The organism is Nitrospiria bacterium (assembly GCA_036397255.1).
Taxonomy (GTDB): Bacteria; Nitrospirota; Nitrospiria; order DASWJH01; family DASWJH01; genus DASWJH01.
The window spans coordinates 1-51,322 of the sequence record DASWJH010000011.1; the positions used below are offsets into that span (position 1 = coordinate 1).

The window sequence follows — 51,322 nt, forward strand, 5'->3', positions numbered from 1 at the left end:
TAGCGGGAAAAGCTAAAAACGTGGCCCTTACCGCTTGTATGAGAAAATTGTTGGTCATTCTGAATGCTATGTTGAAACATGGAACCCCGTGGAAAACTAATTTTATAATCTCCCCTTGACTTTTAAGACAGTTGCTTACAAAGGGAGGGAATTTGGGGGCTTACAAATGAGGGAAGCAAAAAACGTTGGAGGGAATAGGTTGGAGGCAGAAAAAATATCCTAAAAAAACAGAACAGACTAGACAAACCAAAAAAACAAGATGAGCCAGAAAAACTAAATCTGGAATTTATTGTAGGCATCTAACGCGGCGACTTTATAGCATTCGGCTAAGGTGGGGTAATTAAAAACGGTTTCCATGAAATAATCCAGGCCTGCCCCGAGGCCCAAAACCGCTTGCCCAATATGAACCAGTTCGGTTGCACCGGTTCCGATGATATGAACCCCTAACAGTTTTTTGTTTTCCCGGTGAAACAATAATTTAAATAGACCGGTATCATCTCCTAAAATCTGTCCGCGAGCAATCTCCCGGTACCGGGCAATTCCCGTTTCATAGGGAATCTTTTTCTCGGTGAGTTCCCCTTCCGTTTGGCCTGCCATGGAAATTTCCGGTATTGCATAAATTCCGATAGGAAAATGATCGGCCATGGGCCGGGTTTTGATGTTGAAAGCGTAGCAGGCCGCCAACCTTCCCTGCTCCATGGACGTGGCGGCAAGGCTAGGGTAGCCGATAATATCCCCCGCGGCAAAAATATGAGGTGTATCCGTACGAAATTCTGAATCCACTTTCAAACGCCCGCGATGATCGGCGGACAACCCGGCGGCTTTTAGTTCTAACTTTTCGGTGGCTCCCATTCGGCCAACGGAGAATAAAAGCATGTCGGTCACAATCCGCTTCCCCGATTCCAGTTCAATCACCGCACAACGGGAGGGTTGATCGGAGACTAATACTTTAGCAACCGATTCATTAAAACGGAAAATCACGTTCCGATTTCTCATTTGATGAATCAATTCGTCCACGATCTCGGCGTCTAAAAATTCCATGGGACGGTTTCTCTTATCCACCAGAGTTACCTCAATTCCCAAAGCCGCAAACATGGAGGCATATTCAATTCCGATGACCCCTCCTCCGACCACGGCAAGTGTCCGAGGTAATTTTTCCATGCAGGCGATGTCATCACTGGTTAAAATATTTTTTTCAGCGATGTCGACCCCGGGAACGGGAACAGGGGTGGTTCCCACCGCAATGAGAATGTTTTCCGCCGACACCTCGCGTGCGGACCGTTCATCGGCAACGATCAGGGTATGAGGGTCTTTAAAAGACGCCTCTCCTTTGATGACCGAAATACCATTCCGGTGCAGTTGATTCTCCACAACTGAAGTTTCCCGTTTGACGACTTCATCTACACGCTCCAAAAGTTCGCGAGCGGTAATTCCTCTTGGCTGGAGATCCAGCTTCCCTTTTTCAAAAACCGATCCCGGTCCGGTTAATGAAAGAACCGCTTCCCTGAACATTTTGCTGGGTATGGTTCCCACATCCAGGCAGACTCCTCCCACCGCACGGCGCTTTTCAATAATCGCAACGCGTTTTCCCAGTTTGGAGGCTTGGACCGCCGCCCGTTGTCCTGCGGGGCCGCTCCCGATGATTAAGAAATCAAAATTGTATTTTTCACTCATGGGTGGGCTCTCAGAGTTGGTTTATGGAACTATTATACCGAAAAAACGAAAAAAAGGGATGGGAGAACAAGAAAAAGATTTTCTACCCTCCCTATCCCTTGCTTACAAAGGGAGGGAATAAAGGGGCCTTCCAAAAGGAGGGGATTTGGGGGTTCTATTAAAAAAAAAATCCTGGATTCCCGCTTACGCGGGAATGACGGGCTGGATTATTTCATTGTCATTCTGAGACACAACAAGGACTGTCCCTTTAAAAATGCGTTAGGCGGGAGGGGTAAGACGGGAGGTTGGAGGATTGAGGAATTCCATTAAAGGAAAAAAATCCTGGATTCCCGCTTGCGCGGGAATGACGGCTTCTAAATAATTTTTAAAAAAAACTCTGCCCCACCTCACCTCCCTTTACAAAGGGGAGGAATTTAATAAAAAAAAGAGTTCTGGAATCCCGCTTTAAGCATACGGGGACAGGTTTCACGGGAATGACGGGAAAAGGATTGTATTGGAGGAAGAACCAGACCTAAAATTTACTTATTCAATGCGATGGTTTGAGATTCTTTTATTTTGAAATAGGCGTCAAATGCTTCTTTGGCGAGGTGAGAGGCTTTGATATGCCAGATAGGTTTATTGACGATCAGGGCGGCAAGGGCAATCTCCGGATCATCCAAAGGAGCCATTCCAACGAACCAACTATATTTACCTTTGGGGTCATTCCCTCGAAGGGAACCGGTTTTTCCACCAATGGATACGCCTTTAATATAGGGCGTTCCCCTCCGGGTGTGAAACGCCTTCCGGGAAGTTCCTTTGGTCACCGTATAAGCCATCATTTCTTTCAACTGATCGGCGGTCTGTGGAGAAACGATTTGGGTCATGGGTTCCTCTTTAAAACGATAGATTTCAGAACCATTGTCCCAGCTGACTTTCTCCACCAATTTCGGAACCATCATTACCCCATTGTTGGCAATGGCAGAGGCGATCATCGCACCGTGTAATGGACTGAGGCCCACCTTACCCATTCCCGCAGCGGTAAGCGCAATACTCTGCTCACTGGGTCCAAACTGGGCCTTACTGGTCTCTACGGGGAATTCAAACGGAATGGGTTTATTAAACCAAAAAGATTCTGCAAAACATTGAAGCCCTTCCTCCCCCAGCCAGCGAAGCGCCACTTTGGCGAAGGCCACATTGCAGGATTTAGCCAAGGCGTATTTTAAGGAAATGTGATCCCGGTCCCGCTTGGGATTATCTTTCCAATTCCTTGGACCCAATTTCCAAAGTCCCCCATGAAAGGCAATCTGTGTTTCGGGGGTCACCTTTTTTTTCTCAATCCCAGCAGCGGCGGTGACCAATTTAAAAACAGAGGCGGCGGGATAGGATGACCGCAGATTCAGGTTCTCATGATCGGGTTCCACACGGGAATAATCCACCATGGCCAAAATCCGACCGGTCTTCGGGTCCATGGCGATCAGCATTCCATAAGGAAGACGGTATTTTTTCATCACCTTCTCGATTTTCCTTTGCAAGGGAACATTCAAGGAATAGGTGATGTCCACTCCCTCGGGAAGCTGCGTGACGAACTGATCATTTTGAACATCCTGAAAAGTGGGTTTGTAATTATTTTTAAAACGGACCCAGGAATCACTGATAAATAAGGGACCAACCTCTATCCCTTTCCACTGGGCATCATTGATACCTTTCACGGGAACCGGGTGTCCCGGCCCGAGGGAAGGGTCCCGGAAAAGGTCATTGGAGGAGAACCACCCCAGTAAGGCTATCCCGCTGGTGATCAGAATTAAAAAACCCATTGGCCGATTTAACTTGTTCAACACCGGAACCCAGTTCAATTTTCTGATCCTATTCCATTCTCTTTTTAATCTGGCCCACCACCCGGAAGGGTATCGCCGCTTTCTTTTTAAAAATTCTTCTTGGTAAGCCTTCCACCCGCGGTCTCTTAAAATCAAACCACCCCCTCATTAGGCTGGGATCGCCTATCTATCATAATAGACGAGATAAAAAAACGCTTTATCTCTTATTTAACTATAGCCTAACTTCTGTTTCCGTTCAAATGAAGGCTGGAAACGGTCTTTTTAGAACCCTCTTCCGGTAATTCAACCTCCATCACAAGTGGCAGAGGTTGTCTGGTCCGCTGTAGCCTCACCCGATGTTCTTGAATAATAAAGCGAATATTTTTGATGGCTTCATGCTCGGACCGTCCCACCGCACCACACCCAGGCAGTGCAGGAACTTCAGCGCTATAAAGACTTCCTTTTTGGGTAATATAAACGTGATAACGCACGTCTTCCTCCTTTTTTCTATCCATTTGTATTTTTAAATAACGTTTAAGAGCTTTCTCTTTCCAAACTGGTTTCTTGGGTTTCCAGCTCAACCACCTTTTGAAAGGATTCGATGGTGGAGCGGCACCGCTCGATAAAAAAGGATTTTTGTTTATGTAAATCCAAAATCTCACTGCGCATTTTTGCCGATTCCCCCCGCACTTCCTTCATAAATTCTTCGGCCTGCAGCTCCGCCTGCTTGATGATCAGGGAGGCCTCTTTTTGAGCTCCTTCTTTCATCTCTTCTACCAGCTGTTGCGCTTTGGTGAGTGTCTGAGTTAAAATCCCTTCTTTCTTCTTTAAATCCAATAGTTGAATTTCCAGTGTGGCCAACCGCTCACGAAGGTTGGTATTGTCCTTGAGGACCCCTTCATACTCCATCGTCAGGGAGTCCAAAAACTCATCGACTTCTCTCCGGTCATACCCTCTCATACGCACCTTAAATTTCATTTGCTCAATGTCTAAGGGTGTAATTTTCATAACCCCTCCTTTTACATTACCTTGAAAGGACCTTATCTAAAATAATTAGCCGTGTTCGTTAAAACTTGCACTAAGAAAAAACGTGCTCCATAAATGACAATAATGGCTAATATCGGTGATAAATCCACACCGATACTATGCATCGGGACCAGTCGTCGAAAAGGTTCCAAGATGGGCTCGGTAATGCGATAAAGGGTTTGAACGATCGGATTGTACGGATCCGGGCTGACCCAGGAAATGATGGCTCTGGCAATAATAACCCACACCATTATCTCAAGGGCCATATTCACCATTAATGCGAGCGCACCAAATAAAGCTGACATCCTGTTTTTATTTCCTCCCCGTTTGCCCCAACTCTTCGGAGCGTTCCGTTGCCGCTTTGACCGCTGAAATAAAAGCGCCCCGGATTCCTCCCATCTCTAGCTCGTGAAGCCCTGCCATGGTGGTTCCTCCGGGAGAGCTCACCTTATCCTTTAAAAGGGCGGGATGGCCTCCGGTTTCTAAAACCATCCGTGCCGCACCCAGCGTGGTCTGTGCCGCCAGAAACATGGCCACCTCCCGGGACAAACCCATCCTCACCCCCCCGTCGGCCAGTGACTCCATGACCATAAAAAGATAGGCAGGCCCGCTTCCGCTCAACCCCGTGATGGCATCCATATCCCGTTCATCCACGATGACCACCCGTCCGATGGCCTCAAAAAGGCGTTGGACCTTTTTTAATTCTTTATCATCCACACCCTTACCTGGGGCCATGGCAGTTGCCCCCTCTCGGATCAGCGCCGGGGCATTGGACATGACCCGGATCACTTTGACTTGGGTCCCCAAACCCGCCACCATCCGCGAAATAGGAAGCCCCGCCACCACCGATACGAATAATTTGGTTTGCGTCATGGCTGGGCGGACCTCGGTGAGAACCGATGAGGCCACCTGCGGTTTGACAGCCAGTAAAATCAACGGAGCGGATTTAACCACCTCCCGGTTGGATACTGTGGTGGTCACCTTGAATTCCCGGTGAACGATATTCAACCTCTCTTTCGAAGTATCGGAAACTATGATTTCACCGGGGCCGGTCAATTTCGTTTGAAGAATGCCTCTGAGAAGGGCTTCTCCCATGCTGCCTAAACCGATGATGCCGATCTGTTTTCCTTTTGTTTTTTTCATTTTGTTTGTTCTCTACTTCAATGAAGCCCCCTCCCCTAAGCCCCTCACTTAAAAACGTGTTAGGCGTATGGGGTAAGGCGGGAGGGGAAAGGCCTCTCTACCCTCCCAATCCCTCCCTTACAAAGGGAGGGGAAAAACTTTAGTGAACCGGGGGACGTTCACCGAATAATGCCGTTCCAATCCGGACGATGGTTGCACCTTCCTCAATGGCCACTTCAAAATCGTTGGACATTCCCATGGAAAGCTCAGGAAAAGGTCTTCCGGACAACTGCTCCAACTTATTCCGCAAACCGTTCAGCAATCGGAAATAGGGCCTGGAGAATTCAGGATCGGAAGCATGAGGGGGAACGGTCATCAACCCTCTCACCTCAACCCGGGGGAAATCGTTTAACGCTTTCACTGCCTTTTCAACCTCCTGGAAGTTAAACCCCTCTTTGCTGGATTCCCCCGAAACATTCACCTCCAACAAAACCGGTTGTCCTTTCCCTATTTTTTCGCAATATTGGTTAATCGCTTTAGCCAACCCTAAACTGTCCAATGAATGAATGATTTCAAAATGGCCAACAACCGATTTGACCTTATTTTTCTGAAGGTGGCCGATAAAATGCCATTCCACTCCGGAACCCAAAGCCTCTACCTTGGGGAGGGCTTCCTGGACACGGTTCTCTCCAAACCGATGGAGGCCCAAAGACCGGAATTCACGGAGAACTTCCACGGAAACCGTTTTACTGGCACCCAACAACCGGACATCCGCTGGGGGGCGACCCGCCCTTTCAGCGGCATGCCCGATCCGTTCCCGAATGGCCTGGAGTCTTATTGAAAAATCAATGGGACTGCCCCTCACTCACCTGAACCTTTGTGTATCATCACACCGCTGACCATCTTTCCCATCCCGGGTCCGTCTCTGCGGTAAGAAAAGAAAAGCTCAGGCCGGCAATAGGTGCAAAGACCCGTGGTAAAGATATGATCCTCTCGTAGGCCCCCCTTCACCAATTGCCGCCGGTTCATCTCCCATAAATTCAGAAAACTTTTTTGAGGGTCCTTTTTGAAGACCCAGGATTCCCAATCGGTAAATGCTGAGGCCAGCTTATCCAGCACCTCCCCTCCTACTTCATAACAACAGGGGCCGATGGACGGGCCGATGCCCACCAGAAGATCCTCCGGATGACATCCGAACTCTTTTTGTAATGTGCCGATGGTTTTTTCCGAAATTTTTGCAACCGAACCTCTCCATCCCGCATGGACGGCTCCCCCCACCTCCCGGTGGGGATCATAAAATAATAAAGGAACACAATCCGCAGTAAACACATGAAGCCAAAGTCCTTTTTCATCGGATACGACTCCATCATGACCCTCAGTATCCTCGAAAGGGACCTCTTCCCCCTTCCGGTGAATTCGGATCCGATCGCTGTGAACCTGCCGGAGCTTTAACACCCGGTCTCCCTCCATATCCAGCGAACCGGTTTTTGTGGATCCCCTCAGTGGATCGGAGGGTTTGCTCCCGTTCCCTTTTAAGCCGAAGAAATGCTGAAGCCCGTTTCTATTTTGAAGAGGAAGAAGCGATAAAACGGGCCCCTGGTTGGATGCTTGAATGACATAATCCTGTTTCACCATCCTACTTTAACATCTTTTTGTCTTCTTTCAAAACCAAAACCCCATTTAATCAGCCTGTTTCCGGAGGAACGCGGGCACATCCCATTCCTCGTCTCCGATTCCCAGGGTCTCCCGGTCAAAGTCGCTATTGACCACCCGTTTCATATACTGGGGCCGCTCCCGCTCCATGGGTTTGGAATAGGCGGGTTTTTGCGTCTCCGTTTTTTTAAAGGTCTCTTCTTCTATGGCGGCCCGCTCAAAACCGGTGGCAATCACAGTGACAATCACCTCCTCTACCATGGATTCATCGATGACCGAACCAAAAATAATATTGGCCTCCGGATCGGCCGCTTCCTGAATAATGGAAGACGCAGCGGTAACCTCATGAAGGGCAAGGGTCCGTCCCCCGGTAATGTTGAGAAGAACACCCCGAGCCCCCTCGATGGAACCATCCTCAAGCAACGGACTGGAGATAGCTTTTTGAGCCGCTTCCACCGCACGATCGTTTCCACGGGATGCCCCCATCCCCATCACCGCCCGGCCCATGTGAGACATGACGGTTCGCACGTCGGCGAAATCCACGTTGACCAGTCCCGGAATGGTAATCAAATCGGAAATCCCTTGAACTGCTTGCCTGAGAACATCATCCACCACCTTAAAGGCATCCACCAACGGGGTTTCCTCGTCCACCACACTCAACAGACGTTGGTTGGGGATCACAATCAATGTGTCCACATATTTTCGCAGCTCCCGAAGTCCTTCCTCCGCGCGGTGGCCTCTTTTGGCACCCTCAAAAGAAAAGGGCTTGGTGGTGACCGCAACGGTGAGGGCCCCCAATTCCCTGGCAATGTTGGATATGACCGGAGCGGCACCGGTTCCGGTTCCTCCACCCATTCCAGCCGTCACAAACACCATGTCCGCCCCCGTAAGAGACTCACGGATTTTCTCCTCTTCCTCCAGAGCGGCTTCTCTTCCGACTTGCGGATCGGCCCCGGCTCCTAAACCCTGGGTCAACCGGGAACCCAATTGAATCTTCACCTCCGCATAGGAAGTCCCCAAAGCCTGAAGATCCGTATTGGCGGAAATGAACTCAACCCCTTCTAAACGGGAAAGAATCATTGAATTGATGGCGTTGCAGCCGCTCCCGCCAACACCAATCACCTTGATTTTGGCCCCTTTCTCTTTTGCCTCATCAAAGAGAAACATGACATCCTTTTTTTCACCTTGGTTTGCCATCTTTTTTTTCTCCTCCTTTTCGTTTAGGGTCATCATCTTTCAACGATGCCATAAATTTTAAATCCAAATTGTTTTTGGGACCGTTTGGAAACGGCCTCGTTTTTTTTGGAAAAGGCATCTGGCCCGCAACGGTTTAGAAAAACATTCGAAACCACCCTTGCATCCGTCCCACCATTTTCTGAACCATCCGATGACCATTGGCCCCCCGATGAACCAGATACCCTTGCTGTGTTTTAAGGGCATAGAGCACCAATCCAACACCGGTGGAATACAATGGGCTATTGACCACATCCAACAGACCCCCCACTCGACTCGGAACCCCTTTACGAACCGGAAGGTCCAAAACCCGCTCAGCAATCTCCACCATCCCGTCCATAATGGCACTTCCCCCGGTAATCACCACACCGGAAGCCACCATTTCGCCATGGCCGGTTTTTTTAATCTCACGGCCCACCAGACTGAAGATCTCCTCCGCACGGGGCTCGATGATTTCGGAGAGTAATTGCCTGGAGAGAACCCGAGGCGGTCTTCCTCCAACGGATGGAACCTCGATGGTCTCTTCATCCTGAACCAATGCGGTCATCGCGCAACCAAAACGGCGTTTAATTTTCTCCGCCTCCGCTGCAGGGGTTCTTAAACCCACCGCAATATCGTTGGTTAAATGGTGTCCGCCAATACCGATCACCGCCGTGTGCCAGACACTGCCCTGCATGAAGGTTGCGATATCCGTCGTCCCCCCTCCGATATCCACCATCGCCACACCCAACTCCCGCTCATCCGGAGTTAAAACCGCCTCGCTGGAGGCCAGGGGCTGGATGATGATCTCTTCCACTTCCAAACCCGCACGGTTCACGCACTTCACAATGTTCTGGGCCGAGGTCACCGCACCGGTAATAATATGCACCTCCGCTTCAAGCCTTACACCAGACATTCCCAGTGGCTCGATGATCCCATCTTGATCATCCACGATAAACTCTTGAGGAAGGACGTGGAGCACTTCCCGGTCCAAGGGAATCACCACGGCCTTGGCCGCATCCAATACCCGATCAATATCCGCTTGGGTGACTTCATGATCCTTGACCGCAATTACTCCCCGGCTGTTGAATCCTTTGATATGGCTTCCGGCAATTCCTGCATACACGGAATTAATTTGAACCCCGGCCATTAACTCGGCCTCTTCGATGGCCCTTTTAATAGATTCCACCGTACTTTCGATATTGACCACCACCCCTTTCCGGAGACCCCGTGAAGGACTGGTGCCAATTCCGATGATATCCACCCGCGTCTCATCGACAACTTCACCCACCACCGCACATATTTTGGTGGTCCCAATATCCAGACCCACGATTATGTTCTCTTGTTTGCCCAATCCCTTTTACACCTCCTCTCCATTACATTCCTCTTTTGGAATGCTTCACGACCACTTTATCCGAAAACCTCAAGTCAATCTCCCCTTTTTTGATTTTCCGATGACCCAGATCTTCCCGGATATCCAAAAACTTTTTTAACTTTTTTTGAAAAGGGTCCTCACCAAAATGAACCCGGTACCCCTCCACCTGAAGCACCATATTTTGGGCCTCACCGATTTCGATTTTAATCTCATCCCCATACCCATAGTTCACCTTCAATTCACGGGCCAGCCGGAGCCCCGGGGCAAAACCCGGGTCCTGAATTTGCTCTCCCACAGCCCAATTCTGAGAAGTTCGGGGTAAAAATCTGGGAAGAAGAGAAACCGGAGAAACGGTTTTCTCCAATATAATCCCTTCGGCATCCACCAAAAACCATTGATTCCCCCATCCTTTTAATGCAATCGTCGGACGCCGTTCCACCACTTCTACCCGAAGCTGATCGGGGTATCCCTTATGCAACGAAACATCTTGCACCCAAGGGTGGGTCAGCACCCTTTCTTTCATTTCATCCAGATTGAGCTCACCCAGCGTTACATCCCTTGGAATCTGCAAAAGCCCCAACAGGTCCTTTTCCGGAACCACCTGTTGTCCCATTACCTTCACCTGTTGGAGGCCAAACCAAGGAGACGCTTCAAGTTCATTGATCCCCTTTTTCAACAACAGACTGATCAGGGGAAGTCCGATTAAAAAGAAAAAAACAATCCAAAAATAAGATGCACCCCATTTTCTTTTTTTCCAACTTTTCCTCCGTCGTTTTTTATTCCCCGAGCGTTTTTTCCGCCTTTTTTTTTTAAACGGGTCAAAAAAGGATTCTATTCCCACGTTTTCTCCCGTTCTAACGCACTCTCCAAAATCTGCTCCACCAAGGTTTCATACCCAATGCCGGCGTGAGCCGCCGCTTTGGGTAATAAACTGGTTTCCGTCATTCCGGGAATGGTATTGATTTCCAACACAAAGGGGACCCCCTTCCCGTCAATTCGAAAATCCACACGGGAAACCCCCTCACACCCCACCGCCCGGTGTACCGCCAATGCAATTTTTTGAACCTCCCGATACTCGGACTCTTCAAGAGGCGCCGGTAATATATATTCTGTTTTCCCAGATTGGTATTTCGCCTCATAATGATACAGTGCTTCTTTTGTTCGCATTTCGATCACCGGAAGAGGCGTCTCACCCAAAATGCCGACGGTAACCTCCTTGCCTTCGATAAAGTGCTCCACAAGAACCTGAGAACCGAAACGAAAAGCAGAGGCCAGTGCCGCCTCCATATCGCTTGGACCCTTTACGATGCTGACCCCGATGGTGGAACCCTGACCTAATGGCTTCACCACCACTGGATAATGAAAACCGGGGGGAAGGCTCCCGAAGGTGGTTTGCTCCCCTTGGGGGACATAAAACCCCTGGGGAGTTCGGATGTGGCAGGACATTAAAACCATTTTGGTGGTTCCTTTATTCATTCCCACCGCTGAGGGCAACACCCCTGAACCCGTATAGGGAATTCTCATGGTTTCCAAAAGCCCTTGAATCGACCCATCCTCCCCGCCGGAGCCGTGAAGCGCTAAAAAAGCGATTTGGATCTCCTCATTGCGAAGGGTTCGGTCCACTTGGGAATCCACATCAATGGAAACGGCCTGATACCCTCTTTGCTTGAGCGCCCTTTCAATGGCCCCACCGCTCTTTAGGGAAATCTCCCGTTCACTGGAGGCCCCCCCCATGAGGACCCCGATCCGTTTATTCGTTAAAGGGGTCATGGCCCATCCCGGCCCACCAGTCGGACCTCCAACTCCAAAACAATTCCTCTTTCCTGCTGGATTTTTCTCCCCGCGAATTTAATCAGACCGATGACATCCCGGGCAGTGGCACCTCCCCGATTCACAAAAAAGTTTCCATGTTTTTCAGAAATCTGTGCCCCTCCGATCCGGTACCCTTTTAAACCGAGATCTTCAATCAACCGACCGGCAAAATTCCCCGGAGGGTTTTTAAAGATTGAACCCACATTAGGAAGGTTCAGAGGCTGTGTGGCATTGCGCCGTTCACGGTAGGTCTGCAGCCTCTGTTGTATCTTATTTTTATCACCCCGTTGAAAACGGAAAAGCGTACTCAATATGATTCCCGACGGGAGCCGGCAGGACCGGTAATCGAATTCCAATTCCTCTCCTGTGAACTCCAAAATTTCTCCCCTAAACGTCAGAAGGCGGACCCTTCGAACCAGCGGCCCGGTTTCCCCTTCCCGAGTTCCCGCATTCATGGTCACCGCACCCCCCACCGTTCCGGGAATCCCATAAAGAAATTCAAAACCCTCGGCACCCTCATTCACCCCCTGCTTGAGGAGGGTTGGCAGGGGAACCCCTGCCTCAGCCCAAACGCCACCCGGATACACTTTCAGTTTCCTAAACCGGGACAATTTAATGACCACCCCGCGGATTCCTCCGTCTTTTACCAGAAGATTACTCCCGGCCCCCAACACCATCACGGGGACCCCTTCCTCCTGAATCCGGGGACCCAGCAGTTGAAGGTCTTCTTCATCATGGGGGATCACCATTACATCCGCCGGACCCCCAATACCCAGGGATGTATGCCGGCTCAATGGTTCCTGGAACCGGATCTCTCCCTTCATTCCATGAGTCAATAATTCCAAATCGTTTTTCTTTTGCATTTTGGTTATCATAATCTCCTCAAAGGATGTCGTATACCTCTCTCCCCACCCGGCCTATATCGCCGGCCCCTAAGGTCAAAAGAATGTCACCCGGCTTTAAAAGCGCGCCGATCTTTTCGGCCAAGGTTTCGGTTTTGGGTTGATAGGTTACATTGGGGTGTCCCTCTGCTTGGATCTGCTTCACCAAGCCTTCTCCATGGATTCCCTCAATCCTTTCCTCCCCCGCCGGATAAATATCCGTCACGATCAAGGAGTCGGCTTGATGGAACGCAACCGAAAATTCTTTCATCAAATCTCGGGTCCGTGTGTAACGGTGGGGCTGAAAAAGAACCACCACCCTTCTGCTCCATCCGGCGCGAACCGCATCCAAAGTCGCTTTTACCTCTGTCGGATGGTGGCCATAATCATCAATGATCAGGATTCCCCTCTTCTCGCCCAAACACTGAAACCGTCGCTCCACACCGCTGAACTCGGACAGGGCTTTTTGTATGAACGATACGTCCAGCTCCAACTCCAAGCCTACCCCGATGGCCGCCAGTGCATTGTAGACATTGTGAATCCCGGGGAGGGTCAATTGAAACCGACCTAAATTCCGATTCTGATAGGTAACCGAAAAAGTGGATTTCCATCCTTCCAATTCAATCTCTTTTGCAACCAGATCCGCCGAGGAGGTAATCCCAAAGGTCAGAATTCTTTTCTCAACCTTTGGAATCAGTTCCTGAACATGAACCTGATCCTGGCATAGAACCGCTAAACCATAAAAAGGGACCTTATTGACAAATTGAAGAAACGCATGGCGGATGGCGTCAATCCCTTTAAAAAAATCCAGATGCTCCCGGTCAATGTTGGTCACCACAGCAATGGTGGGGGTTAACTTTAAAAAGGATCCATCGCTTTCATCGGCTTCCGCCACCAAAAACTCTCCCTGACCCAATTTGGCGTGGCCACCAAAACTGTTGAGTTTCCCACCAATTACGGCCGTGGGGTCCAATCCCCCCTGAGCCAGCACCGTGGCCACCATGGAGGTGGTGGTGGTTTTTCCATGGGCCCCGGCAATGGCTATTCCATATTTCAGGCGCATCAACTCCGCCAGCATCTCCGCTCTTGGAATCACCGGAATGGACCGCTCCCGTGCGGTGATGACCTCCACATTTTTGGGAGAGACGGCAGAAGAAATAACCACCACCTGTGCCCCTTCCAAATGATGGGGGTGGTGCCCCAGAAAAACCTTCCCGCCTCGTTCCTCAATCCGCCGTGTATTCTCAGAAGCATGAAGGTCGGATCCCGTCACCTGGTAACCCAAATTCAGCAAAACTTCTGCAATACCGCTCATTCCGGAACCGCCGACGCCGACAAAATGGATGTGCTGAACCTTTCGAAACATTCTCACTTTCCTATTGCATCATGGAAAAACAAAGGTCCGCGATTTCGGTAAGAGCCTGGGGATGCCCCAGGGACCGGCTCATGGATCCCATCTGCTTTAACCGTGGATGATCTCCCATGAGCCGGATGATTTCCCGGCCTAAACCCGTTCCGCTGAGTTGCTGATCCGCCATCACCACTGCGGCACCGGCCTGCTCTAAAACCATTGCGTTTTTCCGTTGGTGATCATGGGTGGCATAAGGAAAGGGAACCAGTATCGCGGGCAACCCGCAGGCGGTGATTTCCGCAATGGTAGTGGCCCCTGCCCGACTGACAACCAGGTCCGCCTGTCCGTAGGCCGCCCCCATATCAAAAAGAAACGGCTCCACCTGTGCCCGGATTCCTTTCTCCTCATATTTCTGTTTCACCCATAAAAAATCCGCTTCACCGGTTTGATGAATGATCCCCCAATCCTTCCCTTCTTTTTTGAAGAGATCCAAAGCCTCCACCATGCCCCGATTAAGGGTTCGGGCCCCCCGGCTTCCCCCAAATATTAAAAGGGTCTTTTTCCCTTTTTCCCCTGCATTCCCTTCTGCTCCCTGTAACAGTTCCCGTCGAACAGGATTTCCTAAAACGGCCACTTTCCCTTTTGGAAAATACATGCGGCTCTCCTTAAACGAAACCACCACCCGGTGCATCCAGGGAGCTAAAAGTCGGTTCGTCATTCCCGGAATAACGTTTTGCTCCAAAATCAATCGGCGTTTCCCTAAAATCGTGGCCGCCAGCATTAGCGGACCGGAAGCATATCCACCCACCCCGATGACCAATGCGGGCTGGTGTTTTTTGAGAATCCGAAATGAATCCCATAGGGACAATGGAAGATGGGTAATGACGCCCAGGCCCTTGATGATTCCCCGGCCCATTAGCCCCTCCACCCGGATCAACGCCAAAGGAAATCCTTCCCGGGGAAGGACCCGGGCTTCCATTCCCCGGGCGGTTCCCACAAAAGTAATTTGCAAATCCTCTTTTCGGTGTACCAGTTCTTTTGCCAAAGCAAGGCCGGGATACAAATGCCCTCCTGTTCCCCCACCCGCAATTAACACTTCCATCGAAGAGGATCTCACCTATTAAAAATTCCCTTTTCAAAACCTAAACCCCAAATCACTGCTATTGGATAAAACCGTTTCATTCCGATCTTACGCCCGGCGGCCCCGTGCCACCTTTCTTCCCACGTCATAAGGACGGACCCTGGAAAACATACCCCCTTGTTTGGAAAGCCCTAACAAAATCCCGATCCCGGTGAGTGTCACTAAAAGAGAAGATCCCCCATAACTGATCAAAGGAAGGGGAAGGCCCTTGGTGGGAAGAAGGCCGGTCACCACACCCATATTCATCAAAGCCTGTACGGCAATCATCAATGTAATTCCAAACCCCAGGTAGGTTCCGAAGGGATCCCCCACTTTGAGGGAAATCCGCAAACCGCGCCAGACTAAAAAAAGAAAACACCCAATTAAAATCAATCCGCCCAGGAATCCAAGTTCCTCCCCGATGACGGCAAAGATAAAATCGGTATGGGGTTCGGGCAGATAAAACAGTTTCTGCTTTCCGGCGCCTAATCCCAACCCGAAGGGACCCCCGCTTCCCAAGGATAAAAACGACTGAACCATTTGAAAACCGGAATTGCTGGGATCTTTCCATGGATCTAAATAGACGGACAATCTCTCCATCCGATAAGGGCTGGTCAAAATGGCTGTGTACAATAAAGGGATTAATCCAATGGCAAGGACCAACAAATGGTGGACCCGTGCTCCGCCTACAAATAATAGAGAAACGGCCACCACTCCCATCACCACCGCTCCCCCCAAATCAGGTTCCGACAAAACCAAGAAAATAAAAAGCCCCACCAAAAAAATCGGAAAAAGCAACCCCTCCCGCCAACTCATTATTTTCTCTTTGTGTTTGACTAGGTAATGGGCCAAATAAAGGATTAGAACCAGCTTTGCCAATTCAGACGGCTGAAAAGTCAGTGGCCCAAGGGGAAGCCAACGCCTGGCCCCATTGGCTGAAAGGCCGATGCTGGGAAGAATCACCAAAACCAAAAGAGCCAGGGAAATCCCCGTGAGAGGAACCACCATTTTCCTCCACCACCGATAGGGAATGGATGACGCCATCACCAAGGCCATCATTCCCAGAATGGCCCAAAGGAGCTGCTGTTTGAGGAAAAAAAAGGAGTCCCCATACTTTTTGGCCGCCATCACGGTACTGGCGCTGTAAATCATGACGAGACCCCCCACCACCAAAACAAAGGTTATTCCGAACAACCCCTTATCCCAACTTCTCTCTTTCCCGTCCACCCCTACCCTCATTTTTTCCCGTTTTCTCCCCTCACAACTTCCAGACCCATTCTTTAAAAACCTGACCTCTTTCCTCAAAATCCCGGAACATATCAAAACTGGAACACCCTGGAGAAAAAAGGATGACATCACCGGGCCGGGCCGTTTTCCAAGCCCTCTTCACCGCATCCCCCAAATCCGAAACGCGCTGACATTCGGTCTGCTTCCCCCAGGCTTTCTCCATCCGGGGGGCGGCTTCCCCAATCAGGAAACAGACCCGAACTTTCTCCCCTACCAACGGATTCACAGAGTCGAATTCTCCCCCTTTATCCTTTCCTCCGGCAATTAATATCACTGGAGAGGAAAAACTCTCGAGGGATATCTTCAATGCCCCCATATTGGTCCCTTTTGAATCATTGATAAAACAGATCCCATTGATTTCACGGACCCGTTCCATCCGGTGGGGAAGACCCCGAAACTGTATCATCGCCTGACGGATCTCTTCTTCGGGACAATTTAAAATTTCCCCCACTGCGATGGAGGCCATCACGTTTTGAAAATTATGTTTTCCCAGCAATTGAAGATCTTTGGTATTGAGAATTTTCCGGGATTCCCCATGGAGGGTAGAGAATATTTCTCCTCCCTGACAGTAAACCCCTCGGGAGGGAATCTGATCGAAATGAAAATAGGCCACGGAACAGGGGGTCCGTCCCGCCAGGTCCGCCACCACGGGATCGTCTCCATTGGCCACCACCCAATCACCGGAATTCATATTTTTAAAAAGACGCCCTTTTGCCGAAAAATAATCTTTAAAATGGGAGTACCGGTCCATATGATCAGGCGTCACATTCAATAAAACACCGATGAACGGATGGAATTGCTGGATGGTTTCCAGCTGAAAGCTACTGAGCTCCACCACCAACGCATCCCACATTCTTTTTTCTAAAACAGCCTCCGACAGCGGTTTTCCGAGATTCCCTCCCACGAACACCGACCCCCACCGACGTTTTAAAAGCTCCCCAATCAGAGAGGTGGTGGTACTTTTTCCGTTGGTTCCCGTCACTGCCACCCATTGACCGTTCAAAAAAGAGGAGGCAAACTCCACTTCTCCGCAAACGGGAATCCCTTTTTCCTTTGCCCTCAATAAAGGAGAAAGTGTAGGGGGAACTCCCGGGCTCAGAATGATCCGCTTTGCCTGAAGAAAAGTATCCATTGAATGGCCACCCAATTCCAATCGCACACCTTTTTGAGATAATTCCTCAAAAATGAACGGGTCCACAGGATGGGGTTGATGATCCGTCAGGGTTACCTTGGCCCCCATTCGGGTCAATACCCGGCAAATCGAAACCCCGCTTCTCCCCGCACCCACCACCAAAATCGGTTGCTCTTTCACAGATGGTTCATCCCAAATCATATTTTTAAAAAAAACCGTTACCGAAGTTTCAATGTACTAAGGCTCAACAAAGCCAGAATAATGGCAATAATCCAAAATCGAACGATGACCTTGGGTTCTTCCCACCCTTTTAATTCAAAATGATGGTGGATGGGAGCCATTAAAAAAACCCGTTTCCCCCTCGATTTATAGGAGGTCACCTGAAAGATGACCGACAAGGCTTCAATGACAAAAATACCCCCCACGAGGACCAGCAACAGTTCATGTTTGGTCATCACCGCCACCGTTCCCAAGGCGGCCCCCAAGGGTAATGAACCCACGTCTCCCATAAAGATGGAGGCGGGATAGGTATTGAACCACAAAAAACCAAGGCTGGCCCCCACCATGGCCCCGCAAAAGATGGCCAATTCACCAGCCCCCTCAATATGATTAATCAAAAGGTAACCCGCAAACTTTGCATGGCCCGTGACATAGGCCACGATGGTATACGCCACCGCCGCCACCGTCACCGGGCCGATGGCCAAACCGTCTAAACCATCGGTCAGGTTCACCGCATTGGATGCGCCCACAAGGACCAAAACAATAAAAGGAATATACAGCCATCCCAAATCGGGATTAAAGTCTTTGAAAAAAGGAACACTCAGCTGTGTCGAATATGCGGGCAGGTTATAAAGGCTCAAACCCACCACCACCGAAATCAGAACTTGAAGGGAAAACTTGGGCCAAGGGGTCAAGCCCTCTGACTGTTTCTTGATCACTTTTCGGTAATCATCCCAAAACCCCACCAAACCGAATCCCAATGTGGCAAAGACAGTGAGCCAAATATATGGGTTGGTGAGGTCCGCCCAAAGGAGTGTGGGAATAATCACGGCAAACAGGATCATCAGGCCCCCCATGGTCGGGGTACCGGATTTCACGTGATGAGACTTCGGCCCCTCTTGCCGAATGTTTTGACCCACGTTATATTTCTGAAGCATCCGGATGATCCACGGACCCAACACGAAACAAATAACCAATGCGGTCAGGACCGCATAGATGGTCCGAAAGGTGATATACCGGAAAACATTGAAAATGCCATAATCGATATGAAGGGGATATAATAAATGATAAAGCATAGATGATTTTTTCCTATGGATGGATATTAAAAAAAACCCAATAGCCCGTTATTTTTTCAACAGCTCCTCGACAATCTCCTCCAATCGCATTTTTCGAGAGCCTTTTACCAAAACCCAATCCCCCGCCCTTAATAATCCGCTCAAATGGGTTGTCACCTCCACCCCATGGTCCAGGGCCCACACCTTGTCAGAATCCATTCCTCCCTCAACCGCTCCCTTGGCCAATAAACGGCCCTGCTCTCCAACGGTGAAAAGAAAATCTAAACCCTGACGCCCGGTCGCACGCCCCAATTGCAGGTGAAGATCTTCTGATTCTGCTCCCAACTCCAACATATCCCCCAAAACCGCAATCCCACGGCCGGGCCCTTTTAAACGTACCAATGTCTCAAGGGCGTATTTCATCGAATCCGGATTGGCATTGTAGGCATCATTGATCACCCAAATTCCCGCGGGGGTGGGGTGCACTTCCATCCGCATCTTCATTCCCGAAAATCCTTCCAAACCCCTTTTGATTTCATCAAGGGAAAAACCAAGGCCAATGGCAACGGCAGAAGCAGCCAAGGCATTGAGGATATGATGGTGGCCAAAAAGCGGAAGGGAAACGGAAACCTCCCCCTCCCTGGTTTTCAACCGGAATATTTCTCCCCGCTGAGGATCAAACCCCATCGCCTGCCCTGAAACATCGGCCACCCTGTCTAACCCGAACGAAATTATTTTGATTCCCCGGGTTTTCATCACCAACCCGGTGATATAGGGATCATTCAGATTATGGGCAAATAGGGAACCGGATTTTAAAGCCTCTAATAGTTCTCCTTTGGCTTGGGCCACCCCCTCTAAGGATCCCAAAGCTTGCAGGTGGGCTGGGCCGATATTGGTAATCACCCCCAATTCGGGTTGAGCCATTTCACACAGGCGGGTGAGCTCCCCCCGACCACTGATTCCCATCTCGGAAACCGCCGCTTGATGGGAGGGGTCTAATTTTAAAAGGGTCAACGGAACGCCGATATGGTTATTCAGATTTCCAACGTTTTTTAATACATGCCAACGCCCTTGGAGAATGGAAGCGATCAACTCTTTGGTTGTACTTTTCCCGTTGCTTCCCGTCACGGCGACCAGGGGAAGGTCAAATTGCCTCCGGTGAGCTGAGGCCAAATCTTGAAGGCCCCGCAGTGTATCGTTCACACCGATGACAAAACCCCTGATTTGTGAAAGCCATTCCCCCATCGAATAAAAACGGTCGGTTTGTATGACTACGCCATGGGCCCCCTTATCCACGGCCTCTTTCACAAAAGAATGCCCATCAAAGCGTTCACCCTGAAGGGCAAAATATAAGGCCCCGGGTTCCAAGGTTCTCGTATCGATAGAAACACCCAAACAGGTCTGCCCTCCATCCTTCAGGAGAATTCCCCCGGTTGCGGAAACCATTTGATGTGTATTGAGAGAAATTCCTTTTTTCACCAATCCTTCCATTTATAATCCGGCCACTCTGGTTTTGACTAACCGTTTTCGAATCATTTCCCGACAGACTTCCCGGTCATCAAAATGTCTCCGCTCATTTCCAATAATCTGGTAATCCTCATGGCCCTTTCCGGCCACCACCACCAAATCCCCGGGACCGGCCATGGCAATGGCCCTCTCAATCGCTTCGCGGCGATCCGGAAGAGTCCAAAATGCCTGCATCCGCAATTGTTTTCCCTGAACTTGAAGCAACCCTTTTTCGATATCCGATAAGATGGTCAAAGGGTCCTCGGTTCTGGGATTATCCGACGTCAAAAATACCACATCGCTCCATTCTGCGGCCACCCTCCCCATGGAGGGTCGTTTGGAGCGGTCCCGATCTCCACCGCAACCGAACACGGTAATCAAACGCCTTTTTTTCAAAGTCGCCGCAGTACTGAGGAGACGAAATAGGGCATCTTCGGTATGGGCATAGTCCACAATAACCCCAAACCCCTGTCCCTCATCCACTTTTTCAAATCTCCCTGGAACATGGGTCACCTTCTCAATCCCTTTTTGGATAGATGAAATGGAACAGCCCATGAGGAGACCCGTCCCTACCGCAGCCAGAATATTATAAATATTGTGTCGGCCCACCAACTGGGACGTGACGGGAAAATCCCCCTCGGGGGTCCGGGTGGTAAAAGAAACCCCCTTCCAATCCATCTGAACCTGGTCGCTTTTAATATCAGCGGGAAGGTCAATGGCGTAGGTCAACACACTGCGGGAGGTTTCCCCATGAATCCGCTCAAAACAAGGATCGTCCACGTTTAACAGCGCTCTTCCTTCCCGTTGGGCTGATCCAGTGGATTCTAACCGGTCTTTAAAAAGCCGCATCTTGGACTGAAAATATTCTTCAAGGGTTCCATGAAAATCCAGGTGATCTTGAGTGAAATTGGTAAAAATGGCCACTTCAAATTCGCAGCCCCATACACGATCCAATGCCAAGGCATGAGAGGATACCTCCATCACCACTGCCTTCATCTTTTTTTGAACCATTTTTGAAAGAAGGCGATGCAGTTCAACAGGCTCCGGTGTGGTATGGGACATCGGAAGAGTCGCCTCTCCGATTCGACAATGGATCGATCCGATTAAACCCGTAGGTATTCCCTCGGCTTCGGTGATTGAATGAATCAAAAAAGAGGTGGTGGTTTTTCCGTTGGTCCCCGTAATGCCGATGAGGCGCAATCGTTTGGAGGGTTCGGAGAAAAAACGGCTGGCAAGAAGGGCCAGGGATTTTCGGGTGCTGGAAACCACGATCTGATTTCGATTGGGTGAGGCGGCCAAAGGAGGATTAGCTCCACCCTTCCCTTTTTCCATTACCGCCCCAATAGCACCTTTCTTATAAGCCTCGTTGACATACCGGTGCCCATCGTTTTGTAATCCCTGGACAGCCACGAAAAGAAAACCAGGACCCACTTCCCGGGAATCGAAGGTCACCCCTTTGACCTCCACATCCTCAAAGGCTTTCCAATCCAAAAACTCAATCCCATGGAATAACTGTTTGAGCGTCATTTTTGAGATACCAAAAGAAAGTTTTCTTTTCCCTCGGGCATAACCCCCATGTAAGAGAGAGTTTGTTCGGCGATACGTTTAAAAACTGGGGCGGCAACGGTCCCTCCCCAGTGAACCCCTTTGGGCTCATCCAATACAACATAAATGATGACTCTGGGATGATCCGCGGGAACAAACCCGATAAACGAACTGATGACCTTCCCTCGCGAATACCGACCGGTGGAAGGGTCCACCTTTTGGGCCGTTCCCGTTTTTCCCGCAACTTCATAACCTCCGAAAGCGGCCAGTTCCCCGGTTCCATCCCCCTGAACCACCCCTTTCAGAATACGGGTCATGCTACGGGCTGTTTTTTCCGAAATCACCCGGCGGGACAAAGGATAAGAAAAATTTAAAAGGGAATTTCCCTCCTCGTCTCTAATTTCTGAAACCAAATGAGGTTGAGGCAGCCAACCCCCGTTGGCAATGACTGAGGCCGATCCAATGACCTGAAGTGCGGTCACCCCCACTTCCTGGCCCATGGCCATGGAGGCCAATGAGCGGCCGGACCACTGGGAAGGCGGATGAACAACACCCGCCACTTCCCCATTCAAATCGATATCGGTTTTTTTTCCAAAACCAAATGCTTTCACATATTGATACAGTTTTTGGTTTCCCAACCGGTTAGCCACCTTGAATATTCCGATATTGCTTGATTTTTGAAGAACCTCTTCAAAGGTTAAAATACCGTGGGGCTCGTGGTCATGCAAAAAACCACTCCCCACACGAAGGGCTCCATTTTCACAATCAATGGGCTCCCCCAGAGAAACCAAACCCTCTTCGAGGGCGGCGGCCGCGGCAACAATTTTAAAGGTGGAACCGGGTTCATAGAGGTCAGTGATGGCCCGGTTCCTCCAATCGGACGGTTCATGTCTCCCAACATGGTTGGGGTTGAATTGGGGCCGGACCGATAAGGAAAGGATCCCTCCGGTATAAGGGTCCATGGCGATCACCACCCCCCCCTTCGCTGAGGTTTCCTCGATGGCCCGATCCAACTCCCGATCACTGATGAATTGGATCACCTCGTCCAGTGTCAGAACGATATCTTTCCCTCTGGAAGGTTGTGCGTAAACCAGATCCTTTGGAAAAACGAAACCTCCCAGCGCATCCCGTTCCAAAACCACCCACCCCTTTTCCCCCTTTAAGAATTCATCATATCGAAGTTCAAGGCCTTCCAACCCGTTATTATCGACCCCGGCGAACCCTAAAACATGGGACATCAAAGTCCGTTTGGGATAAAACCGCCGACTCTCCATCAAAAAACCGATTCCATTTAAATCAAGCTTTTGAACTTTCTCGGCCAAGGAAGGATCCATTTTCCGTTCAATCCAAACAAAACTTTTCTCACCTTTTATACGTTTCTTCAATTGAGATGGGTCCTTGCCCAAAAGACGGCCAAGTTTTTTTGCTGTTTGAGAGGGGTTATGCACATGTCCTGGGGTACTGAAAACGGAGGGAAGCTCAAGATTGACGGCCAGAACGCGGCCTTTTCGATCAAAGATCGTTCCCCGCTCGCCTTCAATCATGATGGTTTTTTGCCGCTGTTTCTCTGCCCGATCGGCCAAGGATGATGCATGAACCACTTGGAGAAAAAACAGCCGGATACCAATGATCAAAAATCCCGCAATCAAAACCAATGAAAGGATTAAAATGCGAGTTTTTGGCCCACCGGATTTACGAGTCATGTTCAACGTCCTCTTTTATACAAATATACAAAGGAGGATGGAGTCAATTTACCAAAACATCCCTGCCCGATTAGGCGTTTTTCCTTCTGCCACCCATATTTTGGGAATAACTTCCGGATCTCGGGGTTCTTTCGAGTCGGAGTGGGGAACCCGTTTGACCAAGATAACGTCCTTATCAGACGGGTAACCCATTCCAAGGGTTGAAATCGCAATCCGTTCGATCCGATCAAGGGAACTCAAGTGCTCGGTTTCAATCAATAAAGCTTGATGAATTTTTCGAACTTTTTTATATTCTTTTTGAAGGTGCTGGATTTGGTAACCCAAATCAATGACTTGGGCTTGGTACCACACATAAAGGATGAGCGACATGACCATCAAAACACCCACCACAAAAAATTTTCCTAAAGAAGACTTTTTCAACAGGATCCTACTTTTTTTCAGCCACACGAAGTTTCGCACTCCGGGACCGAGGGTTCTGATGAATTTCACTGGATCCGGGCCTTACGGGTTTTCGGGTGATCACCCTTAAGCGGCTGACCTGACCACAGACACATTCCGGAAAATCAGGCGGACATTGGCACACTTGCTCATTCCGACGGAAAATCTCCTTTACCGTGCGGTCTTCCAATGAGTGGTAAGAGATCACACAAAAGCGCGCCCCGACTCTCAGCCGGTTTATTCCCTCTTGAAGGACCTGGTTTAATTGCTCTAGTTCACCATTAACCATAATCCTAAGGGCTTGAAAGGTTTGGGTTGCCGGATGAATTCGCTTGCGGCGGGCCCGTGGGGGGATGGCACTACGGACAATTTCGGCCAATTGAAGGGTTCGATCCAGTCTTCCCTTTTGTCGTGTTTTCACAATGGCCCGGGCAATGGATCTGGCCCACCGCTCCTCCCCGTACCGCCAAAACAGTCGGGAAAGATCTCTTTCAGACAGGTCATTAACCAAATCAGAGGCAGACACGGAGGTATTGGGATCCATGCGCATGTCCAAGGGCCCATCCCATTTAAAACTGAATCCCCGGGCGGGGTCATCCAGTTGGTTGGAAGATACCCCTAAATCCAAGAGAATTCCATCGACCTGATCCCACCCTTCGGCCTGAAGAAACTCTTTCATTTGGATAAAATTTCCCTGTCTCAGCAACAGTCTTTCTCCAAAACCCTCTAACCGTTGCCCAACCCTTGCAATGGCCTCCGGGTCCTGATCAATTCCCAGGACCCTTCCCCCCGGTCCGGTGGCTTCAAGAATGGCTTCTGTATGGCCCCCCTCCCCCAGGGTGCCGTCCACATAAAGTCCACCGGAGAGACAAACCAAGCCGTCTATCACTTCCCTTTTCAAAACAGGAATATGGCCCATTTTTTCCAGTAATAACGCAGAGGACATCGTGCCCACAAAAAAGTTGAAAACTCAAATTCACATCAGGGTATTCATTAAAGAATTGAAATAAACTATTACAAACCCAACCCGGCCAGGGTTGTTCCGATCTTCTCAAAATTCTGAGAAATCGCCGCTTCCTTTTGTTCCCAGCGTTCAGGGTTCCACAACTCAAACTTACTATCCACACCGATAACCACAACCTGTTTCCGGAGTGAAGCATGCTCGCGCAGTCCGGGGGAAATTAGAATACGTCCTTGTCGATCAAGGGGACATTCATCTGCTCGGGAATAAGAAAAACGCATAAATTCCTTAACTTCTTTTTGCATATTAGGGGCTTGTTTCGTCCGGTCAACAAACAAACGCCACTCTTCGGTGGGAAAGGCCACCAGGCAATGGTCGATATCTGCCGTAACCACCAGGCCCTCTTCATACTTTTCCTTCAGAATTTCCCGAAACCGAACCGGAACACTCAGCCGACCCTTGGAATCAATCGTGTGTTGAAACCGCCCGAGAAACATTAATCCACTCCATGAAAATATTTACCATTTCATCCCACTTCATCCCACTTCAAGGGGGGATTATACTCCCCGTTCAAAACAAGTCAAGAAAAAAAGGAACCAGGTCATTGAAAATATTTCATTTTTCAAGTGGGATGAAATTAAATATGCCAACCCCCCATCCATGGGGGTTCCTCCCTTGAAAGCCACAACCTGATGGAATACCCTATTTCTTGACACCTTTTAAAAAATTTTAGTATCATTACAAACAAAGGGAAGATCTTCGAAAAATACCCCAAAATAATCTGCTAAAATCTTGCCACCCCTACCATCATCGGAGCCATCATGAAAATTGGGGTTCTTCTTTTGACCAGTCCGGAGCATGAAAATACAATTACCGTCCAACGACTCTGCAAAGGATTTTTAACCCAGGGCCATTCGGTGGAAATTTTCTTCATGGAAGACGGCGTTTTTAACTGCATCCAAACCCGATCTCAACTTCGGTTAACCCCTCCTTGGGAGGTTCTAACGCAACATGGGGTTAAAATTTCCTTATGCACTCAGACTTTTGAACAACGGGGACTAAAAGAGGAAAACCTTTTACAGGGGGCCCAGCTGACCAATCAACATCAATTGGCCCGGATGGTGGCATCATCGGATCGGTTTCTTGTTTTTGGATAAAAATATGAAAAAAGTGGTTGTTCTAATACGAAAGGGACCTTTTGAAAGGGTCCGGGCAAGTGAAACATGTCGAATGGCCTTAGGGCTTACCTTGGCCCACAATGAAGTCACACTTCTTTATTTGGAAAAGGGCGTTAAAAATCTCTTTCCGATAAAACCAAAGATCCTCCACCGCCCCTCCGCAGATGAATCCATGGCTTTATTTGAAGCATGCGGTATTAAACAGGTGGCGGATCAACCCTCCCTCGTGGAATGGGGACTGAATGAAAAAATCCAGGGAGTGGAAACAGTAGACCGGGAGACCACTTTGGCATTAATTGCATCCGCCGATGTTGTAATGCCTATGTAAAGCTGAATGAAAACTCTTCACGTCGTCAGAACCTTAAAGGAAAGGATACCCTTTGATCTGGCCATCCAGTTCAAAGAATACCATCGCAACGCCATATTACTGATTCAGGAGGGGGTTTACTACAAGGGTCCCTTTCCCCAAGACTGCTTTATTTCCGCCACGGATTTAACCGCCCGGGGAATCGCTTCCTCTCTTCCAACCCTCACCGATGACGAAATCTGCAAAATGATAGTGGAATACGATCGAACGATCATTTGGTAAAAAGGATTTTAAGGGAAACGATTTGTAACAGAGGAAGGAACCTCCTAACCGCTGGGGCAGGAGGATGGAAATTAACAAACGTTAAGGCTTAAAGACTTTTCTCTGCGGCATCAATGTACGCGAAAAGGTGGGATGCTTCTTTTTCATTCGCGATTTCAAATTGAATTCCAACAGAAAAAACATTGGCCAAGGGAGCCACTCGTTTTACCCTACCCCTTACATTCTCCACCTCATTAACACCGTTCATTCCAAAAAAGTTTAGCTTAACAATGACCTCATCGCCTTCATCCAACTTTTTTCGGGTCATCATACCAAGGCCAATCCTACTGATATTGGTTACATAACCCTCCAGATCGACATTTTTAGAAAGTGAGGTCACCTCCGCAACACAGGTAATAACAACCCGCTTTCCTTTTCTTCTTTCTTTCATGGCCTTGTCATCCTCACACGCGTTTTTTTTTGGAAAAGCCAGCGGGGTGAAGGGCTTGATGATGGGTTATTGATATGGGATGAAACGAACCCTTTACATCACGCCTTCAATGGCAAATAGATTCTCTTTCAAAATATCGATGCAAATTCGAATTTGTTCGTCCTTATCGGAGGTTTTTAGAATATCACTGGGCTTTTCCCGCCAAAGCCATTCTCCCCCTCCCTCCGGCCAAGAAAATTCCTGAAACCCCTGCTCCTTTAAAGCTGAAAAGACGGATTCTTTCCCCTGCTCCACTTTCACATGAAACCGAAGTGAAAGAAAGGACTGGCTGGAAAGTGAAATCCCGTACCAGCAATTGAAATCCTTAAATTTAAACACCCATCCCCTGTAAGGGGGCCAGTCCTGCCCCCGCTGAAGGACAAACTTTACCTCCGTAATGGTTAGGGTAAAAATTTTACTAAGAATTCGCCCTGCGTTATTAAAAATCGATTCGTACTTTTTGACTGTCTCTGCGTCTCGGGCCGTAAATTCCACAAATTTTTCAATCATTGCTTCCCTTTCCAACCCATGCGGTTAGGTAAAAACCAGAAAATCCTAAGGCAAAGTATACTAAAAACCTATGGTAAGTCAAGCACTTCGTAGGATCTTAAACGAAAATCAGGCATTGGAAAAAGTATACAGGACATCAAAACAAGAGACCATCTTCCCTACCCGAGCAACCCTTTTTTTAAATTTGTCCCCCGGAAAATAAAAGGAAAGGTTTTTTAATCAGGGTTGGCGACCTGTTCAGATGAAAAATCAAATAGTTAAACGCATTAAGAAGAGTCTTTCCCGTTGCTTTTTTGGGCGGTTTATGTTATAAATTGCCCCCTTATTTCTTAAAACAGTCTAAACCACATCAGGAGCTTTCTTTGCCAACGGAAGATATCATTGATGATTCAAACCGCTATATTATGAATACCTACCGGCGGTTTCCCATTGTTTTGGTCAAGGGCCGTGGCACACGCCTTTTTGACACCACGGGAAAAGAATATTTGGATTTTGTAAGTGGTGTGGCCGTCACCAATTTAGGGCACTGTTATCCCCAGGTCACCGTGGCTTTTCAAAAGCAAGCACAACGTTTGGGACATGTTTCAAACCTTTATTACAGCAAACCCCAAACCCACCTGGCTAAAAAACTGGTCCAACATTCTTGCTTAGATAAAGTCTTTTTCTGCAACAGCGGGGCGGAGGCAAACGAAGCCGCACTGAAACTTGCCCGTCGATACGCTCAGCTCCGGAATGAAACCGAAAAAAATGAAATTATTACTTTTGAGCACTCTTTTCATGGGAGGACCTTCGCAACCTTATCCGCAACCGGACAGGAAAAAGTCAAAAAAGGGTTTTACCCCATTTTTCCAGGATTTGTCCATGTACCCCTTAATGATATCGATGCCCTTGCCAAAGCCGTTCATTCAAAAACCCTTGCGGTGATGTTGGAGCCAATCCAAGGTGAGGGGGGAATCAATATCCCCAATGAGGGTTATCTTCAAAAGGTAAAACAGCTTTGTGAGGAAAACGGACTCCTTTTGATCTTTGATGAAATTCAAACGGGGATCGGGCGAACGGGAACCCTGTTTGCCTACGAACATTTCAATATTTTCCCCGATATTCTAACCTTGGCAAAGGGATTAGGGGGTGGCCTTCCCATCGGAGCAATGCTCGCCCGTGAAGAAGTGGCCTCTGCCTTTGAGCCCGGCCAGCATGCCTCCACCTTTGGCGGAAATCCGGTGGTCTGCTCTTCTGCTTTGGCCACTCTGGATTCGATTTTGGAGGAGAGTTTTCTTTTGGAAAACTGCCGACGGATGGGAGAATACTTTATCAAAGGCTTAATGGAACTTCAGCGCCGATGTCCGGGAATTAAAGAAATTCGGGGAAAAGGTCTGCTGATTGGGATGGAATTAACCTTTGATGGGCAGGAGGTGGTACAGGATTGTTTGGAAGAGGGTTTTCTTATTAATTGTACCATGGAAAAAGTGCTTCGGTTTATGCCCCCCCTTATCATTACCATGGAAGAGATCGATCTTCTTCTGAACACCCTGGAGAAAATTTTAAAAAGGCGGGGTACGGTTTGAACACAAGACACCTACTAACAGTACATGACCTTTCCACGGAAGAGATACAAGACATTTTAAACCGGTCACAACAAATCAAGGAAAAGGCAGATCGGAAAAAACCTTATTTACCTCTGGCCGGCAAAACCATTGGGCTTTATTTTGAAAAATGGTCCACTCGGACACGAATCTCCTTCGAGGTTGGTGCATTTCAACTCGGGGGCCACTCCCTCTTTATTTCGACGGAGGAAATTCAGCTGAACCGGGGAGAAACCGTTGCCGACACAGCCAAAGTACTCTCCCGTTACTTGGACGGCATTGTGATACGAACTTACCATCAACGCCATTTGGAAGAATGGGCCCGGGCGGCATCCATCCCGGTCATTAACGGTTTAACGGACCTACATCACCCCTGCCAAGCCATTTCGGATCTTTTTACGATTTTGGAAAAAAGGGGACGGCTTCAACAGTTAAAACTGGCCTATATCGGTGACGGCAATAATGTAGCCCATTCCCTGGTGGAGGGCGCCGTATTGGTGGGTATGAACATCAACCTGGCCTGCCCCAAAGGATATGAACCCAATGAAGGCATTTTGGAACGGGCTCAACAGGAAGCCAAACGAAAAAATGTCCGCATCGAACTATTCAAAAACCCCAAAGAGGCGGTCCGAGAGGCGGACATTCTCTACACGGATGTTTGGACCAGTATGGGCCAGGAATCCGAACAGGACGAGCGCAAAAAAGTGTTCCAGGACTATTGCATTAACCGTGACCTCCTTGAAGCAACACAAAATAAAGAGGTCCTGGTGATGCACTGTCTTCCCGCACACCGCGGGGAGGAAATTACGAATGAAGTCATGGAAGGTCCTTTCTCAATTATCTTGGACCAGGCGGAAAACCGCCTTCATGCTCAAAAAGCCATTCTCGATTTTTTTCTAGGAGGTCCCCACTAATTTAGATGGAAAGGAAAACGTCCTTATTTCAAAAAGTGATTCTCGCTTATTCGGGTGGGCTGGATACCTCTGTCATCATCCCTTGGTTGAAGGAAAAATATCAATGCGAGGTCATCGCCTACTGTGCGGATATCGGCCAAGCCGAGGAGCTTTCCTCTTTGGAGGAACGGGCCTTAAAGACAGGGGCCAGTCAGTTCCGATTGGAGGATTTAAAAAAAGAATTTGTGGTGGATTATATTTTTCCCATGCTCCGTGCCGCTGCCATTTACGAGGGGGGATACTTGTTGGGGACATCCATTGCCCGGCCCCTTATTGCGAAGAAGCAGATGGAACTGGCCCAACAAGAAGGGGCTGATGCCGTCGCCCATGGGGCCACCGGAAAAGGAAACGATCAGATCCGCTTTGAGTTAACCTATTTATCGATGAACCCCCATATACAGATCATCGCCCCTTGGCGAGAATGGTCCTTTCAATCCCGTCAGGAATTGATCCAATATGCGAAGGACAAGCAGATTCCCATAACGGTAACACCGGAAAAACCCTATAGCATCGACCGCAACCTTTTCCACATCAGCTTTGAGGGAGGCGTTCTTGAGGATCCCTGGAATGAACCTCCCCGGGAAATGTTTCGTCTGACCACCGATCCCGAAGAAGCCAAAGATACTCCCGAAACGCTGGAGTTGGCCTTTGAAGGGGGAAACCCTAAAACCCTGAACGGAAAAGCCTTCCCCCCCGTGGCCTTACTGGAAACACTGAATCAATTGGCGGGAGAACATGGCATCGGTCGTGTAGATCTGGTAGAAAATCGATATATAGGAATGAAATCCCGGGGTGTGTATGAAACACCGGGAGGGACCCTCCTTCACGAAGCCCGAAAGGCCTTGGAATCCATTACCCTGGATCGGGAGGTGCTTCACCTCAGGGATTCTCTGGTCCCCCGTTATTCAGAACTGGTTTATTACGGATATTGGTTTTCACCGGAACGGGAACTGCTGCAAAAAACCATGGATGATATTCAAAAACAGGTCACCGGAACAGTACGAATGAAACTTTACAAGGGAAACTGTACGGTTTTGGGGCGAAAATCTCCGCGGTCTTTGTACCGTCAACAATTGGCCTCTTTTGATCAAGGACTCGGTTTTAATCCCCGGGATGCGGAGGGATTTATTCGGCTCAACGCCCTCCGGCTGATCACCCAATGGGAAGAGAAAAAAGGGCGGAAGGATTGATTGGGAGTATGACGGGTTGAAAAAGAAAGCGAAAGGGAAGCTCTGGGGAGGACGTTTCCAGGGCAACCTGCATCCCGATGTGGAATCCTTTACGGCTTCTCTCTCCTTTGATATTCGGCTCTTTTCATACGACATACAAGGAAGTATCGCACACTGCAAAATGTTAGAACGGGTGGGAATTCTCACGGCAACTGAAACAAGGAAAATGGTCACCGGTCTCCTTCAAATCCAGGCAAAAATAGAAAAAGGAAAACAGCGTTTCCGAAAGGAAGATGAAGATATTCACATGGCCATCGAGCGTCTTCTCACCGAAAAAGTGGGAGCCATAGGTAAAAAACTTCACACGGGACGAAGCCGAAACGACCAGGTGGTCTTGGACCTTCGGCTCTTTCTTCGATCCGAAATTAAAACCCTCTTGGAAGAAATCGGGAAACTTCAAAAAATTCTGGTCCGTCGTGCTGAGAAAGAAATCGATGCCCTTATGCCGGGATACACCCACCTCCAACGGGCCCAACCGGTGCGTTTTTCCCATCATCTGTTGGCCTATTTCGAAATGTTTGACCGGGATCGCCAACGGCTGGAGGATAGTTTGGAACGGGTGAATGTGATGCCCTTAGGCTCGGGGGCTTTGGCGGGAACCACTCTTCCCATTCGCCGGGAGGTGGTGGCGGAGCTTCTTCACTTTCCAAAAGTCACCGCCAATAGTCTGGACAGTGTGAGTGATCGGGATTTTTCACTGGAATTTTTAAGTGCCATGGCTATTTTAATGATGCACCTCTCGAGATTTAGTGAAGAACTGATTCTTTGGTCCAGTCAAGAATTTGGTTTTATAGAACTGCCGGATGCCTTTTGCACCGGAAGCAGCATGATGCCTCAAAAGAAAAACCCCGACGTCCCCGAGTTGATTCGGGGAAAAACGGGAAGAGTCTATGGACATTTGGTGACTTCCCTCACCTTCATGAAGGGTCTTCCCCTTTCTTATAACCGGGACCTTCAGGAAGACAAGGAACCCATTTTTGATACGGTGGACACCGTCAAAGCAGCCTTACGGCTCTACCAGCAGATGATTGAGAAACTTAAAATCAACCGGGATCGCCTCGCCCAAGCCGCCGGAGACGAATTCCTATTGGCCACGGATCTGGCGGAATATTTGGTTTTGAAAGGGGTTCCTTTCCGGGACTCTCACGAGGTGATCGGAAAACTGGTTGGGTTCTGCCTAAAGTTTAATCGGACATTTTCTTCTCTGACGCTGAAAGAGTTTCAGGGTTTTTCAAAGGAATTTAAAATTGATGTATTTGATCGGTTGAATCCAACGCGTTCTGTGGAGACAAAGGAGGGAATAGGCCACCCTTCCCGGAAACGGGTTTTGCAACGGATCCGGGCCATTCAAAAACAGGCCTCGGATCTGCCCCCCCCAACTCCAAGAAAAAAAAAGACTGGAAGAGGGAAAAGGTGAATTTGCGCGTGTCGAAATGAAAGGTTTTCTATGCCTCAAAAAAACCGGTGTTCTGTTTTGTTCGGTTTCCTTTTGCCTAACACTGTTATTGGAAGGGTGTGGCCGCAAAGGGGATCCCGTGGCACCAGATGAACCATTGCCCCAAAATCAGGCCAAAAGCTTTTTGGGATGATACATCGATAAACCGGTTTCATGGTTTTTAATTAAAATATTTTTTTCTGAAATCAAGACTTATTTGTTTGAAACCCCAAGAACGGGGACCCAAAAAAAATTTCTTTCGAAGTGTGATGATGAAAAGGAGATAAAAATGTCTACCGTACAACTTCAATCGACCCCTAGACGGAAACTCCTGTTATTGATTGATCCATACCCGGAGGAAAATCCCTACCGCATGGTGGATAAGGAACAAAGGGCCATCTGGTTTCCGAAACTTTCCCTTCCCGTAATCGCTGGAAGAACACCCAAAACATGGGATATCCGGATTATGGATGAAAGCCGTACCCTGGTCAGGAAATCCTTTGTGGACACCATTATTCAGGAATGGGGACCGGAAAATATCCTGGTGGGAATTTCCACCCAAATGACCTGCTACACACCTCGTGCTTATGAAATCTCCAGTTGGTTTCGCACCCGGGGGGTGAAGGTTTGTTTGGGAGGCACCCATGCAACCTATTGCACCGATGAAGCCCGCCAAAACGCTGATGTGGTGGTGCGCTTTGAGGCCGATGAAATTTGGCCTCTGGTCCTCCAGGATTTTGAAAACGGCACCCTTCAACCCGTTTATGAAATGACCTCCTATCCCACATTTGAAAAAGATTATCCTCATCCCCGAATTGATCTGCTTCCCCAGGGATGCTATATGACCAACCAATGTATTCAAACCACCCGGGGATGCCATTTTGAATGTGAGTTTTGCAGCGTTTCTCCTTTTAATGGAAAAAGCTCAAGGCGGCGTTCTGTCGATGATGTCATTGCTGAAATTCAACGGATCAAAGAATGGCGGAGGAACGAGCTGGTGGAAAAAATGGTCCACGGCCCCATTTGGCACCGGATCGGGACCACCCTCAGGATTTTAACGGGTATTGAAGATGGGACCATTTTTGCTTTCGTGGATGACCTTCACAACTCCAACCGGGACTACTGTAAAAAACTTTGGACCGCATTAAAGGAACTCAATATTAAATGGGGTGCTCAATGCACCCTCTTTTTGGGCAACGAACCCGACATGGTCAAATTGGCCGCTGAAAGCGGATGCGTGGCCATGTTCGTGGGGATGGAATCGGTCAATACGGATGTCTTGTCTGAAATGAACAAACCGTTCAACCAAGAAGGCCGGTATGAAGACCAGATTAAATGTTTCCATGATCACGGCATTATGGTTAACCCAGGAATTATTTTTGGTTCCGATGCAGATGATGAGTCCGTGTTTGAAAACACGGTAGAATTTCTCATTAAATGCCGGGTGGAGCTAGCGTATATCAATGTTGCCACCCCCCTGCCCGGCACCGTTCTCTTCGATCGATTGAAAGCGGAAGGGAGGATCTTTGACTGGGACTGGTCCCATTACGATGGGAAACATGTGGTGTTTCATCCAAAGAGGATGACACCCGAGGTGCTTCAAGAGGGATTTTTCTGGGCCAACCGACAATTTTTCTCACTACCCTCCATCGCAAAGCGGATTTCATCCACCAGTCAGCGGATTATTCCCCGGTGGGTTATGAATTGGAGGTTTAGGAACTTGGTCCGTCGAACCACCCCTGCGGCAAACCTTTCCCCTTTGAGTCAAACCATCCGGAAGCTCCGTGTCCAACTTCCTTCAGTGGATACTGGAAATTTTATCCCCAATGCTTTGGGGGCGGTGAAAAATTCCGTTCAGGAAACCTCAAATCAAATCGACCGTTTTTTGAATATTAAAGTCAAAAAGGATGAGGGTTTAACCACATTAATGGTAGAGCTGGAAGGCACACTGGACCGCTTTAACGTCAAGGAAGTCAGAAATCGAGTCGTGGAAGCGGCAAAAAAAGCACATATGGATATTGTTATTAACTTTGAGCACTTAAAATATGCAACCCCTGAAGCACTCCAGAGCCTCCTGGATTGGACCCATATACAGCGTCTGGCACCCGCTGTTCGAATTAAATTTTTAAATCTCAAAGCGTCCTTTCAACAGGCGTTGACACAACCCCTGCCTATTGGAATTGAGATTGCCAAGAAAGAGCTAGGATAATGCATACATTTCATTACAAAGGAAAAGAACTCTATTGTGAGGCTCTCCCCATCCGGTCCATTGCTGAAAAGGTCGGAACACCCTTTTACCTCTACAGTACAGAAACACTTCAGAAACATTTCCAGGTGTTAGACAGTGCCTTTCAGGGAGTTTCTCATCTAATTGCCTTCGCGGTAAAGGCCAATTCCAATTTGGCTGTCCTACGACTTTTCGGGCGGCAAGGGGGAGGGGCTGATATCGTTTCCTCAGGGGAACTGTTCAGGGCCAGGAAAGCAGGAATCCCCTCTTCTCGGATCGTCTTTGCGGGGGTCGGCAAAACACGTCAGGAAATCGAGGATGCGATAAAAGCGGGAGTTCTTATGTTCAATGTGGAATCCCCTCAGGAATTGGTTCAGATCCATGAGGTGGCAAAGGCAGAAGGCAAAAAGGCCCCGGTGGCCCTCCGGGTCAATCCCAACATTAATCCCAAAACCCACCCTTATATCTCCACAGGGTTAAAGAAAAACAAATTTGGTATTGCCATTGATCAGGCTGTGGAAGAGTATCGGTTGGCAAAGCGCCTGGACCATTTGGACATCGTGGGGGTGCATTGTCATATCGGGTCCCAATTGACCGAAGTTCAACCCTTTGTCGACGCCCTTAAAAAAGTTCTTAAACTGGTTACCCAACTTAAAAAAGAAGGAATTCCTATACAGTATTTGGATATGGGTGGGGGTTTAGGCATTACCTACCAAGGGGAAACCCCGCCTAAACCCAAGGAGTTGGCCAAGGCGATTCTTCCCTTGTTGAAAGGGGAACCCTACACCCTGATTCTTGAACCAGGAAGGGTTCTAGTCGGAAACGCCGGCATACTGGTTACCAAAGTCCTTTACTTAAAAGAAAGTCCAAACAAGCGATTCGCAATAGTGGATGCCGCCATGAACGACCTGCTCCGTCCGACCCTGTATGAGGCCTACCATGAAATTCTTCCGGTGGTCAAAACCCGAATGAAACCCATAACCGTTGATGTGGTCGGTCCCATCTGTGAAACTGGGGATTTCCTGGCAAAAAACCGGAAAATCAATGCTTACCGGCCAGGAGATTTACTGGCGGTCATGTCTGCCGGGGCCTATGGGTTTACGATGTCTTCCAACTACAATGCCAGACCCCGGGTGGCCGAGGTCCTGGTCAATGGGGAACAGTTTCATGTCATTCGGCAACGGGAAACCGTTGAGGATCTAATCAGGGGAGAGGTCATTCCCGACTTCTTAAAATAACCATTTTTTCTTTTGGAAAAAGTGCATCAGTATGACGCCAACGGAACAAAAGATTCCTTTCACTAAAATGAGTGGGAGCGGGAACGATTTTATCATCATCGATAACCGCAAAAAAATCGCCCCGGAAAAAAACATCCAAGAATTTGTCACAAAAATTTGCCAGCGTCGGGTTTCAGTAGGAGCAGACGGGGTCATTTTCATTGAGCCTTCCGAACAGGCACACTTTCGATGGCGGTATTACAATTCTGATGGAGGAGAGGTGGAAATGTGCGGTAACGGAAGCCGGTGTATTGCCCGATTTGCCCACCTGCATGGAATTGCCCCTGCGAAGATGTCCTTTGAAACATTGGCGGGAATCATTCAGGCAGAAGTCAAAGGTCGTGAGGTAAAGGTCCAACTCACGGAACCCAAAGATCTCTCTCTTCACCTCATGATTCCCCTTCAATCTGGGGAAAGGGAGGCCTATTTTTTAAACACGGGAGTCCCCCACGCGGTTTATTTTGTGAAGGATCCCAATACGGTGGATGTGGAGGGACTAGGTCGGGAAACACGCTTTCATCCGCTGTTTCAACCCTCGGGAACCAACGCCAATTTTGTGAGCCTGGAAGACCCTCACCATATGGTAATTCGAACCTATGAACGGGGGGTGGAGGGAGAAACCCTGGCCTGCGGAACCGGGGCGGTAGCCTCCGCCTTGATCTCCGGAGCACTGGGGAAGACCACATCCCCAGTGGAACTCACTACCCGGGGAAGAGAAATTTTAAAGGTGTATTTTCAATGGAATGGAAAACGGTTTTCCAACGTTTTTCTTGAAGGAAACACACACCTGATTTATTCAGGAGAAATCGGGGAAGAGGCCTGGAGATGACAAAGAACAAGGCAACCCTTCAAGGGTCAATGGTCGCCATCATTACGCCATTTAAAAATAACCGTTTGGATGAGGAAGCTTTTAGTCAACTGATAGAAAACCAGATCCGAAACGGAACCGACGCCATTGTTCCCTGTGGCACGACGGGAGAATCGGCAACACTTAGCCATGAGGAACACAAACGGGTAGTGGAGTTATGCGTCGAAGTGGTCGCCAACCGTGCATCCGTTATCGCAGGGTCTGGATCCAACTCCACGGAAGAAGCCATCCTGCTGACCCAGCATGCACAAAAAGCCAAAGCCTCTGCCGCCCTTTTGATTTCACCCTACTATAACAAGCCCACTCAAGAAGGGCTCTACCGCCATTTCAAAGAGATTGCGGACCGCGTGGACATCCCCCTTGTCATTTATAACATTCCTGGAAGGACCAGCATCAATGTTCTTCCCAAAACCCTGGCACGGTTGTGTACCCATCCCAATATTGTTGCAGTCAAAGAATCCAGCGGTTCACTCCAGCAGATTTCAGAGATCATTCATTTCTGTGGAGACCATTTAGATATTCTTTCAGGTGATGACATTCTGACGCTCCCCATTATGGCCATTGGAGGAAAAGGGGTCATTTCCGTTGTTGCCAATCTGGTACCAGGGGAAGTCTCGGCCCTGGTTCATGCCATGGCCGATGGAAAGGTGGAGAAAGCCCGGGCCATTCATCAAAAACTTTTTCCTCTGACCGAAGCCCTATTTCTGGAAACCAATCCGATTCCGGTTAAAACAGCTCTTTCTTTCATGGACCGCTGCACGGATGAAATGCGTCTTCCCCTCTGCCCCATGTCTTCGGAAAACCAAAACCGTTTAAAAAGCGTAATGAAAAATTATGGCCTTCTCTAATCCTCTTCAAAGAAGTTCTCTTTTCTACCTGTATGGTGTTTCGCATCGGGGGGGATTTCATTGGCCAAGGTGACGATCTACGGTGCTGCAGGAAAAATGGGCCAGCGGCTCATGAGACTGGCTTGTGAGACCAAAGGAATTCAGCTTGTAGGGGCCGTGGAGCATTCAGGCCATCCCCTTTTGGGACAAGATGTCGGCCAGCTGATCGGAGCAAAACAAACGGGCATCACACTAACCGCCAATTTGACCGAGGCATTAAATAAAGCCGAGGTCTTAATTGATTTCTCGACAACTGAAGCCACATTGAATTCCCTTCAAACGGCTTCTTTTTTGAAAAAACCCATGGTCATCGGAACAACTGGATTTACAGAAAAAGAGGTCAACCGCATCAAAAATTTTTCCAAAACCATTCCCTGTGTCATGGCCCCCAACATGAGCGTTGGCGTCAATGTTTTGTTTAAATTATTGGAAGAGGTGGTCCCCATTCTAGGAGAGGACTACGACATTGAAATAATCGAGGCCCATCACCGCCACAAAAAAGATGCCCCCAGTGGGACCGCAATGAAAATGGCCCAAATCGTCGCCAAGGCACTCCGCCGGGATTTAAATGAAGTGGCCCGGTACAGCCGACATGGTTTGATCGGTGAACGCAAAGAGAAAGAAATCGGCATTCAAACCATCCGCGCAGGGGAAATTGTGGGAGAACATACCGTTTTGTTTGCAGGCCCGGGTGAAACCCTTGAAATCAAACACCAGGCCTTCAATCGAGACAATTTTGCTCGCGGCGCTCTGGAAGCGGCCAGATGGATTGTGGGAAAACCTCCTGGTCATTTTGACATGCTGGATGTCTTAGGCTTTAGGGATCAATGAAAATCGTTCGGTTTGAGTCCCAACAGAAAATCTACACAGGAGAATTGAAAGAGGGAAAAATTCATACCCTAACGGGAGAATGGTCTTCTTTGAAACCGGAGGGGAAAATTTTTGATCTTCAAAAGGTCCGTCTTCTCGTTCCGTGCCGGCCCACGAAAATCATTGCTGTAGGGAAAAACTACCCCGAGCATATCAAAGAAGTTTCTGGGGAAATTCCCAAAGAACCGATCCTGTTTATGAAACCTCCAACGGCGGCCCTTCCCACCGAAGGGGCAATTATTTTTCCTGAAATGTCCCACCGGGTGGACTATGAGGCGGAACTGGGGGTGGTGATGAAAGCTAAAGCAAAAGGAATCCCAGCCCAAGAAACAGAAAATTATATTTTAGGTTACACCTGTGTGAATGATGTCACCGCCCGAGACCTTCAGAAAAAAGATGGCCAATGGACCCGGGCCAAATCATTTGATACCTTTGCCCCCATTGGACCCTGGATCGTCACCGGTCTCGACCCTTTTGACCTTAAAATTGAATCAGCCCTTAACGGGGAACTGAAACAAACCGGCCGAACCTCCCAAATGCTTTTTAATATCCGGGAATTGATCAGTTTTATTTCCCAAGTTATGACACTTGAACCCGGAGACGTGGTGGCCACCGGAACCCCATCTGGCATCGGACCTATGAAGCGCGGGGATACCATTGAGGTCACCATTGAGGGAATCGGAACCCTTCGGAATCGAGTGGTATAAGGGAAAAAATTGTCTATAATGAAAGGAGATTAAAAATTGACCTTATTACCCATTGAAATGGCAAAACGCGTAAAGGACCTTCCCCCATACCTTTTTGCCGCTATTGACCAAATGAAGCAGGAAGCCATACAACGGGGGGTGGATATCATCAATCTCGGCGTAGGGGATCCCGATCTTCCCACCCCACCTGAAATTGTCCGGAGTCTGCAAAGGGCTGCCGAAAATCCGCAACATCATCAATATCCTTCCTACGATGGCATGAAGAGTTTTCGGCAAGCAGTAGCCTCTTGGTATGAAAAAAGGTTTGGGGTTTCATTGGATCCAAACCGGGAGGTTTTAACCCTCATTGGTTCAAAAGAGGGAATCGGTCATCTCCCCCTGGCTCTCATCAACCCCGGGGATGTTTCTTTAATTCCCTCTCCGGGTTATCCGGTATATCAAGCGGGAACCCTTTTTGCGGGTGGACACACCGGGATCATGCCCCTTTTGAAAGAAAATGGTTTTTTACCCCAACTCTCCACCATTCCCGCAACCATCATTAAAAGGTCCAGGCTCTTGTTTATCAATTATCCCAATAACCCCACGGCTGCCACCGCAGACCTTTCTTTTTTTGAAGAAGTGGTGGGTTTTGCCAAGAGAAACAATATTATTGTTTGCCATGATGCGGCCTATTCGGAAATCTTCTACGATGGGGTTCAACCCCTCAGCTTTCTTCAAGCGCGGGGAGCAAAAGATGTGGGAATTGAATTTCATTCCCTATCCAAAACCTACAATATGACCGGATGGCGGATTGGGTTCGCAGTGGGCCACCCCGATGTGATTGCGGCCCTTGGAAAAATTAAAAGCAACATTGATTCAGGGGTTTTTCAAGCCATTCAGGAAGCAGGAATCAGCGCTTTGAATATGGGAAACAGCCCTTTGGAAACCATTCGATCAACCTACCAAGCCCGACGGGATGCTTTCATTCCTCCTCTCAGGGAGATGGGGTTTAATGTAGAACCTCCGAAAGCCGCATTCTATGTTTGGGCGGAAACCCCAAAAGGCTACACTTCAACCGGGTTAACAAAAATTCTTCTTGAAAAAGCGGGAATCATCACCACCCCAGGGGTTGGGTTTGGAGAAGCTGGAGAAGGGTACATCCGGATGACCTTGACGGTACCCAAAGAACGGCTTTTAGAAGCAGCCCAACGGATCAAAAAAATTGGGCTTTAGAGAAAACCTTATGGGAGAAATTTGCTATATCGGTTTAGGCTCCAATCTGGGGAACCGTGCCCTTTTTTTAAAAAGAGCCCAGGACCAATTGGAGGCTCTTTCCAAAACCGCGTTGACCCGGGTCTCTCCCGTCTATGAAACCCAGCCCGAAGGGCCTGTTTCCCAACCCTGGTTTCTCAATGAAGTGGTTGCCCTCCGGACCCTTTTGGAGCCCGAAGAACTTTTATTTCATTGTCTGCGGATTGAAAACCAGGAAGGAAGGGTTCGTCATCAAACCTGGGGTCCTCGAACACTGGATTTGGATATCCTAATGTTTGGAAACCGCATTGTTGAACAGGAACGCCTTCAAATTCCACATCCCCGGTTGGCAGAACGCCGTTTTGTCTTAACCCCATTGGCTGAAATTGCCCCTTCAACCGTTCATCCGATTTTAAAAAAAACCATTAAAACCCTTCTGAATGATCTAAAGGGTACACCCCAGATGCTGCCTTATTCGGTTTCTCCGTTCTGCCCCTCGGGTGTTCCAGGAGAGATACCATGATAGACCCTTCTTACCTTGTCATCGAAGGGCCCATCGGGGTGGGGAAAACCAGTTTGGTTTCCCTCTTAAGCAAGGAGATGAACGGGCGGGAAATTCTAGAACATGTTGAGGATAATCCTTTTTTATATTCCTTCTATAAAGATCCTGAACGGTTTGCATTTCAAACACAACTTTTTTTTCTTCTTTCCCGCTATCGTCAATTAGAAGAGTTGAAACAACCCGACCTTTTTCACCGGGTCACGGTAACTGATTATTTTCTCCCGAAAGACCGGCTTTTTGCATCCCTCAACCTAACCCCAAGTGAGCTGGGGCTTTATGATCAAATTTACGCCCTCCTGAATCTGCGCCTTCCGAAACCGGATCTGGTGATTTATCTTCAAGCACAAACCGAAATACTGATGGAACGGATCCTGCTCCGGGGAAAAGAATATGAAAAAGAAATTTCTTGGGACTATATCCATTCCGTCAACCAGGCCTACAATGATTTTTTCTTTCACTACAACGAAACTCCGTTGCTTGTGATTCAAACCACTGAGATGGATTTTGTCCATAACCGAATGGATCTAGAAGACCTTTACAAACAAATTCAAAACATGGGACAGGGAACCCAATATTATATTCCCCGGAAAGGATGAATCACTTCAAATGGAAGGGCATTCTGGCAGGACAATCAGGAGGTTTTTAAATCAATTGGTTTATCTTAACTCAAATTTTTTTCTTTTCCCCATAAATAGCCTTGAACCAAAAATCCCCCGATACGCTTGGCAACCTTTAATTCTTTTTCATTTTCGATCCCCTCTGCAATGATTCCCTCTTTGGAATAGTTGCGTAAAGCGAGCACCAGGTCTTTTAAAAAATTACCAAACTGCTCTGAAGAAGCGGCTTGAACAATGGTAGAACGATCCATTTTGATATAGTCGGGAATGAGCCTGGCAACAAAAGGCAATGAAATAAAACCAGCACCAAAATCATCAATTGCAAACTTAAATCCCAAGGCGCGCCACCGCCTGGCGGTTTCTAAAAAACGCTCCACTTCATACAGCGCTTCCCCTTCTGAGATTTCCAGGATGACATCTATTCCATCGGGTTTTTGTACCGATTCGAGTTGGTTGAGCATATTAAAATCTACATTGATAAACACTTTCTGTATCCCCAAGGCTTTCGCCCGTTCCAGCTGCAAATGAAAACAAAGGCATTTCAATTGATTGAGTTGTCCCACCGCCTGATACCGCTTAAATAATTCCAGAATACTTAACTTCCCGCTGGGATCCCGGCTGAGGGCCTCATATCCGAGAATTTGATCCGAGCGGGTATCCATGACCGGTTGGAAAATAATATCAACACTTTTCTCATTTACAGGATAAACATCCTCGCCGATGTGCACCTTGCCCCCTCCCTTTTTCGCAATATATAAGGCCCGATCCGCTAATAAAATCAATTTATCAATACTATCGCCATGCTCTGGATAAAGAGCCACTCCGATGCTGATATCCAAAGGGTGTTGAATTTTTTCGCTCAAACGAAGAACGCCTTCCCGAATCCGATCCGCGGCAAAGCATACCCCCTCCCGTGTGGTTTCCGAGAGCACAACCAACATTTCATCCCCGCCCCACCGAAAAACCAAATCCGATCCCCGGGTGGCATCCTGAAGACCGAGGGCCACCTCCCTTAAGGCATCATCACCGACCTGGTGACCTTGGTTGTCGTTTAAATCTTTAAAATGATCAAGATCACAAAGAAGAAGGGCAACCACAGTTCGATACCGGTCCGCACGGGCCTTTTGCTCCTTCATCCGATCCTCAAAATACCTCCGGTTAAACAACCCGGTAAGCGGATCCCGCATGGCTTGCATTTCAAGCAAATTTCTCATTTTTCCGAAAGTCGCCCGGGAGTGAAAAACATAAACACAAAAGAGGCAAACCAATACAAACAACCCGATCAAAGCCCGGTGTGCCATAGATCCGAAAAAGTTTTCTGAGTTTTGATCCTGCCCTTGAATAAAATAAAACGCAAAAACCGTTACCGCTCCAAACACCAATAGGAGGCCGAGGGTCAGGCTCAGGAGTTGCCACTCCCGGTTTTCGATTTTTTCTAAACTTTGTTCAACTGGGGTATTCATCAGTGATTCAGGACTTTTATCTAGGGGAACCCTTCTTCGAAGTATATCAGCAAACGGGGGATGGTCAAGGGATAGGCCGCGGGTTTTTTGGAACCATCTCTAAGGGTAAATGAAATCTCTCAGTTAGGATTTCCAGATGTGGTAGAAAGGGTCAGGAACCTCAGGGGAATCCAAAAAGGAAGGATGTAAAATATGGGCCAAGATTTCGGCACTTTCGGCAATTCGTGGTCCGGGCCGGTTAAAATAAGCATTTCCGTCGACTAAAAAACACCGCCCTTCTCGAGTAGCCCGGAATTCCCCCAACCGATCTGATAAAGTGCTTTGGCTGAGCTCTTGTTGGGTTCGGGAAAGATCATACCCACAGGGGAGAATCACAATGATATCAGGATCCGCTTTCCGCACATCCTCCCAAGTCGGTTTTGAAAAAAGCTCGTTGGATTGAATCAAAACAGGTTCTCCCCCTCCCCATCTTACCAATTCCGGCATCCAACCTCCCGCAATCATCAAGGGGTCCAACCATTCTACGCAAGCCACCGTCGGCCGACTCCCAACGGGCCTTAGGCGATGAGAAATGAAGTCCACCCGGTTTTGAATCTGGCTGACCAGGTTTTCCCCTCTATCATGTACACCTGCCATTTCAGCCACCCGTTTTATATCATTCAGAATGTCATGGAAAAAATTGGGCTGCAACGTGCAAAGGCGGGTGGTCGGAAGAGTCAAAGAACAAAGAGCGGTTTCAACCTCTTTTAGGGAAACCGCACATATTTCACACTGATCCTGGGTGATTACCAAATCCGGTTTAATTTTTTCAAGAATAGACGTCCGAATAGTATAAACGCTCATTCCATTTTGAAGAATTTTCCGAACCGATTGGTCAATGACCTCGCTTTTCGCTTTGGTGTCAATTTGGGGTTTGGTTAAAATAGGAAGGTTTTCTACACCAGGGGGAAAATCACATTCATGGGAAACCCCCACCAACTGTTCCCGAAGGCCCAAGGCGCAGACGATTTCTGTGGCACTGGCAATCAAAGAAGCGATTCGCATTTAAAAATAATCCCAGAAGCTTTTCCTCTGTGGCCGCAGGGGGGGAGGGGGATTTTAAACCCAACTTTTCCCAGCCTTCATGAACCCTTGCCCTCAAGAAAGGGCGTCATGGAATTAATGGATATCCTGAATCGGCCTAAAAATACCAAAGCAGCTGGTATACCCATGTAGGTAGGTGGATGGACCCACAGCCCCGATTTCACCATTGCAAAAGAACCCCCCCAATGGGATCGATCCCATTTTCTGCCTGAAAAGGTCACTATCATGGTTGGGATATCCGTAAAGATGTTGGCCCCGTCCTAAGCAAGAAAAAAGCAACGCCCCTTGGGAAACCCTAGGGTTATGCTCCATTAAATGGCGGGTTAACATTAAATCCAAATCTTCGGAAGAGGTTTTGGAATCACGCAAATGAAATTGCACGGTCTGCCCTTCATGTAAATCCGCCCCAACAGCCAAAACCCCATTCAGAGGTTCGAACCGAATATTCCGAATTAAAAAATCCCCTTGTTTCAGATCTTCTTTGAGAGGGTCCATAACAATCCCCAGAAAAAGGGAATGTTGGGCCAATTCCCGATCTTGGTCATCGAGAGAGTCTAACAATTCCTTCAGAATGTTGATGGGTTTTTCCCGATCCAGGCCTAAAAGCAGGTTTTGGTCACACTGGGTAATATGCATGGGATACCCAATAGGGCGGCAACCCTGGGCCACAACGGTATCCACCATTATATTTCCCACCAAAGATAGGCCCACCAAACCGTTTCGATAAATGGCCTCATTTAAGAAAAGAGCATTTACACCCGGACGGACCGCACCGCTGGCCAAACCACCCACTTTTGAGGATTGTGGAAAAGCAAAATCCAGACCCAAAAGAAGACCCTCGGGATTAAATGAAAACGGATCTGCAAGTATGACAAAATGGGGAATTTGACCCGAAGGAATTCCAACCCAATCCCTCCACGTCTGAGGACTAGCATCTAATGTGGGGAGTTGACCCATTCCCGCATAAAAGGGTTTTAAGGAAACATTGGGTAAGCGAGCCGCCGTCAGGCTGAGGGCCGCTTTTTGTTCAATCTCTCTCCCTCCTCCGATTATTCCTGCGGCAGAACACCCGATTAGGGTCCCGCATTGAAGCCCTTTCATCACCTGGGCTGGAATCTCTTCATAAGTTTTTTGGTAGTGTGGCGATAGAAAAACAAAAACAAGGTCAACCGGATCCGGACCCAACACTTCTTGAATTTCAGAAATGCAGTGCTTAAGGGCAAGGTCAGGAGATAACCCTTCGGCAATGCTTGTGGCCCATTTCATCATTAAACGTTCACCTCAACTCACTGGAGGTTTCCATCATACCACATTCGGGGGTTATGGGTTCAAGCCAATTTCCTTCAAAAAAACTGAACGATCCGATTTATTTTTTTAAGAAATGGACAAGCAAAAATATGTTAGATTAATAAAAAATGTCCCTTTGACACCAAGGGCAAGAGGGATTTGGTAGTGGTAGATAAGAAAAATTTATGGTAGGATGAAACGAGTTAACCATTTCTATTCACAGGTTGTTTAAGAGGAGGATTGATTGTCAAACCTGCAAACGAAATCTCAAGGAGCCGAGGGAATACGTTGGGATCTTTCCGATTTATACAACTCCATTGAAGATCCTAAAATTGAAAAGGATTTAAAAGAAATCGATCAAGCGGCAGAATCCTTTGAGGAAACCTATCGGTCCAAAATTAAAAATAAAAACCTTGACCCCGATACCTTACTTCGGGCCGTCCAACAACTGGAACAAATCTTTGAAAAATCCGGCAAGATACTCTCTTTTGCATCTCTGGTTTTTTCCGGCAACAATCAGGATCCCCGCAACGGAGCATTTATGCAGGCCATGCGGGAAAAATTCACCGAAATCAGAAAACACCTCATCTTTTTTGATTTGGAGTGGTTGTCCCTTTCCGATAAGAAAGTAAAAGAAATTTTGAATAAAAATCAATTGGCCCATTACCGGCATTTTCTGGAAACGGAACGCAAGTACAAACCCCATCGTCTCTCCGAACCCGAGGAAAAAATTCTGGATGAAAAATCCAATACGGGGATCAGTGCTTTTGAACGGTTATTTGAAGAAGTTATTAGCGCCGTCCAATTTCCAATGAAAAGAAAAGGAGAAATAAAAAATCTTACGGAACAGGAGATTTTAGCTTTATTGCATGACCCGGACCGCGAGATTCGAAAAGAGGCCTCCAGCGCACTGACCCTGGGTTTAAAAAGTAATTGCAGGATCTTAAATTTTATATTCAATGTGGTCGTAGCAGAACACGCCAGTAATGACCGGCTGCGTTCCTATTCTGGTCCCATGTCTTCCCGTCACCTCTCCAATGAAATCGAACCCAGGTCCGTAGAAACCCTGCTGAATAGGTGTGAGGAAAACTACAACCTGGTGGCCCGCTACTATCATTTGAAACGGCGGATTTTGGGGTTGGAAAAACTATACGATTATGACCGGTACGCCCCCATGCTTCAAGAAAACAGAGCGATTTCATATAAAGAATGTCAAGAAACGGTTCTTTCCTCTTTTGGGGATTTCTCTCCCAAAATGCGGGAGATTGCCTCCCTCTTTTTTGAAAAAAACTGGATTGATGCGGAACTGAGACCCGGAAAACGCGGAGGGGCTTTTAGCCACGGAACCGTCCCTTCCGTCCATCCCTACATTTTAGTTAATTACACAGGCCGGCCCCGGGATGTCATGACCGTGGCACACGAGTTGGGACACGGGATTCATCAATACCTTTCAAGGGGACAAGGCTATTTTCAATCGGATACACCCCTGACCACCGCAGAAACCGCCAGCGTTTTCGGGGAAATGCTGGTGTTTCATACACTCAAAGGCAAAGAAACAGACCCCAAAGCGCGCCTGGCTTTACTGTGCGGAAAACTGGAAGATATTTTTGCCACCGTCTTTCGTCAGGTAACCATGACCCGTTTTGAACAACGCCTTCATCATGCAAGACGGGAACAGGGTGAACTGTCGGACACCCCGGTCAACGCCCTTTGGCTTGAAGCAAACCGGAATATGTTTAAAGATTCCGTAGAATTAAGGGAAGATTACGGGTGGTGGTGGCTGTACATTACTCATTTTATTCATTCTCCTTTCTATTGTTACGCTTATGCATTCGGGGAGTTGTTGGTTCTTGCCCTTTATAAATGTTACCTGAATGATGGCCAAACATTTGTTCCCAAATATCTTGATCTCCTATCGGCAGGAGGGTCAGACAAACCCGAAAACCTTTTAAAAAAGGTCGGAGTGGACATTACTGCCTTTAATTTCTGGGACGGAGGACTGGAACTGATCCGAAATTTGGTTGACGAGGCGGAAGATCTTGCAAAGGAAACCGGTTTTTAATTTTTAAAAAGATTCCTCTGTCATATTTTCCGTAAAAAAGAAGGAAACGCTCCCAAAAGTTTGGCCGGGAACAATTATCGGCCATAGTGGCTCCCCCCGGTAGAACCGGATCATCGGTTCCCCCGGAAATAACTCCGCAACCCACTTTTCGGCCCCTCACTTTTTTAAATGAAGATGGTACGGCCCTTTTGAATAACACCAGGGGGCTTTTCAACACATATCCAAAAACCTCCACAATTAAAAAAGCAGGGAACACTTTGAATACCGGAAAACCGGCTCCCTAACCCCGCGGATCCAAGCGAAAACCTTTATGGAACAGGAATTTACTTTTCTCACAGATCTAATTGTCGTTTTCTTTTTCTCAATTTTGGTGGTTACCGTCTTCCAACGGGTGAGACAACCCACCATCATCGGTTTTCTGGTGACCGGAATCCTAATCGGTCCTTACGGTTTGTCTTTAGTCGATGATGTCCGACAGGTGGAGGTTTTGGCCAATATTGGGGTCATCCTTCTTCTTTTCTCTGTAGGCATTGAAGTTTCCATTCAGCAGGTTAGCCGAATTCGAAAAATGGTATTCCTTGGAGGAGGGTTCCAAGTGGGCGTTACCATCCTGCTGGTCACCATTATTTTCTTTCTTTTAAAATTTACCTTTCAGCAAGCCCTGTTTATCGGTTTTCTGCTGAGTTTGAGCAGCACCGCCATTGTATTAAAAATCTTAATGGATCGCGGTGAACTGGACGCTCCCCATGGCCGTTTCTCCCTGGGGATACTCTTATTTCAGGATTTATGCATCGTTCCCCTTATGCTGGTCACCCCCCTCCTTTCTGACTTTACGGGGGATGGATGGAAGGCCATTCCTTGGGCCCTCGGCAAGGCAGCTTTGCTGATTGTATTGACCTTGATTGGGGCGCGCTATTTAATCCCATGGTTCTTATTTCAAATCAGTCGGACCAAAAGCAGGGAAACCTTTGTGATCGGTGTCATTTTATTATGCTTGGGAACCGCATGGCTGACCTCCAAGGCGGGACTCTCTTTAGCCCTCGGAGCATTTATCGCCGGTTTGGTGATTTCCGAATCGGAGTTTCGGCACCAGGTTTTGGCGGAAACCCTTCCTTTTCGCGACGGGCTGTACAGCCTATTTTTTATTTCTGTTGGCATGTTGATGGACATTACCTTTTTAATAGAAAATTGGGCCGAGGTTCTTCTTTGGATCGGGTTAATCCTCATCCTCAAAACGCTCGTGGCAGGAGCCCCCGCTTTTCTTTTCCGATATTCCCACCGGATCGCCGTTTTAATGGGCATGGCTTTGGCCCAGGTGGGAGAATTCTCTTTCGTCTTGGCAACAGTCGGTTTGGACCAGGGAATCATTTCGGCCCAAATTTTCCAGACCTTCCTTTCTGCCTCCATTGTGACCATGATCCTCACCCCGATTCTCATTCAAATGGGTCCATGGGTAGCGGAGCAAGCCGACCGATTTGGAAGCGCCCGGGGGTGGATCCAGCCGGAAATTTCCGAAAAGTCCCCTGGAGACCAACCCCCTCCTCTCAAAGATCATGTGGTCATTGTGGGATATGGCATCAATGGAAGAAACCTGTCCCGGGTATTAAAGGTGGTCAAAATACCGTATATCATTCTCGAGCTCAACTCAGAGGTGGTGAAGGAATACCGGGAAGTGGGGGAGCCGATCTATTACGGGGATGCCGCGAGGGAAGAGGTTTTAAAATCTGTGGGACTGACAGATGCCAAGGTGGTGGTCTTTGCCATATCCGATCCGTCGTCGATTTTACAAATGGTTACCCTTTCCAGAAGATTGAACCCTCCCATTCACATAATTGTCCGGATCCGCTATGTTTCCGAAATGGACCTTCTTTTTAAGATGGGTGCCAATGAAGTCATTCCGGAGGAATTTGAAACCTCCATCGAGATTTTTGCCCGGGTCTTGCGACGGTTCGGAATCGCCCGTCCCATTATTCAACAGCAGGTACAGGAAATTCGAAGTGAGCGGTATGAAATGTTCAGGGGTATCCCTCAATCTTTCCATGCCCTCCTTCAGATTCCAGAAATGATGGGAAAAATGGATATTGAGACGGCTCTGCTCCCCGAAGGAGCGTTTGCCAATGGGAAAACCCTGGAAGGAATTTCCCTTCGTAAAAAAGCAGGGGCTTCCGTCATTGCGGTGGTGCGTGAAGGGGTGGTCCGTTCCAATCCCAGTCCAGGATTTTTACTGAAATCGGGAGATCAATTGGTTCTTTTCGGGGAGGATGAAAGCATGGAAAAAGTGATTCACTATTTAAATTCAGGAGAGATTGATGAAATCGAAAAATCAGATACCGACTAACCATTCTTTGCGCAGCGGAAACCGCCATCGGGATAGGCATCTTCCGGAGGAGCATACAGGCGATAAGGGATTCGATAAAAAATTTTAAGAGCATAATGTCCCGTTCCTCCCCAACTTCCTCCTTTTAAAACCTTGTTTTTTTCACCAAAAGCTTCGCTTTGGTAAGCATTTCCAGGGTAGGGATGATACCAATCGTCCACCCACTCCCAAACATTTCCAACCATATCATGGACACCATAGGGGCTCTTCCCCATCTCAAAGCTCCCCACCGGGGCCAGCTCTCTCGGGTCCGATTCCCCGGTATTGGCTTTGGATGGATCAAATTCATTTCCCCAAGGATAACGACGCCCGTCCGTTCCCCGGGCGGCTTTTTCCCATTCCGCTTCAGTCGGCAAACGCTTACCAGCCCACTCACAAAACCGCTTTGCCTCATACCAACTGATATAGGTCACGGGGTAATGAGCATAAGGAAGCGGAAATTGTCCCTCCGGCCAACTCCCGGGAGGACGGGAGGCGGTGTTTTCCACAAACTGCTTATAGTGCAAATGGTTGACTTCATACTTGTCGATCCAAAAAGCGGCCACCATCACTCGGTGAAGGGGATGTTCATCCATATAGAGTGGTTTCACCGTCCCGAATTCCGAACCAATTCCTTCCTCATCTTCTTCACTGCTTCCCATTAAAAAAGGACCTGCGGGAATAAAAACCATTTCCCGTGTGGGGTCTCCTGAGGTTTTGGGATGAACCCGGGGGGAACTGGGTGATTGCACCTCTTCAGACTTTTTGGAACAAGAAAAAACAAGAGGGCCTAGTAAAGTCATACTGATTAAAAAAACGAAATAACGATTCCTCAAAAAGCTGATCTCCTTCTTCGAAATTCAATTAAAAAAACAATGGGTCTTCGTGTAATCGAGTGGGTAAAAATTGTTAAAAAGTGTTTAAGGTCCATACAGGGCAAGGGTCAAGTCAAAGTCATTCTGTGGTTGAAGCCTTTGAAGTATTAGAGGTTCCTGCAAAATCCAGTTCGTCATTC

At 48.2% G+C, this 51,322-nt stretch carries 49 protein-coding genes; 19 read left to right on the forward strand and 30 right to left on the reverse strand.

Annotated elements, in window-relative coordinates:
- Window positions 1-119, forward strand: a 119-nt coding sequence (locus tag VGB26_01345) for an IS110 family transposase (GenBank protein ID HEX9756426.1), incomplete at its 5' end; no start/stop codon positions are given.
- A gap of 154 nt (window positions 120-273) precedes the next feature.
- On the opposite strand, the gene sthA is transcribed toward VGB26_01345, so the two are convergent.
- The 24 genes from sthA to mraZ form a co-directional block, all read right to left on the reverse strand.
- Window positions 274-1,674 carry a Si-specific NAD(P)(+) transhydrogenase gene (gene sthA, locus VGB26_01350; protein ID HEX9756427.1) on the reverse strand — a complete coding sequence of 467 codons (1,401 nt, stop codon included), beginning with the start codon at window positions 1,672-1,674 and terminating at the stop codon, window positions 274-276.
- A 518-nt stretch (window positions 1,675-2,192) separates the two neighbouring features.
- Entirely contained in the window at window positions 2,193-3,623 is a 1,431-nt protein-coding gene (locus VGB26_01355) for a penicillin-binding transpeptidase domain-containing protein (GenBank protein ID HEX9756428.1), read from the reverse strand.
- Window positions 3,624-3,706: 83 nt separating this feature from the next.
- The gene (locus VGB26_01360; GenBank protein ID HEX9756429.1) at window positions 3,707-3,958 is read right to left on the reverse strand and encodes a type II toxin-antitoxin system HicB family antitoxin; all 252 of its coding nucleotides are present in this window, start codon (window positions 3,956-3,958) and stop codon (window positions 3,707-3,709) included.
- 43 nt (window positions 3,959-4,001) lie between these two features.
- Entirely contained in the window at window positions 4,002-4,475 is a 474-nt protein-coding gene (locus VGB26_01365) for a DivIVA domain-containing protein (GenBank protein HEX9756430.1), read from the reverse strand.
- 32 nt (window positions 4,476-4,507) lie between these two features.
- On the reverse strand, window positions 4,508-4,798 hold the full coding sequence (locus VGB26_01370) for a YggT family protein (protein HEX9756431.1): 291 nt from the start codon (window positions 4,796-4,798) through the stop codon (window positions 4,508-4,510).
- Between the two features lie 7 nt (window positions 4,799-4,805).
- Window positions 4,806-5,636, reverse strand: coding sequence for a pyrroline-5-carboxylate reductase (proC, locus tag VGB26_01375; protein ID HEX9756432.1), 831 nt, complete (start codon window positions 5,634-5,636; stop codon window positions 4,806-4,808).
- A gap of 139 nt (window positions 5,637-5,775) precedes the next feature.
- Window positions 5,776-6,480 (reverse strand): YggS family pyridoxal phosphate-dependent enzyme, encoded by a 705-nt coding sequence (locus tag VGB26_01380; GenBank protein ID HEX9756433.1) that lies wholly within the window; start codon window positions 6,478-6,480, stop codon window positions 5,776-5,778.
- Window positions 6,477-7,250 (reverse strand): peptidoglycan editing factor PgeF, encoded by a 774-nt coding sequence (gene pgeF, locus VGB26_01385; GenBank protein ID HEX9756434.1) that lies wholly within the window; start codon window positions 7,248-7,250, stop codon window positions 6,477-6,479. The genes VGB26_01380 and pgeF overlap by 4 nt, the downstream gene beginning before the upstream one ends.
- A gap of 45 nt (window positions 7,251-7,295) precedes the next feature.
- Window positions 7,296-8,465, reverse strand: a complete 1,170-nt coding sequence (gene ftsZ, locus VGB26_01390; protein HEX9756435.1) for a cell division protein FtsZ — start codon at window positions 8,463-8,465, stop codon at window positions 7,296-7,298.
- Between the two features lie 133 nt (window positions 8,466-8,598).
- A complete protein-coding gene (gene ftsA, locus VGB26_01395; protein ID HEX9756436.1) occupies window positions 8,599-9,834 on the reverse strand; it encodes a cell division protein FtsA in 1,236 nt (411 codons plus the stop codon).
- A gap of 22 nt (window positions 9,835-9,856) precedes the next feature.
- Window positions 9,857-10,696 carry an FtsQ-type POTRA domain-containing protein gene (locus VGB26_01400; GenBank protein ID HEX9756437.1) on the reverse strand — a complete coding sequence of 280 codons (840 nt, stop codon included), beginning with the start codon at window positions 10,694-10,696 and terminating at the stop codon, window positions 9,857-9,859.
- Window positions 10,687-11,625 (reverse strand): D-alanine--D-alanine ligase, encoded by a 939-nt coding sequence (locus VGB26_01405; protein HEX9756438.1) that lies wholly within the window; start codon window positions 11,623-11,625, stop codon window positions 10,687-10,689. The genes VGB26_01400 and VGB26_01405 overlap by 10 nt, the downstream gene beginning before the upstream one ends.
- Window positions 11,622-12,530, reverse strand: coding sequence for a UDP-N-acetylmuramate dehydrogenase (gene murB, locus VGB26_01410; protein HEX9756439.1), 909 nt, complete (start codon window positions 12,528-12,530; stop codon window positions 11,622-11,624). Before murB ends, VGB26_01405 begins: the two co-directional genes overlap by 4 nt.
- A 19-nt stretch (window positions 12,531-12,549) precedes the next feature.
- Window positions 12,550-13,914 (reverse strand): UDP-N-acetylmuramate--L-alanine ligase, encoded by a 1,365-nt coding sequence (murC, locus tag VGB26_01415; GenBank protein HEX9756440.1) that lies wholly within the window; start codon window positions 13,912-13,914, stop codon window positions 12,550-12,552.
- Window positions 13,915-13,924: 10 nt separating this feature from the next.
- The gene (gene murG / locus VGB26_01420) at window positions 13,925-15,016 is read right to left on the reverse strand and encodes an undecaprenyldiphospho-muramoylpentapeptide beta-N-acetylglucosaminyltransferase (GenBank protein HEX9756441.1); all 1,092 of its coding nucleotides are present in this window, start codon (window positions 15,014-15,016) and stop codon (window positions 13,925-13,927) included.
- A 72-nt stretch (window positions 15,017-15,088) separates the two neighbouring features.
- Window positions 15,089-16,258 carry a putative lipid II flippase FtsW gene (ftsW, locus tag VGB26_01425; GenBank protein ID HEX9756442.1) on the reverse strand — a complete coding sequence of 390 codons (1,170 nt, stop codon included), beginning with the start codon at window positions 16,256-16,258 and terminating at the stop codon, window positions 15,089-15,091.
- Between the two features lie 19 nt (window positions 16,259-16,277).
- Window positions 16,278-17,618 (reverse strand): UDP-N-acetylmuramoyl-L-alanine--D-glutamate ligase, encoded by a 1,341-nt coding sequence (gene murD, locus VGB26_01430; GenBank protein HEX9756443.1) that lies wholly within the window; start codon window positions 17,616-17,618, stop codon window positions 16,278-16,280.
- Between the two features lie 38 nt (window positions 17,619-17,656).
- Window positions 17,657-18,733, reverse strand: coding sequence for a phospho-N-acetylmuramoyl-pentapeptide-transferase (gene mraY / locus VGB26_01435; protein HEX9756444.1), 1,077 nt, complete (start codon window positions 18,731-18,733; stop codon window positions 17,657-17,659).
- A 48-nt stretch (window positions 18,734-18,781) separates the two neighbouring features.
- Window positions 18,782-20,191 carry a UDP-N-acetylmuramoyl-tripeptide--D-alanyl-D-alanine ligase gene (gene murF, locus VGB26_01440; protein ID HEX9756445.1) on the reverse strand — a complete coding sequence of 470 codons (1,410 nt, stop codon included), beginning with the start codon at window positions 20,189-20,191 and terminating at the stop codon, window positions 18,782-18,784.
- Between the two features lie 12 nt (window positions 20,192-20,203).
- Complete coding sequence (locus tag VGB26_01445; protein ID HEX9756446.1) at window positions 20,204-21,745, reverse strand: UDP-N-acetylmuramoyl-L-alanyl-D-glutamate--2,6-diaminopimelate ligase; 1,542 nt, start codon at window positions 21,743-21,745, stop codon at window positions 20,204-20,206.
- On the reverse strand, window positions 21,742-23,466 hold the full coding sequence (locus VGB26_01450; GenBank protein ID HEX9756447.1) for a penicillin-binding protein 2: 1,725 nt from the start codon (window positions 23,464-23,466) through the stop codon (window positions 21,742-21,744). The genes VGB26_01445 and VGB26_01450 overlap by 4 nt, the downstream gene beginning before the upstream one ends.
- 48 nt (window positions 23,467-23,514) lie before the next feature.
- Complete coding sequence (gene ftsL / locus VGB26_01455; protein HEX9756448.1) at window positions 23,515-23,886, reverse strand: cell division protein FtsL; 372 nt, start codon at window positions 23,884-23,886, stop codon at window positions 23,515-23,517.
- Window positions 23,887-23,893: 7 nt separating this feature from the next.
- Window positions 23,894-24,850, reverse strand: coding sequence for a 16S rRNA (cytosine(1402)-N(4))-methyltransferase RsmH (gene rsmH, locus VGB26_01460; protein ID HEX9756449.1), 957 nt, complete (start codon window positions 24,848-24,850; stop codon window positions 23,894-23,896).
- Window positions 24,851-24,918: 68 nt separating this feature from the next.
- The gene (gene mraZ, locus VGB26_01465; protein ID HEX9756450.1) at window positions 24,919-25,362 is read right to left on the reverse strand and encodes a division/cell wall cluster transcriptional repressor MraZ; all 444 of its coding nucleotides are present in this window, start codon (window positions 25,360-25,362) and stop codon (window positions 24,919-24,921) included.
- A 324-nt stretch (window positions 25,363-25,686) separates the two neighbouring features.
- Between mraZ and VGB26_01470 the strand changes: the two genes are divergently transcribed.
- From VGB26_01470 to VGB26_01480, 3 genes are read left to right on the forward strand one after another with little or no spacing between them, the layout of a single operon-like run.
- A complete protein-coding gene (locus VGB26_01470) occupies window positions 25,687-26,022 on the forward strand; it encodes a DsrE family protein (GenBank protein ID HEX9756451.1) in 336 nt (111 codons plus the stop codon).
- Between the two features lie 4 nt (window positions 26,023-26,026).
- Entirely contained in the window at window positions 26,027-26,371 is a 345-nt protein-coding gene (locus VGB26_01475; protein HEX9756452.1) for a DsrE family protein, read from the forward strand.
- 6 nt (window positions 26,372-26,377) lie between these two features.
- On the forward strand, window positions 26,378-26,632 hold the full coding sequence (locus tag VGB26_01480) for a hypothetical protein (GenBank protein HEX9756453.1): 255 nt from the start codon (window positions 26,378-26,380) through the stop codon (window positions 26,630-26,632).
- Between the two features lie 88 nt (window positions 26,633-26,720).
- Here the strand turns inward: VGB26_01480 and VGB26_01485 are convergent, their stop codons facing one another.
- Both VGB26_01485 and VGB26_01490 read right to left on the reverse strand, forming a co-directional pair.
- Complete coding sequence (locus VGB26_01485; protein ID HEX9756454.1) at window positions 26,721-27,062, reverse strand: PilZ domain-containing protein; 342 nt, start codon at window positions 27,060-27,062, stop codon at window positions 26,721-26,723.
- 93 nt (window positions 27,063-27,155) lie between these two features.
- Window positions 27,156-27,611, reverse strand: a complete 456-nt coding sequence (locus tag VGB26_01490) for a hypothetical protein (protein ID HEX9756455.1) — start codon at window positions 27,609-27,611, stop codon at window positions 27,156-27,158.
- Window positions 27,612-27,973: 362 nt separating this feature from the next.
- Between VGB26_01490 and VGB26_01495 the strand changes: the two genes are divergently transcribed.
- The 13 genes from VGB26_01495 to VGB26_01555 all read left to right on the forward strand — a co-directional run bounded on the left by VGB26_01495 (window position 27,974) and on the right by VGB26_01555 (window position 42,035).
- Window positions 27,974-29,176 carry an acetylornithine transaminase gene (locus VGB26_01495; protein ID HEX9756456.1) on the forward strand — a complete coding sequence of 401 codons (1,203 nt, stop codon included), beginning with the start codon at window positions 27,974-27,976 and terminating at the stop codon, window positions 29,174-29,176.
- The gene (gene argF, locus VGB26_01500) at window positions 29,173-30,108 is read left to right on the forward strand and encodes an ornithine carbamoyltransferase (protein ID HEX9756457.1); all 936 of its coding nucleotides are present in this window, start codon (window positions 29,173-29,175) and stop codon (window positions 30,106-30,108) included. The genes VGB26_01495 and argF overlap by 4 nt, the downstream gene beginning before the upstream one ends.
- 5 nt (window positions 30,109-30,113) lie before the next feature.
- Window positions 30,114-31,337, forward strand: coding sequence for an argininosuccinate synthase (locus VGB26_01505; GenBank protein HEX9756458.1), 1,224 nt, complete (start codon window positions 30,114-30,116; stop codon window positions 31,335-31,337).
- Between the two features lie 16 nt (window positions 31,338-31,353).
- A complete protein-coding gene (argH, locus tag VGB26_01510; protein ID HEX9756459.1) occupies window positions 31,354-32,793 on the forward strand; it encodes an argininosuccinate lyase in 1,440 nt (479 codons plus the stop codon).
- A gap of 307 nt (window positions 32,794-33,100) precedes the next feature.
- Window positions 33,101-35,020 (forward strand): radical SAM protein, encoded by a 1,920-nt coding sequence (locus VGB26_01515; GenBank protein HEX9756460.1) that lies wholly within the window; start codon window positions 33,101-33,103, stop codon window positions 35,018-35,020.
- A complete protein-coding gene (gene lysA / locus VGB26_01520; GenBank protein HEX9756461.1) occupies window positions 35,020-36,276 on the forward strand; it encodes a diaminopimelate decarboxylase in 1,257 nt (418 codons plus the stop codon). The genes VGB26_01515 and lysA overlap by 1 nt, the downstream gene beginning before the upstream one ends.
- 31 nt (window positions 36,277-36,307) lie before the next feature.
- Window positions 36,308-37,144 (forward strand): diaminopimelate epimerase, encoded by an 837-nt coding sequence (gene dapF / locus VGB26_01525; protein ID HEX9756462.1) that lies wholly within the window; start codon window positions 36,308-36,310, stop codon window positions 37,142-37,144.
- Window positions 37,141-38,031 carry a 4-hydroxy-tetrahydrodipicolinate synthase gene (dapA, locus tag VGB26_01530; GenBank protein ID HEX9756463.1) on the forward strand — a complete coding sequence of 297 codons (891 nt, stop codon included), beginning with the start codon at window positions 37,141-37,143 and terminating at the stop codon, window positions 38,029-38,031. Before dapF ends, dapA begins: the two co-directional genes overlap by 4 nt.
- Before the next feature lie 60 nt (window positions 38,032-38,091).
- Window positions 38,092-38,901: a 4-hydroxy-tetrahydrodipicolinate reductase gene (gene dapB / locus VGB26_01535; GenBank protein ID HEX9756464.1), complete on the forward strand. Its 810-nt coding sequence runs from the start codon at window positions 38,092-38,094 to the stop codon at window positions 38,899-38,901.
- Window positions 38,898-39,647, forward strand: coding sequence for a fumarylacetoacetate hydrolase family protein (locus VGB26_01540; GenBank protein ID HEX9756465.1), 750 nt, complete (start codon window positions 38,898-38,900; stop codon window positions 39,645-39,647). The genes dapB and VGB26_01540 overlap by 4 nt, the downstream gene beginning before the upstream one ends.
- Window positions 39,648-39,704: 57 nt before the next feature.
- Window positions 39,705-40,859 (forward strand): LL-diaminopimelate aminotransferase, encoded by a 1,155-nt coding sequence (locus VGB26_01545; GenBank protein ID HEX9756466.1) that lies wholly within the window; start codon window positions 39,705-39,707, stop codon window positions 40,857-40,859.
- Window positions 40,860-40,869: 10 nt separating this feature from the next.
- A complete protein-coding gene (folK, locus tag VGB26_01550) occupies window positions 40,870-41,400 on the forward strand; it encodes a 2-amino-4-hydroxy-6-hydroxymethyldihydropteridine diphosphokinase (GenBank protein HEX9756467.1) in 531 nt (176 codons plus the stop codon).
- Window positions 41,397-42,035 (forward strand): deoxynucleoside kinase, encoded by a 639-nt coding sequence (locus tag VGB26_01555; protein HEX9756468.1) that lies wholly within the window; start codon window positions 41,397-41,399, stop codon window positions 42,033-42,035. The genes folK and VGB26_01555 overlap by 4 nt, the downstream gene beginning before the upstream one ends.
- 65 nt (window positions 42,036-42,100) lie before the next feature.
- On the opposite strand, the gene VGB26_01560 is transcribed toward VGB26_01555, so the two are convergent.
- The 3 genes from VGB26_01560 to VGB26_01570 form a co-directional block, all read right to left on the reverse strand.
- Window positions 42,101-43,519 (reverse strand): diguanylate cyclase, encoded by a 1,419-nt coding sequence (locus tag VGB26_01560; protein HEX9756469.1) that lies wholly within the window; start codon window positions 43,517-43,519, stop codon window positions 42,101-42,103.
- 123 nt (window positions 43,520-43,642) lie between these two features.
- On the reverse strand, window positions 43,643-44,563 hold the full coding sequence (locus VGB26_01565) for an ABC transporter substrate-binding protein (GenBank protein ID HEX9756470.1): 921 nt from the start codon (window positions 44,561-44,563) through the stop codon (window positions 43,643-43,645).
- A 114-nt stretch (window positions 44,564-44,677) separates the two neighbouring features.
- Window positions 44,678-45,871, reverse strand: coding sequence for an FIST N-terminal domain-containing protein (locus tag VGB26_01570; GenBank protein ID HEX9756471.1), 1,194 nt, complete (start codon window positions 45,869-45,871; stop codon window positions 44,678-44,680).
- A gap of 262 nt (window positions 45,872-46,133) precedes the next feature.
- On the opposite strand from VGB26_01570, the gene VGB26_01575 reads away from it, so the two are divergent.
- The gene (locus VGB26_01575) at window positions 46,134-47,951 is read left to right on the forward strand and encodes a M3 family oligoendopeptidase (GenBank protein HEX9756472.1); all 1,818 of its coding nucleotides are present in this window, start codon (window positions 46,134-46,136) and stop codon (window positions 47,949-47,951) included.
- A gap of 310 nt (window positions 47,952-48,261) precedes the next feature.
- Window positions 48,262-50,289: a cation:proton antiporter gene (locus VGB26_01580; protein ID HEX9756473.1), complete on the forward strand. Its 2,028-nt coding sequence runs from the start codon at window positions 48,262-48,264 to the stop codon at window positions 50,287-50,289.
- Here the strand turns inward: VGB26_01580 and VGB26_01585 are convergent.
- Window positions 50,286-51,143, reverse strand: coding sequence for a formylglycine-generating enzyme family protein (locus VGB26_01585; protein ID HEX9756474.1), 858 nt, complete (start codon window positions 51,141-51,143; stop codon window positions 50,286-50,288). The two genes, VGB26_01580 and VGB26_01585, sit on opposite strands and share 4 nt — an antisense overlap.
- Between the last annotated feature and the right edge of the window lie 179 nt (window positions 51,144-51,322).

Coding starts and splice junctions, on each gene's coding strand:
- folK (HEX9756467.1), top strand. CDS start 40,870: ATGGGAGAAATTTGCTATATCGGTTTAGGCTCCAATCTGGGGAACCGT.
- VGB26_01555 (HEX9756468.1), top strand. CDS start 41,397: ATGATAGACCCTTCTTACCTTGTCATCGAAGGGCCCATCGGGGTGGGG.
- dapA (HEX9756463.1), top strand. CDS start 37,141: ATGACAAAGAACAAGGCAACCCTTCAAGGGTCAATGGTCGCCATCATT.
- murC (HEX9756440.1), bottom strand. CDS start 13,914: ATGTTTCGAAAGGTTCAGCACATCCATTTTGTCGGCGTCGGCGGTTCC.
- lysA (HEX9756461.1), top strand. CDS start 35,020: ATGCATACATTTCATTACAAAGGAAAAGAACTCTATTGTGAGGCTCTC.
- VGB26_01540 (HEX9756465.1), top strand. CDS start 38,898: ATGAAAATCGTTCGGTTTGAGTCCCAACAGAAAATCTACACAGGAGAA.
- VGB26_01370 (HEX9756431.1), bottom strand. CDS start 4,798: ATGTCAGCTTTATTTGGTGCGCTCGCATTAATGGTGAATATGGCCCTT.
- ftsW (HEX9756442.1), bottom strand. CDS start 16,258: ATGAGGGTAGGGGTGGACGGGAAAGAGAGAAGTTGGGATAAGGGGTTG.
- VGB26_01485 (HEX9756454.1), bottom strand. CDS start 27,062: ATGAAAGAAAGAAGAAAAGGAAAGCGGGTTGTTATTACCTGTGTTGCG.
- VGB26_01365 (HEX9756430.1), bottom strand. CDS start 4,475: ATGAAAATTACACCCTTAGACATTGAGCAAATGAAATTTAAGGTGCGT.
- VGB26_01565 (HEX9756470.1), bottom strand. CDS start 44,563: ATGCGAATCGCTTCTTTGATTGCCAGTGCCACAGAAATCGTCTGCGCC.
- VGB26_01515 (HEX9756460.1), top strand. CDS start 33,101: ATGTCTACCGTACAACTTCAATCGACCCCTAGACGGAAACTCCTGTTA.
- mraZ (HEX9756450.1), bottom strand. CDS start 25,362: ATGTTTCTCGGGCGGTTTCAACACACGATTGATTCCAAGGGTCGGCTG.
- ftsZ (HEX9756435.1), bottom strand. CDS start 8,465: ATGGCAAACCAAGGTGAAAAAAAGGATGTCATGTTTCTCTTTGATGAG.
- VGB26_01580 (HEX9756473.1), top strand. CDS start 48,262: ATGGAACAGGAATTTACTTTTCTCACAGATCTAATTGTCGTTTTCTTT.
- rsmH (HEX9756449.1), bottom strand. CDS start 24,850: ATGTCCTCTGCGTTATTACTGGAAAAAATGGGCCATATTCCTGTTTTG.
- VGB26_01570 (HEX9756471.1), bottom strand. CDS start 45,871: ATGATGAAATGGGCCACAAGCATTGCCGAAGGGTTATCTCCTGACCTT.
- proC (HEX9756432.1), bottom strand. CDS start 5,636: ATGAAAAAAACAAAAGGAAAACAGATCGGCATCATCGGTTTAGGCAGC.
- VGB26_01560 (HEX9756469.1), bottom strand. CDS start 43,519: ATGAATACCCCAGTTGAACAAAGTTTAGAAAAAATCGAAAACCGGGAG.
- VGB26_01490 (HEX9756455.1), bottom strand. CDS start 27,611: ATGATTGAAAAATTTGTGGAATTTACGGCCCGAGACGCAGAGACAGTC.
- VGB26_01505 (HEX9756458.1), top strand. CDS start 30,114: ATGGAAAGGAAAACGTCCTTATTTCAAAAAGTGATTCTCGCTTATTCG.
- dapF (HEX9756462.1), top strand. CDS start 36,308: ATGACGCCAACGGAACAAAAGATTCCTTTCACTAAAATGAGTGGGAGC.
- mraY (HEX9756444.1), bottom strand. CDS start 18,733: ATGCTTTATCATTTATTATATCCCCTTCATATCGATTATGGCATTTTC.
- murB (HEX9756439.1), bottom strand. CDS start 12,530: ATGCAAAAGAAAAACGATTTGGAATTATTGACTCATGGAATGAAGGGA.
- VGB26_01450 (HEX9756447.1), bottom strand. CDS start 23,466: ATGACTCGTAAATCCGGTGGGCCAAAAACTCGCATTTTAATCCTTTCA.
- VGB26_01475 (HEX9756452.1), top strand. CDS start 26,027: ATGAAAAAAGTGGTTGTTCTAATACGAAAGGGACCTTTTGAAAGGGTC.
- sthA (HEX9756427.1), bottom strand. CDS start 1,674: ATGAGTGAAAAATACAATTTTGATTTCTTAATCATCGGGAGCGGCCCC.
- VGB26_01445 (HEX9756446.1), bottom strand. CDS start 21,745: ATGACGCTCAAACAGTTATTCCATGGGATTGAGTTTTTGGATTGGAAA.
- VGB26_01545 (HEX9756466.1), top strand. CDS start 39,705: ATGGCAAAACGCGTAAAGGACCTTCCCCCATACCTTTTTGCCGCTATT.
- pgeF (HEX9756434.1), bottom strand. CDS start 7,250: ATGGTGAAACAGGATTATGTCATTCAAGCATCCAACCAGGGGCCCGTT.
- VGB26_01405 (HEX9756438.1), bottom strand. CDS start 11,625: ATGACCCCTTTAACGAATAAACGGATCGGGGTCCTCATGGGGGGGGCC.
- VGB26_01480 (HEX9756453.1), top strand. CDS start 26,378: ATGAAAACTCTTCACGTCGTCAGAACCTTAAAGGAAAGGATACCCTTT.
- VGB26_01470 (HEX9756451.1), top strand. CDS start 25,687: ATGAAAATTGGGGTTCTTCTTTTGACCAGTCCGGAGCATGAAAATACA.